Source organism: Novosphingobium profundi (assembly GCF_018491765.1).
In the GTDB taxonomy this organism is placed as follows: domain Bacteria; phylum Pseudomonadota; class Alphaproteobacteria; order Sphingomonadales; family Sphingomonadaceae; genus Novosphingobium; species Novosphingobium profundi.
Map to the genome: position 1 here is coordinate 57,672 of NZ_JABWCU010000008.1, position 56,625 is coordinate 114,296.

The following is a 56,625-nucleotide window of genomic DNA, read 5'->3' on the forward strand; positions in this document are numbered from 1 at the left end:
GCGACGCGAGGCGCCCGAGGCGATGGAGCACGTCATCGAGATGCTGGTGCCCCCGCTTCTCGCGCTCTGCCATGGCGACGGCTCGCTCGGTTCGTGGCAGGGTGGCTGGGCGATCCCCGCCAGCGCCGTCGAGGCGCTCGTCGCCGCAAGCGGCGTGCGCACGCGGCCTTTGCGCGACGTGCGCCAATGGGGTTACCAGCGCGTCTCGGCGCACAAGTCGATCCTCCAGTTCGACACCGCGCCCCCGCCGATGCCGCGCGATGGACGGTTCGGCTGCGCCTCGACCCTGGCCTTCGAGTTCTCGCACAATTTCCAGCGCGTGATCGTCAACTGCGGCGGCGCGGCCTGCGCCGGAGGGCTTGTCCCCGCGCGGCTCGACCAGGGCCTTCGCGCCACCGCCGCGCATTCGACGCTCACGCTCGACGATGCCAACTCCACCGCGATCCTCATCAACGGCGCGATCGGCCAGGGCGTCAACGCGGTCGACGTCGAGCGCAAGACGATGGAAACCGAGAGCGGCGCCAGCGCGACCCGGCTCGAAGCCAGCCACAACGGCTATGCCCAGCGCTACACGCTCACCCATCGCCGCATCCTGATCCTGCGCGACGACGGCTCGGAACTGCGCGGCGAGGACATGCTGGTGCCCTCGGGGCGCAAGGCCAAGCGCGGCAAGGTGGGCTATGCGATCCGCTTCCACCTTGCCCCCGAGGTCACCATTGCGCCGACCGAGGATGGCCAGGGTGCGGCGATCGTCCTGCCCGATGGCAGCTACTGGCAGTTCCGCTCGGGCGCGGGACCGATCGAGATCGAGGATTCGCTCTGGGTCGACGGCAACGGCCGCCCGCAGGCGACGCACCAGATCGTAATCCAAGGCCTCGTCTCACGCGGCGGCGGCACTTTCAGCTGGCTCCTCAAGAAGATGAACTGAACGGGCGCGCGCCCACGAAGCCATCGCCCTCTCCGACCCTCGGATAGCCCGGCCATCGCAGCCCCGCGCGCGCCAAAGCCCCACAGGATCACCCCTTGCCCCTTTGCGGGGTGCGAGAGGGGGGCCCTGCACATGCCGAACACGATCACGAAGCGCTACGTCGACCTGCCCGAGGGCCAGCTTCACGTGCGCGAGGTGGCAGGTTGCGAACCAGCCATCGTCTTCCTGCACCAGACCGCGTGTTCCGCGCAAAGCTACGATCCGCTGCTGGCCGAACTGGCGCTGCCCAACCGGCTGCTCGCGCTCGACACCCCCGGTTTCGGTGGCAGCTTCGATCCCGAAGGCTGGCCCAGCCTCGAGGACTACGCGGCCTGGCTGCTCGCCGCGCTCGACGCGCTGGGTGCCGAGCGCTTCCACCTCTTCGGCCACCACACCGGATCGGGCCTCGCGATGTTGCTGGCCGCACGCCACCCCGAACGCGTGCTCTCGGTGATGATGGCGGGCGCCGAACTGATGACGCCCCAGGAGCGCGCGAGCTTCCTCGATGGCCTCGGCGAACCTTTGACCCCGCGCGCCGACGGGTCGCACCTGCTGGAAAACTGGAACTACGCGGCCCATTTCAATCCCGGCATCGATCCCGAACTGATCCACGGCGAAGTCCTCGCCATGCTGCGCGCCTGGCGCGCCCGCCCCCAAGCCTACCGCGCGGTGGCGGGTTGCGACACGCCCGCACTCGCCCCGCTCATCCAGGCCCCGGTCCTGCTCGTCACCTCGCCCGACGACTACTTCCATGCCGAGCTCGACCGCGCTCGCGCGCTGTTCCCAACGGCCCCGGTCGCGACCACTGGGGGCGGCAACTTCCAGCCCACCGCCGACCCGCACGGCGTCGCCCGCGCCATCGAACGCTTCCTGGCCACGCTCTAGGCCCGCTGCCCGGCGCCCGAACGGCGCGTTCCGGCCATTTTTCCTTGCGCGCGCCCTTGCCCCCTTCCAGAGAGGGCCTTAAGGGCGCGCGCAAAGACCTGTCGCCCTTTCCAGCCAAGGACACTTCCGAGCCATGACCGATTCCGTCCAGATCCGCCGCGCCCTGCTTTCGGTCTCCGACAAGACCGGGCTTGCCGAACTGGGCAAGGTCCTTGCCGATCGCGGCGTCGAGCTGGTCTCGACCGGCGGCACCGCCAAGGCGCTGCGCGACGCTGGCCTGGCGGTGAAGGACATCTCGGAAATCACGAATTTCCCCGAGATGATGGACGGGCGCGTCAAGACGCTGCACCCCAAGGTCCACGGCGGCCTGCTCGCCGTGCGCGACAACCCCGAACATGCCGCCGCGATGGCCGAACATGAAATCGGCGCGATCGACCTCGTCGTCGTCAATCTCTACCCCTTCGAGGCAACCGTCGCCAAGGGCGCGGACCGCGACACGATCATCGAGAACATCGACATCGGCGGCCCCTCGATGGTCCGCTCGGCGGCCAAGAACCACGCCTACGTCACCATCGTCACCGACCCGGTCGACTACGAGGGCCTGATGGTCGAGCTGGAAGCGACCGACGGCTGCACCACGCTCGCTTTCCGCAAGCTGATGGCCGCGCGCGCCTTCGCGCAGACCGCCGCCTACGATTCGATGATCTCGCAGTGGTTCGCCTTCGCCGACCAGGGCCAGGAATTCCCCGAGATGCTCTCGGTCAACGGCCGCCTCGCGACCCCGCTGCGCTACGGCGAGAACCCGCACCAGAAGGCCGCGCTCTACACCCCCGTCGGCCCCTTCACCAAGGGTCTGGCGCAGGCCGAGCAGATCCAGGGCAAGGAGCTGTCGTACAACAACTACAACGACGCCGACGCCGCCTTCGAACTCGCCGCGGAATTCAAGGGCCAGAAGCCCTCGGTGGTCATCGTCAAGCACGCCAACCCTTGCGGCGTTGCCCAGGCCGACACGCTGCTCGGCGCCTGGAACGACGCCCTCGCCTGCGATGACGTCTCGGCCTTCGGCGGCATCGTTGCCGTCAACCAGACGCTCGATGGGCCCACCGCCGAGGCGATCTGCCAGATCTTCACCGAAGTCGTCGTCGCCCCCGACGCCGACGAGGAGGCGCGCGCCTTCTTCGCCAAGAAGAAGAACCTGCGCCTGCTCCTGACCGGCGAACTGCCCGATCCGCGCCGCGGCGGGCTCAACGTCAAGCCGATCACAGGCGGCCTGCTCGTCCAGGGCCGCGACAACGGCGCGATCTCCTTCGACGATCTCAAGGTGGTGACCGAGCGCGCGCCCACCGACGCCGAGCTCGCCGACTGCCTCTTCGCCTGGACCGTCGCGCGTCACGTGAAGTCGAACGCGATCGTCTACGCCAAGGACGGCGCAACCGCCGGCATCGGCGCAGGCCAGATGAACCGCCGCGACAGCTCGCGCATCGCTGCGATGAAGGCCGCCGAAGCCGCCGAGAAGTTCGGCTGGGCGCAATCGCGTACGGTTGGCAGCGCGGTCGCTTCGGACGCCTTCTTCCCCTTCGCCGATGGCCTGCTCGCCGCGGCCGAAGCGGGCGCCACCGCGATCATCCAGCCGGGTGGCTCGATCCGCGACGATGAAGTCATCGCTGCCGCCAACGCGGCGGGCCTTGCGATGGTCTTCACCGGCATGCGCCACTTCCGGCACTGAGACCGACGGGGGCGGGCCGGACAATGCCACTGATATGGCTCGGCCCGCTGGTCACGTTGGGCTTCATCGCCGGGTTGATGATCTCGGCGATCCTGCTGCGCATGGGTCGCCTGTCGCACCCGGCCGCCTGGCTGGCCGCCTTCGGGCTGCCCTTCGCCTGTGCCGCGCTGCCGATCCTGCTGCTGGCGCTGCTTTCGCTTCTGGGAATCTTCGCAAGATCGGGCGCATCCGTATCAGGATTGTAACAGGTTCCCGCGCCGCCAACACGCCGCCGCATGTGACAAACGGTTCACCGCGAGCGCACCGTGCGATGACCTTTATTCACTCGACGCTAAGCCGATTTGAATCAAAAGGGGCCCCTTACGAGGATCCCTGGTGGCCTCGACAACCTTTGCTGGAACACACATGCGCCTGATCAAGACCGAATTTGCCCGCTTCTTCGCCCTCGGCTTCGCCGGCGGTGCGTTGCTGGTGTTCGGCGCCATGGGCCTTGGCAACGGACACTCGCTGTCGGACACGATGGTGCCCCCGGCCGAAGCCGCGACGACGCACTGACGCGGCATAAGCCGGTTGCCCGCATTGCGAAGCGGGCCGGTATCGCCCATATTGCCTCCCATGGGCACCGAACTTCCTGACATTTGCGAAACCGCGCATGGCCACCACGAGCACAGTGGTGACAACCTCAAGACGGCCGCCCGCGCCGTGCTGGTCGCCGCGGGCGAGCAGTGGACCGACATGCGCGCCGACGTCTTCGCCTCGCTCGCCGAACGCACGACTCCGGCCTCGGCCTACGACCTTGCCGAAAGCGTCTCGGCGCTGCGCGGCAAGCGTATTGCCCCCAACAGTGTCTACCGCATCCTCGACTTGTTCGTGCGTACCAATCTGGCACGCCGTGTCGAAAGCGCGAATGCCTACATCGCCAATTCGCACCCCGGTTGCCGTCACGACTGCATCTTCCTGATCTGCGACGCCTGCGGCCAGGTCGTTCACATCGATGACGACACGCTGACCGATGCACTGGTAAAAGCGGCCCGTGACAATGGCTTCGCCGATGTCCGCCCGGTCGTCGAACTGCGCGGAACATGCGCCAAGTGCAGTTGAGCTGACCATCCGGGCGTGTGACGCGCCGGGTCGCTTGTCTAATTCTTGACTTTCGGGCGGCACAATCCTTACGGACGCCGGTTAGGACCCAAGTCGGTGCCTATCGGTCCATTGCATCGACATGCCCGCCGCATACGTGTAAGGCTACTAAGATGAACGCCAGTCCGGCAACGCCCCTCCTCGATACTGTCGCCACGCCCGAAGAACTGCGCCGGCTTGCTCCCGCGCAACTTCGCCAGCTTGCCGACGAACTGCGCAGCGAGACGATTGCCGCCGTCGGCCAGACCGGCGGGCATCTGGGTTCGGGGCTTGGGGTGGTCGAGCTGACGGTCGCCATCCACTACGTCTTCAACACCCCGCAGGACCGCCTGATCTGGGACGTGGGCCACCAGGCCTACCCGCACAAGATCCTGACCGGCCGGCGCGACCGTATCCGCACGCTGCGCCAGGGCGGCGGCCTTTCGGGATTCACCAAGCGCTCCGAAAGCGAGTACGACCCCTTCGGCACCGCGCATAGTTCGACCTCGATCTCGGCCGCACTGGGCTTCGCGATCGCCAACAAGATCAAGGGCGAGCCCGGCCGCGGCATCGCCGTGATCGGTGACGGCGCGATGAGCGCAGGGATGGCCTACGAGGCGATGAACAACGCCGAGGCGGCGGGAAATCGCCTCATCGTCATCCTCAACGACAACGACATGTCGATCGCGCCGCCGGTGGGCGGGCTCTCGTCCTATCTCGCGCGTCTCGTCTCCTCGGGCAAATTCCTGGGCCTGCGCGAACTGGCGCGCCGTTTCGCCGCCAAGCTGCCGCGTCCGCTCCAGGTTGCCGCCAAGAAGACCGACGAATTCGCGCGCGGCATGGCGATGGGCGGCACCTTGTTCGAGGAACTGGGCTTCTACTACGTCGGCCCGCTTGACGGGCATGACCTCGAATCGCTCATCCCCGTGCTCGAGAACGTGCGCGACGCGGCCAAGGGCCCGATCCTGCTCCACGTCGTCACGCAAAAGGGCAAGGGTTACGAACCCGCCGAACAAGCCGCCGACAAGTACCACGGCGTGCAGAAGTTCAACGTCGTCACCGGCGAACAGAGCAAGGCCCCCGCCGGCCCGCCGAGCTATACCAGCGTCTTCGCCAAGGCATTGCTGGCCGAGGCCGAGCAGGACGCGCGCATCTGCGCGATCACCGCCGCGATGCCTGCCGGGACCGGGCTCGACAAGTTTGCCGCGGCCTTCCCCCAGCGCAGCTTCGACGTCGGCATCGCCGAGCAGCACGCGGTGACCTTTGCGGCCGGTCTCGCGGCCGAGGGCATGCGCCCGTTCTGCGCCATCTATTCCACCTTCCTCCAGCGCGCCTTCGACCAGGTCGTCCACGACGTGGCGATCCAGAACCTGCCGGTGCGCTTCGCGATCGACCGCGCCGGGCTGGTCGGTGCCGATGGTGCGACCCACGCCGGCTCGTTCGACGTGACCTACCTGGCAACACTCCCCAACATGGTCGTCATGGCCGCCGCCGACGAGGCGGAACTGGTCCACATGACCCACACCGCCGCCCAGTATGACGAGGGCCCCATCGCCTTTCGCTACCCGCGCGGCAATGGCGTGGGCGTCGCGCTTCCCGAGACCCCGCTGCGCCTCGAGATCGGCAAGGGCCGGATCGTGCGCGGCTCCGACAAGGGCGGCAAGGTCGCGATCCTCTCGCTCGGCACCCGCCTTGGCGAGGCGCTCAAGGCCGCCGACACGCTCGAGGCCAAGGGCCTGCCCACGACCGTCGCCGACATGCGCTTTGCCAAGCCGCTCGACAGCGATCTCATCCGCCGCCTGATGCTCAGCCACGAAGTGGTCATCACCGTGGAAGAAGGATCGATCGGGGGTCTGGGCGCCCACGTCCTTACGATGGCGAGCGACGAAGGCCTGACCGACGCCGGGCTCAAGATCCGCACCATGCGCCTGCCCGATGTGTTCCAGGACCAGGACAAGCCCGAGAACCAATACGACCAGGCTGGGCTCAACGCGCCGCAGATCGTCGACACCGTTCTTTCTGCGCTGCGCCACAACAGCCAGGGCGTGAGCGAAGCACGCGCCTGACCCGCTCGGGACAGGCAAAAGCCTGAGCCCGACGCGCCAGAACGTGCTTCGATCGCGCCTCTCCCCGGCAAGGCGTCAAGGGGCGGCCCGCATCCCTGTCGCCGAAATGACGATGCGATCCGGATTTCCGCCCAGCGCCTGCGCGAGGTAACGCCGCCCCGCGTCGCGAAGGTGAGCCTGCGCCGCCGCATCCGGCGCCCTCTCCAAGCCGATGCGCACGGTCACCAGATAGGTGCCGAGGATCGCCGCCTGTTCGTAGTAGGCCTGGCGTTCGGCCTCGCTCATCGCCGCCAGCGCCGTCTCAGCGGCAAGGGGGCCGCGCAATTGGCGCGCCAGCGCCGGAAAGGCGGCATCGGGCAAGGTTTCTTCGTGGTAGGCCTGGTAACTCCCCACCAGGAGGGCCGCGGTAGCCCCGGCAAGGTCGTTCGTCGGCAAGGCGAACTGGCGCTCGATCCGACGATAGGTCACCAGCATCTCGCCAAACAGGGACTCGGCCTGCGACCGGTCCGGCGCGGGAACCGTGGCGGCCAGCCGCGCGGGCATCACCGGCGGTGCGCCCCCCCGGAAAGTGAGGGCGCTTCCCGCGTCCGGCTTGGGCTCACCCGAGCGAGAGGGCGGGGCCGACCTGGGCCTTGCTCGGGAAGGCCCCTTCTTCAAGGCCTGATTGGACAGGAACGAATCGTTCAGAAACGAGGACATCGGCAGCATGTTCGGCTCAGGCACATAGAACTGCGCATGCCCCGGCGCGCACAGCAACAGCGCACCTGCCGCAAGCCCCCGCAAAACGGCGCGCCGCGCACGCTCCGGCGTGGACCGGACCTGTCGAAAAGCGATCATGCCGACTCTCCTCCGCAGTCAGCCTCGTCCAAAGGCGACCAACTGCAAGCGACAATCGGCAAGGCGGGCGCGAGGGACGACGAACCCGCCGCCCCTCGCGCCCACACGTCCTTACCAGGAGTAGGCCTTGGGCAAGTAGGTGCGGTCGAGGTCCTTGTACCTCTCGCGCAGGCGCGCCTGGTGGCTGTCGAAGGGCTGCTTGACGCCATCGATCCAGACCGAGACCGGCGCGGAGGACAGCTCGAGCGGATCGCCGTCCCACAGCACCACGTCGCCCACCGCGCCCGGCGCCAGAATCCCTTCCTTGCCGCCCACGCCGCTGATCTCGGCGGGGATCGAGGTGATCGCCGCGAAGGCCTGCGCCCAGGTCAGCCCGGTGGCGCCGGGGATCCTGGTCAGCGCAACGAGGTTGCCCGCCTGCTCGGTCGCCCAGCGAGGCTGGTTGTCGCCGCTGAACATGCCGATGGCGACCTTGACGCCGGCCTGGACCATGCGGCCCGTGTTCGACTGGGTCGAGCCCAGCGCCTCGAACTGCTCGGGCAGGTCGCGCAGCGGCATGGTGATCACCGGCACGCCCGCCGCCGCAATCTCGCGCGCGACCAGCCAGCCTTCGGTGGCGCCCACGAGTACCAGTTTCAGCGCGGGAAACTCGCTCTTGAGCGCGAGCACGGCGCGAATGTCCGAGGCCCGCTCGGCCTTGACGTAGAGCGGCTGCTCGCCCTTCACCACGGGCACCAGCGCGGCCGCATCGGCGTGGGTGAGCATGGCATCGGATGCCCGATCCGCCCCCGCAGACGCGCTCGCCAGCGCCTTGGCCTCGCGCAGCGCGTTGTGGAGCACGACGCTGGCGGCGACGCGGCTGCCCCCGGCAAGACGCGCGCCGCTCTCGCCCAGCACGACAAGCTGGAACGCACGCGGTGCATCGACGATTTTCGCGTCATGGCCCAGGTCGATCAGCGCGCCCTGCCCGGCAAAGATCGACTTGCCTGGCGCGGGGGTCACGCTGGCACGGGTCACCCCGCCCTCGCGGCTGACCGCGATGTGCTCGTTCGCCGGGTTGAGCGCGGGCACTACGTCGAGGCTGGCGTTGAACGGGCTGTCGTCGGCTTCGGTATCGTTGCTGTCGCTGACCGCCTGGACATCCCACAGGCCAAGGTCGGTGAAGGCGGCGAAGAGGCCAGGCGTCACCCACTTGCCGGTGCCGTCGACGGTTTCGAGGCCTGCCGGAACGGCGATCCCGACACCGGCTGCAACGACCTTGCCGCCTTGAACGAGCACGGTCGCCCCCTCGACCGGCGCGCTGCCGTCGCCCTTGGCGAGCGTGGCGTTGGTGATCGCGAGGTCCTGCGCCGAGACGGCGAGCGGCGCGGCGAGCGCGGCCAGAGCCGTCGCGAGCGAGAGAATGCGCTTCACTTCACGTCTCCTTCACCGGGCTGGCCGAGCTCGAAATCGCTGACCGGGTGCATCTTGGGATTGTCCGCGTCATACAGCATCGCGCCGTCGATCCAGACCTTCTCGGGGCGGGTATAGACCGAAAGCGGGTTGCCGTTCCACAGCACCACGTCGGCCATCTTGCCTTCCTCCAGGCTGCCGGTCTTGTCGGCAACGCCCGCCGTCTTGGCCGCATTGTAGGTGAACCACGAGACGACCTCAGCATCCGGAATGTCGATCCCCATGCGACGACCCGCGGCCTGCGCCTTGGCGGCGGCCTGGTTGAGCCGCTGGATGCCGTTGGGATCGTCCGAGTGGATGACGACGCAGGCACCCTGCTTGGCGATCAGCGCGGCGTTCTCGGGAATGCCGTCGTAGGCTTCCATCTTGAAGCCGTACCAGTCGGCCCAGACGGCTGCGCAGACGTCCGCCTCGCGCAGCATGTCGGCGATCTTGTAGGCTTCGACCGCGTGGTGGAAGGCGGTGACCTTGTAGCCTGCTTCCTTGGCCATATCGAGCACGAGCGCCATTTCCTCGGCGCGGTAGCAGTGGTTCTGGACGAGGATCTCGCCCTTCAGCACGCCCTCGAGAGTCTCGTTGCCGAGGTCGCGCTCGGAATGGTCGCCCTCCATGTAGGCCTTCGCGTCGATCCAGGTCTGGCGGTTGACCGCAAAGTTGCCCATGCGGGTGGACGGCTTCATGCCGCGCGAGCCGTAGACGCGCTTGGGGTTCTCGCCGCAGGCCATCTTGAGCGAATAGGGCGCGCCCGGGAACTTCATCTGCTGGACGGTGATCGCCGGCACGTTCTTGAGCAGGACCGAACGCCCGCCCATGAGGTTGGCCGAACCGGGCAGGATCAGGAGCGAGGTGACGCCGCCGTTGACGAGCGCGCGGCTGAAACCGGGATCCTGCGGCCAGACCGAATGCTCGGCCCAGACGTCGGGCGTGGTCGGGCTGGTCGCCTCGTTGCCGTCCGAATTGGCATCGACGCCGGGCGAGGCGTAGTCGCCCAGGTGCGAGTGCGCGTCGACGACGCCCGGCGTCACGAACTTGCCGGTGGCATCGATGCGGTCGTAGCCCTCCGGAATCGCGAGGTCCCCGCCGCCGATTGCGACGACCTTGCCTTGCGCGAAGAGCACCGTGCCATTGTCGATGCGCTGCCCGCGCCCGTCGAAGACGGTGGCGCCCACCAGCGCGGTGGGTCGGCCCGGATAGGGCTTGTAGGTCGAGGCGTAAGGCACCTCGGTGGAGGCGCTTTGTGCCTTGTCCTTCTTCTTGGCCTGCGCCTGCGGCGCAAGGGTGAGCGCGAGGGCCAGCGCGACTGCGCTGCCCCAACGCCCGATCTCAGGCGATATCCTCATGTTGTCTGGCCCCTGTTTGCATGGAAAACCGGCCCGGTCATCGAGGACCGGGCCGGTGGAATTCGATCAGTTCGGCTTGAGTTCGGGATGGACCCCCGCCTCGAGCGCCTCGAGCCCGGCTTCGTCACCGCCGGAAAGCGCGTCGTTGTCGCGCAGCGTGTCGAGGTGCATCAGCCAGCGCACCGCCGGGCTCAGCACCATGACCACGACGCCGATGCCCACCGCGTACCAGCCCACGGTCGAGTAGACGCCGAGCACCAGCTCCTTGCCCGCTTCGGCCCCTTCGAGGCCTTCGCCGCCCGCGGCCTGCGAGATCAGGCCCGCCGCGAAGTTGCCCGTCGCCGAGGCGAAGAACCAGGTGCCCATGATCAGCGAGGCCATGTGCGCGGGCGCCAGGCGGTTCATCGCCGAAAGGCCCACCGGCGAAAGGCACAGCTCGCCGGTCGTGTGCAGCAGGTAGATGAGGAAGATGAAGACGACCGGAACCGCGCTCTCCATGCCGACCGCCTGCGCGCCCCAGACGAGGACGAGGAAGCCGAGGCCGACCTGGACGACGCCGAGACCGAACTTGAGCGGGGCCGAGGGCTCGAACCCGCGCTTGCCCAGCAGCGTCCACAGCCCCGCAAAGAGCGGCGCGAGCAGGAAGATGTAGGCCGCGTTGAGCGACTGGAACATCGAGGCGGGGACTTCCCAGCCGAAGATGTGGCGGTCGACGTCGCGATCGGTGAACAGCGAAAGCGAATTGCCCGCCTGCTCGAACAGCGCCCAGAACACGATCGAGACGAAGATCAGGAACAGAGCGGCGAGGATTCGATCGCGGTCATGCCCGGGCAGCTTGATCACCGAATAGAGCACCACGCCCAGCACCAGTACGGCGCCGAAGATGCCCAGCAGCGTGCCGACCACGGCCTGGTTCTGCACCAGCCACCAGCACGCCAGCACCGCGATCAGGCCCACGCCGTAGAGCGTCCATTCGAAGCCCCTGGAAAGCGGCTTGGGCGCCTCGCCCCGACCCATCAGAAGCGGCTTGAAGATGACGAAGACGACGAGGCCGAGCAGCATGCCGAAGCCCGCCGCGCCAAAACCGTAGGACCAGCCGTAGACCTCGCCCAGGTACCCGCACAAAAGCGAACCGAGGAAGGCGCCCAGATTGATGCCCATGTAGAAGATCGTGTAGGCCGGGTCGCGCCGGGTGTCGGTGCGCGGGTAGAGCTGGCCGACGATCACCGAGATATTCGCCTTGAGGAAGCCCGAGCCCACGATGATGAAGGCAAGCGCCAGCCAGAACACGTTGAGGCTCGCCGCATCCTGTCCACCGGCCCCTTCGAAGCCCATCAGGAAGTGCCCGAATGTCAGCAGCACCGCGCCATAGGCCACCGCCTTGCGCTGCCCGAGATAACGGTCCGCCAGATAGCCGCCGAGCACCGGGGTGATGTAGACCAGCGCGGTGTAGGCGCCGTAGATGACCCCCGCCTCGCCGTCCGAGAACAGCCAGTGCTTGGTCAGGTAGAAGATGAGCAGCGCGCGCATGCCGTAGTAGGAGAAACGCTCCCACATCTCGGCGAAGAACAGGACGAAGAGGCCTTTCGGGTGCCCCAATATGGTGCCGCGGGCATCCCCGCTTTCGGCATAATGTGTCGCCATCGACCCCGGTTTTCCCTTATATGATCGTGTTGCCGGGCCCAACTCGCCGCACACACGAGGGCGCGGGCCGCATAATGGCCGAGAGCCTAGCGCCAAAACCCCCGTTGTGAAGAGGCTCGTTGCGCGGGGTTGAGGCAGGATGGCGCGTCTAAGCTGCAATTCTTGCAAGAATGAGACAGCTTGCGCTTAACCGTTGCGTCGTGAGCCATCTGATGTCATTTTCCCTTTCCGCACGGTCGCTTGAACACGCAATTTTATGATTCGACGCCGGTCGGAATTTTTTTCGGCCGTTTGTGAAACCGGCCTCGGGAATCCGCTATGATCGGACCCGGTGGGATTGGGGGATGCGATGATCAGATCCGAACTGCTGCAGGCGCTCGCCAAAGAAAATCCGGAACTGCGGATTGAAGATGTGGAAAGCGCGCTCGACACCTTCTTCGACGAAATCGGCCAGCGCCTGGCCGACGGCGGTCGCGTGGAACTGCGTGGTTTCGGCGCCTTCTCGACCCGCCACCGCGAAAGCCGCGTGGGCCGCAACCCGCGCACCGGCGAAAGTGTCGACGTGCCCGAGAAGCGCGTACCCTATTTCAAGCCCGGCAAGGAAATGCGCGCGCGCCTCAACGTCACCTGAAGCGCCTGGGTGTTTTTACGCCCGCGGGCCGCGAGATCCGCGTTGCCCCCGGCCGCGCGATCTGCCAGATCGCACGCGAGCTCATCGGGCGCCTCGCACCGGGGGGCTCGCCAATGGTGCGCGGGCGTGGCGGAATGGTAGACGCCGGGGACTTAAAATCCCCTGATCCTTGATCGTGCGGGTTCGAGTCCCGCCGCCCGCACCAGACGCCTTTTCCAGCCGTCAATCCAGTGGCAGGGCCGTCTTGTAGACCACCGGACGCAGCGCGAAGCTGGTGGTCACTTGCGCGACACCCGCGATCGGGGTCAGGCGATAGCGCAGGAAATCCTCGAACTCGGCGAGCGAGCGCACGAGCACGCGCAGCTGGTAGTCCGCCTCGCCCGTCATCAGGTAGCATTCCATGACCTCGGGAATCGCCGCGATCGCGCCCTCGAAGCGCGCCAGGTGCCGGTCGTCCTGCCGGTCGAGGCGCACCCGCACGAAGGCCGTCACCCCCAGCCCCACCGCATCGGGATCGACCAGCGCGACATAGCCCGAGATCACGCCCTCCTCCTCGAGCTGGCGCAGCCGCCGCAGGCACGGGCTCGGCGAAAGCCCCACGCGTTCGGAGAGCTGCTGGTTGGTCATGCGCCCGTCGGACTGGAGCTCGTCCAGGATACGCCGATTCAGCCCATCGATCTCGATCATTGGCACATTCCACTCAAATTGGCGTGATAACCATCCAATCCTGCCAATCGATAGCCCAATCATGGGCATCTTCGCAAGGACATGCCCGCGCGCACCGACGTATCCTGAGCTTCATGGACACACCCGGCGCCCCGCTCGCATCGACACCGCCCGCCCTCCCGCGCGAGGAGCGCGTGGCCCTGCTCGAACAGCTCGAGACCCGGCTGCGCTGGCTGTCCTCCTGGACGATCCACAACGCCAACAACCTGCGTCCCAAGCGCGACGGGCTGAAGGTGGGCGGGCACCAGGCGAGCTGCTCCTCGATGACCGCGATCATGGCCGCGCTCTACTTCCACGCGCTGCGCCCGCAGGACAAGGTCGCGGTCAAGCCGCACGCGGGGCCCGTGCTCCACGCGATCCACTACCTGCTCGGCGAACAGAGCCGCGAGAAGCTCGAACGCTTCCGAGGCCTGGGCGGCGTGCAGAGCTATCCCAGCCGGACCAAGGACGCGATCCCCGTCGACTTCTCGACCGGCTCGGTGGGCCTGGGCGTCGCGGTCACCGCCTTCTCCAGCCTGGTACAGGACTACCTCGTCGCCCACGGCAAGCTCGCCGAGAACGAGACGGGACGGATGATCGCGCTGATGGGCGATGCCGAACTTGACGAGGGCAACATCTACGAATGCCTGATCGAGGGCTACAAGCACGACCTCAGGAACTGCTGGTGGATCGTCGACTACAACCGCCAGTCGCTCGACGCGACGACCGCGGACCGCATGTTCCGCCGCTTCGACGACATCTTCGAGACCTGTGGCTGGCGCGTCGTCACGCTCAAGCACGGCAAGCTGCAGCGCGCGACGTTCGCCAGGCGCGGCGGCAAGGCCATCGCCGAGTGGATCGAGAACTGCCCCAACGCCGACTTCGCGGTGCTCACCTACAAGGGCGGCGCGGCCTGGCGCGAACGGCTCGAAGCCGACCTTGCGGGCAACGCCGCCGCGCTCAAGATCCTCGCCAGCTTCGACGACGAGGGCCTGGCCGGGCTCATGACCAATCTCGGCGGCCACTGCCTCGAGACCCTGACCGAAGCCTTCGACGCCTGCCAGGACGATCGCCCCACGCTGTTCATCGCCTATACCGTCAAGGGCTACGGCCTGCCACTGGCGGGCCACAAGGACAACCATTCGGGCATGATGAACGGGGCCCAGATCGCGCAACTGCGCGAGGGCCTGGGCATCGCCGAGGGTGAGGAGTGGGAGCCCTGGGGCGGTCTTGGCGACAACGCCGCAGCCCGCCTCGCGCGCTTCGTCGCGGACAGCCCGATCGCGCGCAAGCCGCGCGAACAGGCCGCCCCCACGATAGCCGTTCCGGCGGCCTTCGCGGTGCCCGCCGAATCCGAAATCTCCACCCAGGCCGCCTTCGGCAAGGTCCTCCACGACCTCGCCAAGTCGGACAGCGAGCTGGCCGACCGCATCGTCACCACCGCGCCCGACGTGACCCAGACCACCAATCTCGGCGCCTTCGTCAACCAGCGCGGGCTGTTCCGCCGCCAGGAGCTGGCCGACGTGTTCCAACAGGCGAAGATCCCCTCCGCGCAGAAGTGGAGCGCGCACGAGGCGGGCCAGCACATCGAACTGGGCATCGCCGAGAGCAATTTCTTCCTGCTGCTCGCCTCGCTCGGCCTGGCCGCACCGCACTTCGGCACGCGATTGCTACCGGTGGGCACCGTTTACGATCCCTTCATCGCGCGCGGGCTCGATGCGCTCAACTACGGCTGCTATCAGGATGCGCGGTTCCTGCTGGTCGGCACGCCTTCGGGCCTGACGCTGGCCGCCGAAGGCGGCGCGCACCAATCGATCAACACCCCGCTGATCGGCATGGGCCAGCCCGGCCTCACCGCCTACGAGCCCGCCTTCGCCGACGAAGTCGCGCTGTTCCTGCACCACGCCTTCGAGGTGATGCAGGCGCCCGAGGGCAGCTCGGTCTACCTGCGCCTTTCCACGCGCCCGGTGAAGCAGGTCGCCCGCCGCGACGAAAGCTGGCAGGCCGACGCGATCAAGGGCGCCTACTGGCTGCGCGCGCCCGCGCCCGGGGCAGAGGCCGCCATCGTCTGTTCGGGCACGGTCACGCCCGAAGCGCTCGAGGCCTGGGAAGCGCTCGTCGAGGACCTGCCCGGCCTCGGCCTGCTCAACGTGACTTCGGCCGACCTCCTTCACCGCGACTGGTCACAGGCGCGCGCCGGACGCTGGAACGGCACGGCGGCGCAGGGCTGCCACGCCGAGGCGCTGCTGGGACAGCTGGCCCCCACCGCCGGCCTCGTGACCGTGCTCGACGGGTCGCCCGGCGCGCTGTCGTGGCTGGGCGGCGTGCGCGGCCAGCGGGTGAGCCCGCTCGGCACCGACCGCTTCGGCCAGACCGGCGACCTGCCCGACCTCTACCGCGCCTACCGCCTCGATGCCGAGGCCATCGTCGAGGCCATGGCCGAGCTGTTCCTCTGACCGCGACCACGGGATTTTCACCAGGCCCTGCGCGCGTCGTTCGCTAACCCTTCCCTGCCAAGAATCGGCCATCCCCGATGGTTAATAGGCTGGAAGGTGGTTCCCATATGGTCCAGGCGCTGTTTCCCCGTTCTTCCGGTTTCGGGCGGCGCGAGCCGCGCGAACATGTCGAGATGCTGGCCCGGTTCCGCCACAACATTGCCTCGAGCACGGTGATGCTCAAGGACCTCACCCGCTATGGAGCGCGGATCGAGGGCGTGGGTGGGCTCGAAGCCGACGAAGCGGTCAGCCTCGCGCTCCCCGGTCGGCGCCCCGCGCTCGCCTTCGTGGCCTGGGCCAACGCGCATTGCGCCGGCCTGGAATTCGCCGACCCGCTCGACGCCTATGTCTACAAGGAGCTCGTCACGCGCTACGCGCGCCCCGAAGAGGCCCCTTGAAGCGTCCGGCGGACGCCTCAGGCGACAACCGGTTCGAGCACCTGCAAGGTGCCCGCATCGGCATCGAGGCGCACCTCGCAGCCGACCGGCACGCTCGCCTGCGCGGCGATGTGGCCGATCGAAAGTCCCTGGAAGGCCGGGATGCCGAGCCGGCCGAACTGCTGATCGAGCACCTCGTAGAGCGTGAAGTTCGAATAGCCCCCGTCGGGGTTGTGGCAGCCGGTGCACTGGCCGAAAACCACGCCTGCCAGCGAGCCGAGCACGCCCGCGAGCGCAAGCTGCGTCAGCATGCGGTCGATGCGGTATTCCGATTCGTTGGTGTCCTCCAGGAACAGCACGCAGCCGCGCATGTCGGGCAGGTAGGGCGTGCCGACGAGCGCCGAGAGCACGCTGAGATTGCCGCCGACGAGCCGCCCTTGCGCGATTCCGCCCGCGAAGGTGCGCGCGGCGCGCCGTCCTCCGCCCAGGTTCGCGCCACTATAGCCTTCGACCGCGAGGGTGGGCATGGCTCCCTCGAAGGCGAGGGCATGGAAGCTCTCCCAGGCGGCCGGCGGCCAGCTTGCCGCCGCGTTGGGGCCGTGGACGCTGGGCGCGCAGTGGTTCGCGGCGAGCGCGAGGTGAAGCGCGGTGTTGTCGCTGAAACCACAGAACAGCTTGGGATCGCGGCGCAGCGCCGCGTAGTCGAGCCGGGGCAGGATCCGCGCGGTGCCCCAGCCGCCACGCACCGCCATCACCGCGCGGACCTTCGGGTCGCGCCAGGTCTGCATGAAGGCTCCGGCACGCGCCGCATCGTCGCCGGCAAGGTAGCCGTCGCGCAGCGTCAGGTTGGGGGCGAAGCGGGGCTCGAGCCCCATCGCGCGCACCGCCTCGGCGATTTCCTCGAGCCCGAAGCGATCGCCGATGAAGCCCGCCAGCGCCACCAGTCCGAGACCATCGCCGGTCCTCAGACGCGGCGCGCGCAGCCTTTGTCCGGCCGAAGCGTTGGAGGAGGCGCGATCACTCCCAAGCAGCGGAAAGGCCGACATGGCCCCCGCCGCCGCGGTGACCAGCGCGGCCGATTTAAAGCCCGATTTCAAGGCGTGACGTCGTGACAGCATGGCGCGGGACCCTAACCGCGCACGTGCCTCCCGTCTCGCCAAATCACTCGACGCACGGGGTTTGTGCGTCCATGGATAAGCGAATGACCGAAGACGAAAAGAAACTCACCGACCGCCGCTTCTACAAGGCCGAACAGGAAGCCGGCTTCGCCGACGAACAGAAGGGCACGCTGCAGACGCAGAACCCCTCCTACAAGCTGGCCTTCCAGGACACCGACTTCCTGCTGCGCGACGAACTGCGCCCGGTGCGCTTCCAGCTCGAGCTGCTCAAGCCCGAGATGCTGCTGGAAGAGGCCAATATCGGCTCCACCCTCGTGATGTACGGCTCGGCGCGCATTCCCTCGCCCGAGAAATGCGAGGGCGTGCTCGCCCGTGCCACCACCGAGGACGAGAAGAAGATCGCCGAGCGGCTCGTCGCCAAGGCGAAGTACTACGAGGAAGCGCGCGAGCTCGCCCGCATCGCCAGCCAGTGCGGCCTCGTCGAGAAGGGCATGCGCCAGTTCGTGGTCTGCTCGGGCGGTGGCCCCTCGATCATGGAGGCGGCCAACCGCGGCGCGCACGAAGTCGGCGCCGAATCGCTCGGCCTCAACATCGTCCTGCCCCACGAGCAGGCGCCCAACCCCTACGTCACGCCGCGCCTCTCGTTCCAGTTCCACTACTTCGCGCTGAGGAAGATGCACTTCCTGCTGCGCGCACGTGCGGTGGCGGTGTTCCCGGGCGGCTTCGGCACGCTCGACGAGATGCTCGAACTGCTCACCCTCATCCAGACCGGCAAGATGAAGCCGATCCCGGTGCTGCTGTTCGGGCGCGCGTTCTGGGAGCGGGTGATCAATTTCGAAGCGCTCGCCGAGGAAGGGGTGATCAACCGCCGCGACCTCGAACTGATCACCTGGTGCGAGACCGCCGATGATGCGTGGAAGGCGATCCAGGCCTTCTACGACCTCGACTGCGGCTTCCCGTACTGACGCATCGCCAAGGCACCGAGATGCTCACGCATCGCGCCTTGGTCTCAACGCACCGCCTGATGGCCCATCGGGCCGTGCCCGGCTCCGAAGCCGGGCGCGGCCCGAAGCGCCTTGCGCACGAAGGCGCGCGCTTCGTCGACCGCGGCAAGCAAAGGCATCCCGCCGCCCAGGAACGTGGCGATCGCGCTCGACAGTGTGCAGCCCGTGCCGTGCGTGTGGCGCGTGACGATGCGTGGGGCCTGCCAGAGCTGCTCGGGATTGCCGGGTACGACAAGGCGATCGACCACCTCGTCGCCTTCGGCATCCCCGCCCTTGGCGAGATAGGCGATGCCCAGCTCCGCCAGGGCCGCGTCGCCGCCAAGCGCGAGAAGTTCGGGCACATTGGGCGTGGTCAGCGTGGCCAGCGCCATCATCCGCTCGAAGGCGGCGATGGTCTCGGCATCGGCCAGCACCGAGCCGCTGGTCGCGATCATCACCGGATCGAACACCACCGGCACCTCCAGCCGCTCGAGGCGGTCCGCGACCGCATGGGCGATGGCCGCCGAGCCGAGCATGCCGATCTTGACCGCGTCGACGCCGATGTCCGCGATGCAGGCGTCGATCTGCGCCATCACCATCTCGCTCGAGAGCGCGGCCACCTGGCTCACCCCGCAGGTGTTCTGCGCAGTGATCGCGGTCAGCGCGGTCATCGCGAAACCGCCCAGCATCGTGATCGTCTTGATGTCGGCCTGTATCCCCGCTCCGCCCGAGCTGTCCGAGCCGGCGATCGAGAGAATGCGTGCAGGTGTGGTCATGCCAGAGCGCTAGACGTCCGTCCTGCTCCGGGCAAGGTGCCGCGTGGCCCCCGCCTTTCGCGCCACAGCGCGATCAGCGCGAGCGAGAGGCCGGCAACGCCTGCGCCCAGGATCAGGTCGATCAGGTAATGCGTGCCCTCGACCGGGGTCACCAGCAGCATGGCAAGGTCGATGGCCACCAGCGGAAGCGCGACGCGCCAGGCCTGCCGCGCCGAGAAGGCGATCAGGAGGACGCCCGCCGCCGCGTGGAAGCTGGGCGCCGAGACCAGCCCGACGAGCTGGCCGGGGTCGACGGCGTGGAAGGCGTGGCCGCGCAACTGCGGGATCACCTGGGGCTGCCACAGGTCGCTGACCGGAAGATAGGGGATGGAACCGTGCCACAGATAGGCGAACGGCCCGACCGCGGGCATGAAGTAGAAGGCCGCCAGCGTGATCGTCGCCGAAAGCCAGACCGCCGCGAGGAAATCGTGCGCCTCGCGCCGCTGGCCAGTCCAGGCCAGCCAGCCGAGCAGCAGGCCGGGCGAGACATAGATCATCGCGTAGGCGCCCCGGCTGAGCGGCTGCAACCAGGGATGGCTGGCGACGAACAGGTACCAGTCGAGCCAGTGGAAATGCAGCGCCGCGTCCGCCGCCTGCAGCCGGGCGTCCGAGAACCCGTGGCTGAGCGCGGCGACCGGGTAGCTGGCGATGGCGCCGACCAGCGAGATCGCCATGAACAGGCCCGCGTATTCGGCAAGGTCCGCCAGCGCGCGCAAGACCGGCCGCGCGCGCCAGCCCGGACGGCGGCCCGAAACGTGGATCACCGCGAGCACGAGCAGGATCGCCGCGTAGCGCAGCGACCCCGGCGAGAGGATCGCGAGTTCGAGATCCGCCGCGCGCATCAGCACCGCCAGCACCAGGGCCCCGCCCGCGAGCAGCCCGAGCAGCGCGCGCGAGGGGATCATGGCATCGTGGGACCGGGCAATCGCGGGCTCCTGCGCAGCGCCGAGCGTGTCGGGCGCGATCTCGGAGTATTCGGCAGCGGGCATGCAAGACCTCGTACGGGGAGCGTCCCCGTCGCCTAGAACGGCAAAGCTGAACGCCAGCCGACCGAGCGATCGCAACCGGCGCAAGAAAGGGTGTGGGGGAAGGAACCGTCCCGCGGCAGTTGGGAGGTGCGAGCGTCAGCCCTTGAAGCGGCGCACTTTCGAAGGCGGCGCGGCGTCGTGGTGCTTCTTGGCGCGGGTCGGGCGATCGGTCAGTTCGCCCCCGCACGTGGGGCACATGTCGTCGAGGTCCTCGGCGCAGCCGGCACAATAGGTGCACTCGAACGAGCAGATGAAGGCGCCGGGCGCCTCGGCGGGCAGATCGGCGCCGCAGCGCTCGCAATCGGGACGCATTTCCAGGGGCATCAGGCGGCCGCCTCCTCGACGGCGTGGCAGATCGAGGCCACCGCGGCCTCGACCTTGTCGGCGTTGTCGCCCTCGGCCATCACGCGGATGACCGGTTCGGTGCCCGAGGGACGGATGACGAGCCGGCCCTCACCGCGCAGCGAGGCCTCGGCCTCGGCGATCGCGGCCTGCACGCTGGTGGCCTCGAGCGGCTTGCCGCCCGCGAAGCGCACGTTGCGCAAAAGCTGGGGGACAGGATCGAACAGATGCAGCACCTCGCTCGCGCGCTTGCCCGACTGGACCAGTGCGGCCAGCACCTGCAGGGCCGCCACGGTACCGTCACCGGTGGTCGCGTGATCGAGCAGGATCATGTGGCCCGACTGTTCGCCGCCCACGTTGAAGCCGCCCGACTTCATCCGCTCGAGCACGTGGCGATCGCCCACCGCGGTGCGCTCGAGCGTCAGCTCGAGGCCGCTGAGATAGCGTTCGAGCCCGAGGTTGGACATCACCGTCGCCACCACGCCGCCGCCCTTGAGCTTGCCGCGCGCGGCCATCTGCGTGCCGAGCAGCGCCATGATCTGGTCGCCGTCGACGACCTTGCCGTTCTCGTCGACCACGATCAGGCGGTCGGCGTCGCCGTCGAGCGCGATGCCGATGTCGCAACCGGCGGAGACGACCGTCTCCTGGAGGAGTTCGGGATGGGTCGAGCCGCAGCCCTTGTTGATGTTCTGGCCGTTGGGGGTCACGCCCGCCGCGACGATCTCGGCGCCCAGCTCCCAGAACGCGGAAGGGGCAACCTGGTAGGCCGCGCCATTGGCGCAGTCGATCGCGATCTTGAGCCCGTCGAGCCGCACCGAGGCGGGCAGCGAGGCCTTGACCGCGTGGATGTAGCGCCCGCGCGCGTCATCGATGCGTCGCGCCCGGCCAATCTCAGCGCTCGCCGCCAGGGCGAGCTCCTCGCCCAGCATGCGCTCGATGGCCAGTTCGTCGGCGTCGGACAGCTTGAAGCCGTCGGGCCCGAAGAGCTTGATGCCGTTGTCCTCGTAAGGGTTGTGGCTGGCCGAGATCATCACGCCGACGTCGGCGCGCAGCTCGCGCGTCAAGAGCGCAACGGCGGGCGTCGGCATCGGCCCGAGCAGGATCACGTCCATCCCCACGCTGGTGAAACCGGCGGTCATCGCGTTCTCGAGCATGTAACCCGAAAGCCGCGTGTCCTTGCCGATCACCACGCGGTGGCGATGGCTGCCGCGCTGGAACAGCGTGCCCGCCGCCTGGCCGACCTTCATCGCCATCGCCGCGGTCATCGCGCCCTGGTTGGTGCGGCCGCGGATCCCGTCGGTCCCGAAGAATTTCCTGCTCATGCTCATCCGTTAGCCAGGCCCACGCTCTGGAGTTGTCCCCTGCTCGTCAATTGCTATGTCGCGCCGCGCTGGTAAAGTCACCCCCCTCGTCCCGCGTGCCCCCGACTTTGCCGGGGGACCTGTCGTCCCGCCGCCACACGTGCCCCTTCTTCAAGGACCTTCATGACCGACGCCTCCAGCGCCAGCCGCATGCCCGAAATCCGCGTTCCGGGCCTGCTCACCCTGGGAGGACTGATCGCCGGGCTCGTCCTGGGCGCGCTGCTTCAGGGCACCTCCGCGCTCGCGGCCATCCTGCCCGTCACCCAGCCGCTGGGCGACCTGTGGCTCAACGCCCTCAAGATGACGATCCTTCCGCTGGTTTCGGGCCTGCTCTACACCGGCATCGTCGAGACCGCCGCAGCGGCCAGCGCGGGCGCGCTGGCACGGCGCACGCTGGGCCTCATCATCGCGGTCCTGGCGATGAGCGCAGTGCTGGGCGGCGTGCTCATGCCGTTGCTGCTTCACCTCTTCCCCGCACAGGGCCTGGGCCTCGCGCCCAGCGGCCCGCAGGCGCCCGCGACGATCCCCGGTTTCGCCGACTTCCTCGGTTCGCTCGTCCCCGTCAATGTCCTGAGCGCGGCCGCCGAGGACGCGATGCTCCCCGTGATCGTGTTCATCGCGCTCTTCGCGGCGGCCAGCACGCGCCTTGCCGAAGAGCCCCGCCGCCAGCTCGCGCTGCTCTTCGAGGGCCTGGCCGGCGCGATGATCGTGGTCATCGGATGGGTGCTCGCGCTGGCCCCGCTTGGCGTCTTCGCGCTCGGCCTCGGTCTTGCCGCACACACCGGCGCGGCGGCGATCGGCACCCTTGGCCACTATATCCTGCTGGTTTCCTCGCTCGGGCTGTGCTTCCTGCTCCTGGGCTACCCGCTGGGCGTGCTCGGCGGGCGCAAGCGCCTGGGCGCCTTCGCCCGCGCGGTGCTGCCCGCGCAAGTCGTCGCGATCTCCACCCAGTCCTCGCTCGCCAGCCTGCCCGCCATGCTGAGCGCGACGCGCGCGCTGCGCATCCCGGCGACGAGCGGCGAGTTCGTGCTGCCGCTCGCGGTCACGCTGTTTCGCTCGACCGGCCCCGCGATGAACATGGGCGTCGCCATCTACGCCGCGCACCTTGCCGGCTATCCCCTCAGTTCCGGCGCGATCACGGCGGGCGTGCTGGTGGCCTTCCTCACCACCTTCGGCGCGGTCTCGCTGCCCGGCACGATCAGCTTCGTCGCCTCGATCGGTCCGATCGTCGCGGCGATGGGCGCCCCGCTCTGGCCGCTTGGCATCCTCGTCGCGGTCGAGATGCTCCCCGACATCATGCGCACCGTGGGCAACGTGACGATGGACGTCGCGGTTACCGCCGCGGTCGATGCCGGGGTCGAGGGCGGTGATCCTGAGGCCAGGGTTGACGGGGCCCCCTCCGAACCCGATCCCGAGACGATCCACTAGGCTTGCCCGAACGAGGCCCGATGCCCGCCCAAAACGCCCTTCCCGATACCTTCGCCGACTGGCCCGCCAGCCACGCCCGGCAAGTGCTCGAACCCGGCCCGGTGGTCCTCCTCACCACCCGCCACGAGGGCCGCGACAACGTCATGACCCTGGGCTGGCACCAGGTGCTCGACTTCTCGCCCTCGCGGATCAGCTGCATGGTCTCGGCCGGCAACCACAGCTTCGCGGCGCTGCGCGCGAGCGGGACTTGCGCGATCAACGTGCCCGAAGCCGACTTGCTCGACACGCTGGTGGGCATCGGCAACTGCTCGGGCGCCGAAGTCGACAAGTTCGCCCGCTTCAAGCTCGCGAAGGCCGAGGCGCGCGAGATCGACGTCCCCGTGCTGCCGCAATGCGCCGCGATCCTCGAATGCCGCCTCCACGACGCGCGGATGGTGGAGGACTACAACCTCTTCATCCTCGAAGTCGTGCGCCTGTGCGTGCGCGTCGATCCCGCCGAAGCCACGTTCGTCCATTTCATCGGAGACGGGCGTTTCCGCCTGACCGGGGAGAGCGTCGCGCGGCGCGCGCTGTTTCGCCCCGACATGCTCGGCATCTAGGCCCGCTATTCCTCGAGCTCGATGTCCCAATAGAGCCAGTCGCGCCAGGTTTCGTGCAGGTAGTTGGGCGGGAAGGCCTTGCCGCGCTCCTGCAACTGCCAACTGGTCGGCCGGATCGGTGCGAGCATCGGGGGCATGTTCGCCTGCTTGGGAGTGCGCCCGCCTTTTCGCAAGTTGCAGGGGCTGCAGGCGGTGAGGATGTTCTCCCAGCTCGTGCGCCCGCCCAGCCTTCGCGGAATGACGTGGTCGAACGTCAGGTTATGCGGCGAGCCGCAATACTGGCAGGTGAACTTGTCGCGCAGGAACAAGTTGAAGCGGGTGAAGGCGGGGAACTCGGACGGCTTCACGTAGTCGTGCAGCGCGATCACCGAGGGGATCTGCATCGTCCAGTTGGGGCTGCGCACCGAGCGCGCATAGCAGGAAACAACGTCGACCTTCTCGAGCACGACCGCCTTGATCGCGGTCTGCCAGGGCCAGATGCTGAGAGGATAATAGGAGAGCGGCGTATAGTCCGCATTGAGAACAAGGGCCGGGCAGTCGGAAAGACTTCGGGAGGGGTCATCCTCCGCGCTGCGGAACCGGGCCGCGCGCTCTATCAGCTCCGATCTGAGCATGGCCTCCTGTCGCAGACCGTGATGACAAGTTCATGGCAGCACATGCACGTATTTCGAGCACTTGCGCGAGTCTGCGTCAAGTCTCCTCTCTTTCGGCGTCCTGACAATCCACAGGATGCACAAGTCGTTTTCAGCCGCTCGACTTTGAACTACGAGCCCTTTTCATGATTGCCACGCGCTTTGCCCCCAGCCCCAACGGTTCGCTGCACCTGGGCCACGCCTATGCCGCCGTGGTCGCGCATGACCTGGCCCGCGCGCACGGCGGCCTCTTCCGGCTGCGGATCGAGGACATCGACGGCGCGCGCAGCCGCCCCGAACTGGCCAGGGAGGCGCTCGACGATCTCGCCTGGCTCGGCCTCGCCTGGGATGGGCCGGTACGCTACCAGTCGCAGCGCCTCGCCGACCACGCCGCGGCGGGCGAGCGCCTCAAGTCGCTCGGCCTGCTCTACCCCTGCCACTGCACCCGCGCCGAGATCGCCGCCGCGGCAACCACGATGGGGCCCGACGGCCCGGTCTATCCCGGAACCTGCAAACATCGCGCCGCCGCCCCCGAAGGCGCGGCCTGGCGGCTCGACATGGGAAAGGCCCTGGCGCTCACCGGCCCGCTCAACTGGTACGACGAGTGTGCTGGGCTGCAGGCGGCGGATCCCGCCCGCTTCGGGGACGTCGTGCTGCTGCGCAAGGACCTGCCCGCCAGCTACCACCTCGCCGCGACACTCGACGATGCCGCCGACGGCATCACCCTCGTCACGCGCGGCCTGGACCTCTTCGCGGCCACCCATATCCACCGCCTGCTCCAAGCGCTGCTCGGCCTGCCGGTGCCGGTCTGGCACCACCACGCACTGCTGGTCGAGACGGACGGGCGCAAGCTCGCCAAGCGGCGCGGCTCGCCCTCGCTCGCCGACCGGCGCCGCGCGGGCGAGGACGGCCGGGCGATCGCACAGGCGCTGCGCGAAGGCACCTTCCCCGCTGGCCTTTCGCTTGGCGAGGGCGTAGCCTTGCTCCCATGAGCACTTTTCTCGTCATCGTCATCATCGCCCTGATGATCGCCGTGGTCATCAGCCTCGTGCGCGGCATCGTCGCCTTCCTGAACAGCACGAAGGAGGATCTGAACCGCGATCCCGGCGAAACCGGCCCGACGAAGAACCAGGAACTGCAGAACCGCATGATGTTCAACCGCATCAAGTACCAGGCGGCCGCGGTGCTGGTCTGTGCGATCCTGCTGGCGATGACCCGCTAGGCCGCTCCTCTCCGACAGACAGTTCACCGGTGCAGGCGCGTGCAAAGGCGCCGCGCCAAGGCTAGGCACGGCGCGCGGCAAACGCGGCACAAGGACATTCATGGTCAAGCTCAACAAGATCTACACCCGCACCGGCGACGACGGCACCACCGGCCTCGTCGACGGCTCGCGCCTGCCCAAGCACGCCGCGCGCATGGAGGCGATCGGCGCGGTGGACGAGGCCAACAGCGCCATAGGCCTCGCCATCTGCGCGCTGGGGGAAGGCGCAGCGGCGCGCAATCTCACGCGCATCCAGAACGACCTCTTCGACCTTGGCGCCGATCTCGCCACCCCGGGCGAGGACTTCACCCCGGGCGAAATGACCTTGCGCATCGTCGAGGCCCAGGTCGACTGGCTCGAACGCGCGATCGACGCGGTGAACCTCGCGCTCCAGCCGCTCACCAGCTTCATCCTGCCCGGCGGCAGCGAAGGCGCGGCGCGTGTCCACGTCGCGCGCGCGGCGGTGCGCCGGGCCGAACGCTGCGCCACCGCGCTGGCCGAGACCGAGCCGACCAATCCGGCCGCGCTGTCCTATCTCAACCGGCTGTCCGACTACCTCTTCGTGCTCGCCCGCGCGCTCAACGAAAACGGCGCGCGCGACGTGCTGTGGGTGCCGGGGCAAAGCCGCCAGGCAGAGTGAACGCCGCCCCGGGCAATCCGCCCGATTTTCACCGCCCGCCCGATCGGCTAGGCCACGCGGCGGACACGAGACCATCCAAAGCGAGAAAGACCCCAATGCAGACAGTCGGTATCATCGGTGCGGGCATCATGGGCACGGGCATCGCCCAGACCGTCGCGAGCAAGGGCATGGACGTCGTCCTGACCGACGTCAGCCTCGAAGCCGCCGAGAAGGGCAAGGCCAGGATCGAGAAGGGCCTTGCGCGCCTCGTCACCAAGGAAAAGATCACGCAAGGCGACGCCGAGGCGCTGCTCTCGCGGATCACGCCCGCGGCCGATTACGCCGCGATGGCGCCCTGTGACCTCATCATCGAGGCCGCGACCGAACGCGAGGACATCAAGGCGAAAATCTTCGAGGCCGCGGGCAAGGTCCTCAAGGAGGGCGCGCTGATGGCGTCCAACACCAGCTCGATCCCGATCACCCGCATGGCGGCGGGCACGGTCGATCCGGCGCGTTTCTGCGGCCTCCACTTCTTCAACCCGGTCCCCGTCATGGGCCTGATCGAGGTCATTCCCGGCCTCGCCACCGCACAAGACACCATCGATCGCATGAAGGCCTTCGGCGAGAGCCTGGGCAAGACGGTCGTTCTCGCGGGCGACGAGGCGGGCTTCGTGGTCAACCGCGTGCTGTGCCCGATGCTTAACGAGGCGATCTGCGTGCTGGGCGCGGGGGTCGCGTCGGTCGCGGACATCGACGCCGCGATGAAGCTGGGCGCCAATCACCCGATGGGCCCGCTCACGCTGGCCGACTTCATCGGCCTCGACACCCTGCTCGAGATCATGAAAGTCCTCTTCGAGAGCACCGGCGATCCCAAGTACCGACCCGCGACGCTGCTCCAGAAGTACGTCGAGGCGGGCTGGTACGGCCGCAAGAGCGGCAAGGGCTTCTACGACTATTCGGGCGAGGAGCCGGTTCCGACCCGGTAAGACGCAAGTTGCGAGGGCCATCGCCCTCGCAATATTCGCCTCCCTTGCGCCGGGAACGCGACTCGCATCTCGCCCGTTGCACGGTCAAAGGAGAACCCCGATGACCGAACGCAACGACGACCTCGCCCCCGAGACGGTGAACGCCGAGCAGCAGGACGCCCCCGCGCAGGCCCAGCAGGTGGCCGAGGAAGCGATCGCCGAAGCGACGTCGGTGCTGGGGCTCGAACAGAGCGAAAAGCTCTCGAACAGCCTCTATGGCGCCAATGCGCAGGACCTCGTCGACCACATGCGCCAGATGGACACGAGCGGCACCATCGACATGTCCGCCTACGCCGGCGAGGAGGCGATGGACGACCTGGAGGACCGCTACGGCCGCGAAAGCGCCCCCGATCCCCAGCTTGCCGCCGACGACAGCTAAGCGCTTATTCGCCCTTGACGTGAACCGGCGCGGGCGACGACTTGGCCCAGGGGTTGGTGTGATCCGACGCCTTGGGCTTGGCGTCCGCGCCCAGGATACGGGCAAGTTGCTCGGCGTCCTTCGCCTGCTCCGCCTGCGCCGAAGCCTCGCCCTGCGATGGCCCCTTGGATGGCGAGGCGTCCTTGTTCGTGAGCGCCGGGACCGAGCAATAGGCGGTAAGCAGGACGCCCGCACTCCACCACAGCGCGCGCCAACGGCTGCGGAACACGGAATTCATGCGGGGGCCAAGCGTGCTGATCATGGCCCCGGACCCTACACCGCCGAAGGTTAAGCTTCGGTACCCGCCTCGCGCTTGAGATCGTAGAGGATTTCGAGCGCATCGCGCGGGGCAAGGGCATCGACGTCCATGTCGCGCAGCTTCTCGCGCAGGCTGTCGCAGGCCTCCTCGCGCGCCTCCTCGGCGGCGGCGAAAAGCGGCAGCTCGCCAAGCCCTGCGGCAAGCCCGCCGGTCTCGGCGCGGCCCTTTTCCAGCTTCTCGAGCACCGACTTGGCCCGGCTGATGACCTTGGGCGGAACCCCGGCAAGGCGCGCGACGGCGAGGCCATAGCTGCGGTCCGCCGCGCCTTCGGAAAGCTCGTGGAGCAGGACCAGCTCACCCTTCCATTCGCGCGCACGCACGTGGTGAAGCGAGAGCGCCTCGCAGGTTTCGGCCAGCCGCGCCATCTCGTGGTAGTGCGTCGCGAAAAGGCAGCGGCAGCGGTTGGTCTCGTGCACCGCCTCGGCGACCGCCCAGGCCAGCGCAAGGCCGTCGTAAGTCGAAGTGCCGCGCCCGACCTCGTCGAGAATGACGAAACTGCGCGCAGTCGCCTGGGCCAGGATCGCGGCGGTCTCGACCATTTCGACCATGAAGGTCGAGCGCCCGCGCGCGAGATTGTCCGAGGCGCCTACGCGGCTGAACAGCCGGTCGACCATGCCGATCTTCGCAGCCTCTGCGGGCACGAAGCCGCCCGCCTGCGCGAGCAGGACGATGAGCGCGTTCTGGCGCAGGAAGGTCGATTTACCGCCCATGTTGGGGCCACCGATCAGCCAGAGCCGATCGTGGCTGGCAAGACGGCAGTCGTTGGCAACGAAGCGCTCGTTCTGGGCCTTGAGCGCGGCCTCGACGACCGGGTGGCGTCCGCCCTCGATGTCGAGCGAGAGCCCCTCGACCACCTCGGGCCGCACCCAGTTCCCCTCGGCGGCGCGCTCCGCCTGCCCGGCGGCGACGTCGAGGCGCGCGAGCGCGGCAGCGGTGGCCGCGATCGCCCGGCGCGCGGCAACCGCTTCGGCCACCAGCGTCTCGAAATGGGCTTCCTCGGCGGCCAGCGCGTGCGCGCCCGCCTCGGTGATCCGGCTCGCCTCCTCGTGAAGCGCAAGCGCGTTGAAGCGCATCGCCCCGGCCATCGTCTGGCGGTGCGAGAAGCCGCTTTCGGCCTGCATCAGCGTGTCGGCGTGGCGCGCGGGCACTTCGATGAAATAGCCCAGCACGTTGTTGTGCTTGATCTTGAGCGCGGCGACGCCGGTGTCCTCGCGGTACTTCGCCTCGAGCGCCGCGATCGCCTTGCGCGCGTTGCCCGAGGTGACGCGCAGATCGTCGAGGTCGGCATCATAGCCGCCCGCGATGAAGCCGCCTTGCCCGCGCTCGGTCGGCGGCGAGGCCACCAGCGCGCGCGCGAAATGGTCGATGAGCGGGCCGTGCCCGCCCAGATCGGGCAGGAGCGCGGCGAGAAGCCCCGGCAGGTCGTTGCGGTCCACCAACCGCGCGCCGATCGTGCGTGCGCCCTCGAGGCCATCGCGCAGCTGGCCCAGATCGCGCGGAGACCCGCGCCCGGCGACGACGCGACCGAGCGCGCGCCCGATGTCGGGCATGGCGCGCAAGGCGGCGCGCATGTCCTCGCGCAGCAGCGGATCCTCGTGAAGCCAGCCGACGAGTTCGAGCCGCGCGGAAATCGCCGCGCGGTCGGTCAACGGCGCGGAGAGGTCCTCGGCGAGCTGGCGCGCGCCCGCGCCGGTCACGCAGCGGTCGACGGCGTCGATCAGGCTGCCCTTGCGCGTACCTTGCGCCGATTCGAGGATTTCCAGGCTCGCGCGCGTGGCCTCGTCCATCGCCAGCGTCGCCTCGCCGCTGCGTGCCTCGGGAGGCAGCAGCAGCGGCAGCGCGCCGCGCCCGACATGGTCGAGATAGGCGATCAAGCCGCCCGCCGCCGCCAGCATCGGCCGTGTGAAGGCCCCGAAGCCGTCGAGCGTCGAAACCCCGTGGATGCCCTTCAGCCGCTCCTCGCCGCCTTCGGAGGAAAATTCGTGCCCCGAACGCGCGATCGCGTCCTCGGGCGCCAGCGCCCAGCCGTCCTGCACGACGAGCTCGCTCGCCCCGAGCCGGGCAAGAGTTGCAAGAAATCGATCCGGTGCACATTCCTCAAGCACCATCTGCCCGGTCGAGATGTCGCAGGCGGCGAGGCCCACTACGCCGCGCACCTCACAGGCCGCCGCCAGCACGTTGGCGCGGCGCGGTTCGAGCAAGGCTTCCTCGGTGAGCGTGCCCGCGGTCACGAAGCGCACGATATCACGCGCGACCAAGGCCTTGGAGCCGCCGCGCTTCTTGGCCTCGGCGGGCGTTTCCGTCTGTTCGGCGATGGCGACGCGGCAACCGGCCTTGATCAGGCGGGCGAGGTAGGCTTCCGCAGCGTGGACCGGCACCCCACACATCGGGATCGGCGCGCCGTTGTGCTCGCCGCGAGTGGTGAGTGCGATATCGAGAACCTGACTTGCAACTTTTGCATCCTCAAAAAACAACTCGAAAAAGTCGCCCATCCGGTAGAACAGAAGGCATTCGCCCGCCTCCTCGCGAAGCGCGAGATACTGGGCCATCATGGGGGTTGCGCCGGAACTCATGGCGGCAGCGTTAGCGGGAGCGATGCCCCCTTGTGAAGCGGGCGCGCTTCGCCTTTCCCCTATCGCGTGTCGGATTCTTTCGTTATCGGCACCTGCGAATCCGGGAGAAATCGTTTGTCCGAGAAAAGCAAGGTCCAGTTCACCGAGCGCGAGGCTCTCTTCTACCACCAGACGATCCGTCCGGGTAAGATCGAGATCATCGCCTCCAAGCCCATGGCGACCCAGCGCGACCTTTCGCTCGCCTATTCGCCAGGCGTCGCCGTGCCCGTCCAGGCCATCGCCGACGATCCGCAGAAGGCCTATGACTACACCGCCAAGGGCAACCTCGTGGCGGTGATCTCCAACGGCTCGGCCATCCTGGGGATGGGCAACCTGGGCGCGCTCGCCTCGAAGCCGGTGATGGAGGGCAAGGCCGTCCTCTTCAAGCGCTTCGCCGACGTCGACTCGATCGACATCGAGCTCAACAGCGAGGATCCCGACGCGCTGATCGAAGCGATCGCGATGATGGAGCCGAGCTTCGGCGGCATCAATCTCGAGGACATCAAGGCGCCCGAGTGCTTCGTGATCGAGCAGACCCTGCGCGATCGCATGAACATCCCGGTTATGCACGACGACCAGCACGGCACCGCGATCATCACTGCGGCCGGACTCATCAACGCGTGCCTCATCACCGGTCGCAAGATGGACGAGATCAAGGTCGTGGTGAACGGCGCGGGCGCGGCGGCGCTCGCCTGCACCTCGCTGATCAAGTCGATGGGCGTACGCCACGACCACGTGATCGTATGCGACCGTTCGGGCACGATCTACCAGGGCCGCACCGAGCAGATGGACCAGTGGAAGAGCGCGCATGCGGTCGCCACCGAGGCCCGTACGCTCGAGGAAGCCCTCGTCGGCGCCGACGTGTTCCTTGGCCTTTCGGCCGCCGGCGCGCTGCCGCCCGAATACGTCAAGAAGATGGCCGATGAGCCGATCATCTTCGCGATGGCCAACCCCGTTCCCGAGATCATCCCCGACGAGGCCAAGGCCGTGCGTCCGGACGCGATCATCGCCACGGGCCGTTCGGACTTCCCGAACCAGGTCAACAACGTGCTCGGCTTCCCCTTCATCTTCCGCGGCGCGCTCGACGTGTCGGCAACCGCGATCAACGAGGAAATGAAGATCGCGGCGGCCCACGCCATCGCCGAACTCGCCCGCGAGCAGGTCCACGAGGACGTCGCGGCGGCCTACGGCGGTGAAGTGCAGCAGTTCGGCCGTGACTACATCATCCCCGCCCCCTTCGATCCGCGCCTGATGGAAGTCGTCCCCGCCGCCGTTGCCAAGGCGGCGATGGAATCGGGCGTCGCCCAGCGTCCGATCGAGGACTTCGACGCCTACCGCCTCCAGCTCAAGGGCCGCCTCAACCCGACCACTTCGGTGCTGAGCTCGGTCTACGCGCAGGTCCGCGCGAACCCCAAGCGCGTGATCTTCGCCGAAGCGGACAACGAAGTGGTGCTGCGCGCCGCGATCCAGTACCGCGACTTCGGCTACGGCGAACCGATCCTGGTCGGCCGCACGCAGAACATCCTCGACCTGATGAACGAACTCGGCGTGCCCAACCCCGAGAGCTTCCAGATCGAGAACTCGATGGTCTCCGAGCACGTTGCCCCGATGGTCGAGATGATCTACGAGCGCCTCAAGCGCCGTGGCTATCTCGAGCGCGACGTCCAGCGCATGGTCAACACCGACCGCAACACCTTCGCGGCCGGCCTGCTCAAGATGGGCGTGGGCGATGCCATGATCACCGGCATGACCCGTCCCTTCGCACAATCGATGAAGAACGTGCGCCGCGTGCTCGACCCTGCGCCGGACAAGCTGCCTTTCGGCATGCACATGCTGGTGGGCAAGAACCGCACCGTGTTCCTCGCCGACACCACCATCAACGAGCGTCCGAGCGCCGAGGAACTGGCGATCATCGCCACCGAAGCGGCTGCGGTCGCCAAGCGCATGGGCCACGAGCCGCGCGTCGCGTTCCTGTCCTACTCGACCTTCGGCAACCCCGAGGGCAAATGGGTCGAACGCACCCGCGATGCGGTCCATATCCTCGACGACATGGAAAACGTTCCCTTCGAGTACGAAGGCGAAATGGCCCCCGACGCCGCGCTCAACCCCAAGGTCATGGCGCTCTACCCGTTCTGCCGTCTCTCGGCCCCGGCCAACGTGCTGGTCATGCCCGGCCTGCAGTCGGCCAACATCTCGGCCAAGCTGCTGCGCGAGATCGGCGGGACGACCTCGATCGGGCCAATCCTGCTCGGCATGGAAAAGCCGGTCCAGATCGTGCCGATGACCGCCATCGCGCCCGACGTGCTGACGAGCGCCGTGCTGGCCGCGGCCGGTATCGCCGACTGACGTCGGACCGAACGCAAAAAAGGCCCCGCAAGCAGAGCGCTTGCGGGGCCTTTTTTTTTTGATTGTTTCGAGGGGCATGGCCCCTCGAGCTCCCATTACCGTCCAAGGTAGTTCACACCGGACGCCGCGTGCTTGGCACCGAGCTCGACGGTATACGGGGTCAAGGGGTGGTAAACCCCTTGGAAAATCCCCTTCTCACCCCTTCCGGCGATAGCGGAAGTACCAGACCTCGTGCTTGTAGACGGCGCGCGCTTTCGCCTCGTAGCGCGTCTCGGGCCAGCCGCCGGGGCGCTTCTGGAAGGTCTCGGGGCGATCGCAGAGCCATTCGAACTGGTCGGTGTGGCGCTGCATCACCATCAGCGCGTGGCGCAGGTAGATCGCGTGGTCGGTGCCGAAGCGGAACTCGCCGCCGGGCTTCAGCTTGGCCGCGAACATGTCGACCGGTCCGTCGTTCATCATGCGCCGCTTGGCGTGGCGCGCCTTGGGCCAAGGGTCGGGGTGGAGCAGGTAGAGGAACGAGAGCGATCCGTCGGGGATGCGCGCAAGAACTTCGAGCGCGTCGCCATGGTGGATGCGCACGTTGGCCAGCGGAGGCGTCGCCGCGCCCGCGTTCTCGACCCCGCCCGCGACGTGCATCAGCGCCTGCGCAACGCCGTTGATGAAGGGCTCCGCGCCAATGAAGCCGTGGCTGGGCAACATGTCGGCGCGCGCGGCCATGTGCTCACCGCCGCCGAAGCCGATCTCGAAGTGGAGCGGGCGATCATCGCCGAAGAGCACCTCGGACGTGATCGGGCCCTCTTCGGGCATCGCGATGCGGGGCAGGAGGTTGTCGACCAGGCCCTGCTGGCCCGCGCGCAAGGGCTTGCCCTTGGAGCGGCCGTAGAGGCGGTTGAGAGTCGTCGGATCGCCGGGTTTGTGCGCAGTCATGGGGCGCGGCACTGGCAAATGTGCGCGGCGCGGTCAATGCCGCGCGTGCCCGCGAAAATCACGTGCCAGCGCCTCCTGCCTTGGTACAGGCAAAGCCGTTGCACGAATTGCATCGTTGCATTGCGCCGCGAGTCGCGCTTCTTGGACACATCCCGAGGGCTTCACCCGCAGCGCAGGACCCGACCGCCGCATGCTACCCGCCATCTTCCTTCTCCTTGCCTGCCAGTTGCTTGGCGAGGTGCTCCACCAGTTGACTGGGCTCGCGCTGCCCGGCTCGGTGATCGGCATGGTGGTCCTGCTGGGATGGCTGGCGCTGGTCCGGCGCGAGCGCCCGGTGCTGACCGCGGTGAGCGCCTGGTTGACCGCGCATCTCTCGGTGATGTTCGTCCCCTCGGCGGTGGGGCTGATGCAGGAGGGTGACGCACTGGCCCGCTATGGCGTGGGACTGGCGCTCGCGACCGCAGTCTCGACCGTGCTCACGATCGTGGTTACCGCGCTCGTTTTCCGCTGGGCACTCGCCCGATTCACGCCCGACGAGGTGGGCAAGCGCCCGGTTCCCAGCGAGGCGGGCGCGTGAGCGCGCTTTCGGGAATGCTCGCGACGCCGCTCGTCTGGCTCGCCGTCACGCTCGGCGTGTTCGAGGCCTGCGACCAGCTCTCGCGCAAGTCGGGCCGCCACCCGCTGGCCCATCCTGTGCTCTGGGCGACGCCGATCCTGATCGTGGTGTTATGGGTGAGCGGCACGCCCTACCCGGTCTACAAGGACAACACGTTCGCGCTCAGCTTCCTGCTCGGCCCCGCGGTCGTAGGCCTCGCCGTACCGATCTGGGCCCAGCGCGAACGAATCGCCCGCCTTGCCCTGCCGATCCTGCTTTCGCTGACGGCGGGCGCGGTGACCTCGATCGCGAGCGCGGTGGGCATCCTCGCGCTGTTCGGGCCGCCCCGCGAAATCCTCGCCTCGATCGCCCCGCGCGCGACGACCACCCCGGTCGCGATGGCGATCGCCAGCCAATTGGGCGGCATTCCCGCGCTGGCCGCCTGCATCGTGCTGTTCGCCGGGATCGTGGGCGCGATGGGGGCCACGCCGCTGCTCAACCTCCTCAAGCTCGACGACTACCGCCCGCGCGGCTTCGCGCTCGGCGTCTCGGCGCACGGCTTCGGTGCGGCGCGGGCGTTCCAGGTCGATGCGACCGCTGGCGCTTTCGCGAGCCTGGGCATGGCGCTCAACGCGGTGATGACCGCCGCGCTGCTCTCGCTCGTCGCCGCGCTGCTCTAGAGGCAAGCGCCGGAATCGAAACGACCGGCCGCTCCGTTGAGGGAGGGCCGGTCGCTGCAAAGACACTTCACCTCGGCGGGAAGCGCCTTCTGGGGATGGGGGTCAGGCGACTTCCTGAAGCTCGTCGGGATCGCGCAGCACGTAGCCGCGGCCCCAGACGGTCTCGATGTAGTTGGCGCCGCCGCAGGCGTGGCTGAGCTTCTTGCGCAGCTTGCAGATGAAGACGTCGATGATCTTGAGCTCGGGCTCGTCCATGCCGCCGTAGAGGTGGTTGAGGAACATTTCCTTGGTCAGCGTGGTGCCCTTGCGCAGCGAAAGCAGCTCGAGCATCGCGTATTCCTTGCCGGTCAGGTGCACGCGGGCCCCATCGACCTCGACGGTCTTGGCGTCGAGGTTGACGACCAGCTTGCCGGTGCGGATGACCGACTGCGAGTGCCCCTTCGAACGGCGCACCACGGCGTGGATGCGCGCGATCAGCTCTTCGCGGTGGAACGGCTTGGTCACGTAATCGTCGGCGCCGAAGCCGAACGAGCGGACCTTGGAATCCATTTCCGAGATGCCGGAAAGGATCAGGACCGGGGTCTGCACCTTCGCCACGCGCAGCTTCTTGAGCACGTCGTAACCGTGCATGTCGGGCAGGTTGAGATCGAGCAGGATGATGTCGTAATCATAGAGCTTGCCCAGATCGAGGCCTTCCTCGCCCAGGTCGGTCGAATAGATATTGAACCCTTCCGCCGTGAGCATCAGCTCGATCGCACGCGCGGTGGTCGGTTCGTCCTCGATCAACAGAACTCGCATTGGGTCGTCCCCTTGTTGCCCCTGTGCCGCCCCAGGCCCCATGCCGGAAGGTAGCTCGGCCAGTTCGCCCTTGGCCCCGGTAACCGCTTCTCAACGGTCATTGCCATGAATTAACCATAGGTGGAATGAAGGTGAAAGGTTAATTTGCCGTAAAAGCAGGCACGAAGTGTAAGCTATGGAAAGATTCTTATCCCGGCAAGTCCATAGCCGGGTGGTAACCAAGATGGCGGACGGCGCGTCAGCTCAAGGGCGCAACCATGGCTCCCGCGGGCCGGGCCGGTGCTTTGCCTTCGACGTCCCTAATGCGCGGATCCGTGCGCTTCACGTAGCTCCACAGTGCGCATTGCAGGCCGATCAGCATGAGGATGAAGGGCTGGAAGGCGATCCCCACGAAAAGTGAACCGACTAGGTAGGAAACCTGGGCGAGTTGCAAGGCGTTGGCGAGCGGCGCGATCCAGGCTTCGTTCACGGCGCTCGAGCCGGCATCGGTTTGCGCGCGCGAATCGCCTGCAATCGATTCGCCTGAAATCGATTCGCGCGCAATCGAACGGCCCAGCCGCAATTCGCGCCCGGTCCCGGACGGCGCGGACTTCTTGCGATAGCGCCGGCGCACCACTTCCATCTGCCACAGACCCGAGACCTGGAGCAGCAGCCACATGGCCAGCCCGGGGTAACCCTGCTCACCCAGCATTTCGAAATAGCTCGAGTGGAAGGCGCGCCCCTTCTCGACGATATGGTCGCGGGTAATCGTGGTCATTCCCGCCGACGTGTCGGCCGCGACGGTGTCGTAGTCGACATGACTCGAGAGATAGACCTCGAAGCCGCCGCCGAAGGGATGCTCCTTGGCGTAGCCCCAGGTCCATTTCCACACGCCCAGCCGCGTGCTTGCCGACTGGTCGGCCTGGTGATTCTCGATCGTGTCCATGCGCGCGACGAACGATTGGGGCAGGAACGGCACCGCCGCGAAGGCGGCAAGCGCCATGCCCCCCAGGATCAGCACGCGGTGCTTCGCGGTGCGCAGCGAGAGCGCGCAGACGACGGCGAGGCAGACCAGGCCGGTGCGTGCCTGCGTGCCGACCGGGATCAGGCAACACGCGAAGATCAAGGCACTCGCGAAGGTCCAGACCCGCCAGTCGCTGGGGTAGATCGTCGAATGACGGGCCAGCCAGAGAATCACGGGGATGATCGCGATCGCCACGCACGAGAGGATCGAGCCCTCGTAGAGCCCGGTGTTGTTCTCGACGAAGATGCGCAAGGCCCCGTAGCCTCCGCCCCCCATCGCGGTCTTGATCCCGCCGTCGATGATAAGCGCGCTCGCGGCGAGCACCATGACCAGCGTCGCCGCCTCGATCCTGAGGCGCGTGCGCAAGGTCAGCGGCAGGAAGATCGCGAAGACCAGCGCCTTCCACACCCAGGCCCACTTCTCGAGCGCCTCGGCCGGGTAGTCGGCGGTAAGCGTGGTGCCTGCGCAATAGAGCAGCAGCGCGACCATCACCCCCTGGCGCCAGGTGAAGCGCGATCCGTCCTTCGTGTCGAACACGAGCCAGCCCAGAAACGCGGCGGCGAAGGCGATCAGCGAAGTGGGGATCATCGAGAGGAAGCCCCAGGAGATGATCTGCGGGGCAACGATGTCGATATAAAGATAGCACAGCACCCAGACGAAGGGCTTGCGCAGGCCCGCCAGCAGCAGGAACACGAAGAAGGTGGTCAGCGCGAGATTAAGCACCCGGCTCCCCCCGCGCACCGTCCATCGGGGCGGAGCCCGGGACGATCATCGCCCGCTTGCGCCGCGCAGGCCGTTGCGGACGCACAGGCTCCGGCGCGGCCCCAGTGCCTTCGGCCGGATCACGGTCGAGGTCGTCCCGTGCGAGCAGGCGCCAGACGGCCAGGGCGATCAGGCCGTGGGACAGGGCAAGGGCGAGGATGTCGACCATCGATGTTCCTGCTAAGCCCTTTGGGTTGACGCCTCGTTAAGCGTTGTCCTCTAGCAAAAGTGCGCCATGACCACACGCCCCTTACGCATCCTGCACGTGCTCGACCACTCGCTGCCGATGCACAGCGGCTACACCTTCCGCACCCGCGCGATCCTGAAAGCGCAGCAGGCGATGGGCTACGAGGTGCGCGCCGTCACCGGGCCCCGCCAGGACGCCGTGCCGACGGGAGTGCACCTCGAGCAACACGATGGCCTGCATTTCTACCGCACCAGCGGCACCCTGCGCGGTCCGGTGGGCCTGCGCGAGCTGCACGGCATCGCGCTCTTCGCGCAGGGCATCGAGGCGGCGATCGCCGACTGGACGCCCGACTTGCTCCACGCCCATTCACCCGCGCTCTGCGGAGCGGCCGCGCTCAAGGCCGCGCGCCGCCACCGCTTGCCCGTCGTCTACGAAATCCGCGCGTTCTGGGAGGACGCCGACGTTGGCAACGGCACTGGCCACGCCGGTTCGCTCAAGTACCGCCTCACCCGCGCGCTCGAAAACGGGGTCGTGCGCAAGGCCGACGCGGTGGTCACGATCTGCGAGGGCCTGCGCTCGGACCTTCTCGCGCGCGGCGTTCCGCCCGCGAAAGTCTCGGTCATGCCCAACGGGGTCGATCTCACCTTGTTCGGTGCCCCCGCCGCGCGCGAGGAGGCCCTTGCCCGCGAGCTCGGCTTCGTGCGCGCCGACGGCCAGCCCTGCCCGGTGATCGGCTTCATCGGCAGCTTCTACGACTACGAGGGGCTCGACGACCTGATCGCCGCCATGCCGCGGCTGCTCGAACACCAGCGCGACGCCCGCCTGCTGCTCGTAGGCGGAGGCCCTTGCGCCGATGCCTTGCGCGCGCAAGCCGAGCGCTCGCCCGCCGCCCACGCGATTCGCTTCGTCGGCCGCGTCCCCCACCAGGAAGTCGAGCGCTATTACGCACTCGCCGACGTGATGGCCTATCCGCGCAAGCGCAGCCGCCTGACCGACCTCGTCACCCCGCTCAAGCCGCTGGAGGCCATGGCCCAGGGCAAGATCGTCGCCGCCAGCGACGTGGGCGGCCACCGTGAACTGGTCCATGACGGCGAGACCGGCGTGCTCTTTGCGCCCGACGACCCCGAGGACTGCGCCGTGGCCCTTGCCGAACTGCTCGGCGCACGCGATAGTTGGAACCGGATGCGCACGGCGGGCTTTGACCATGTACGCAAACGGCACGATTGGGCTATCAATGCCCGGCGTTATCAAGACGTTTACCAAATGCTGTCACCCGTTGTCGCTCAACCAGGGCCAACCGTCGCGACCTGAACCGCGATACCCGGCCCGCAGAATTCGTGTTTGGGGTGCGAAATGGCCGATCACATGCGCAAGAACCGGGGGGGCAAGCAGCCCATCACCCAGCATCCCTTCTTCCCGGCAATCGTCGCCCTGTGGTGCGGTGCGCTGGCGGGTCTGTGCAGCATCGCCCTGCGCCCCGCGCTCATCGAACAGGCCATCCTGGCGACCGGGCTCGACACGCTCGTGCCGATGGCCGCGCCGCCGCTCGGCGCCACCTTCCGCATCCTGCTTGCGCTCGGCATGACCGGTCTGGGCATTCTCGTGGGCGGACTGCTCGCCCGCCGCATCGTCGCGCCGCGTCCGCTGGCGCGCGAACGCCGCCGCACCGCCGATGCCCTTGCCGAAGAACAGGTCGCGCAACCCGAATCGGCCGAGCCCGCACCGGTTCCCGCCCCCGCGCGCCAGGCGGGCGGACGTCGCCGCGCCCTTGCCAACATGGAGCTCGAGGCCGCCAGCGCGCAGGAAGCCGCGACCGCCCTCGAGAGCGCGCCCGAAGCGGCCGAACCCGCCGACGAAGACCTCGCCCCGATTCCCGCCGCGCCCGATGCCCCGCGCGCCGAGACGCCCATGCGCGAGGAGACCTCCGCCGGCATTCTCGACGTGCGCGCATTCGATCTCGACACTTATCTCGAGCCTGCCGACCCCGCCCCTCTGGCACCGGTCCAGGGCTTTGCGGACGAATCGGCCGAGCAGCACGCAGAGGACGACGCCGAGCTTGCGCTGCCCGCCTTCCTGTCGCCCGCTTCCTCGTCGCCCGCTTCCTTGCCGAACACCGAAACGGACGAGCCCGCTCCCGCCCTCCCCGCCGAGGCGCAAGTCTTCCGCATGCCCGCCCGAGACGAGGCCATCGCCGAGCGTCCGGTGCCCACGGGTGCCGGCCAGCGGCTCTTCGAGGCCTATTCGCAGGCCATCGCCGAACGCACTTCGGCAAGCAGCCCGGCCTCCGGAATGCCCGCCAGCTTCGCCTCCGCGCTGCGCGGCGGCGAGACCGCGGCGCCCGCGCCCGGATTCTCGCTGCTCCCCCGCGATGGCGAGAGCGAAGGCGAATCCCCCGTTTCGCCAGAACCTGTCGTCACGTTCAGCCCGACGCCCGCACCGGTCACGCCGCCCACGCCTGCCGTCGCAGGGCCCGGGGCGCCCGCCGCCGACGCGCCCCACGCGGGCGAGGTGATCCCCTTTTCCGCGACCGAGGCCGGCCGCACCGCCGCGCGCGTCAGCCCCAGCGCCGCAGAACGTCTCGCCGCGAGCGAGCTCGACGAGCTCTCGCAGCTCGAACTGCTCGAACGCCTGGCCCTGGCGATGCGTCGCCGTCGCGAGGAAAGCGAGCGCGGCCTCATGGCCCAGGCCAGCGTGCCCGCGCCCGAAGCCGCCGATGCTCTCGAGCAACCCGCCATCGACGCGGTCACCCCGCAGCCCGCTCAAGACAACGTCTTTGAAGACGTGGTCAGCGAAGTCGCCGCCGCCGAGATCGCTCCCGACGAGCTCGAAACGGCCTTCGAGGCCCCCGCGCCACGGCCGTTCGACGCCCCCGGCGCCGGTCTCGCGGTGCCCGCCGGCCTGCGTCCGGTCGACCCCGAGGCGCTTGACGACGAAATCGAGGCGCTTCCCGGATACATCCCGCCGCGCCACATCCGCGCCCCGCAACCGCCTTTCGCCATGCCGATCGCGGCGAGCGCGGTTCCCGAACCCGTGACCGACGAGACCGGCGATGGCGACGAGGACGAAGAAAGCGTGCTCGAGCAGGGCTACTCCTCCCTCCTCGACCTCTCGCGCCCGCATGGGGAAGCCCAGGGCTTCGTGCGCATCGAGGAACCCGAGAGCGAAGGCGAACCCGAACCGGTGGTGATCTTCCCCGGCGAGGAAGGCCGCAATGCCGCGCCTTTCGCGCGCCGCTTCGAAGAACCGCGCGGCGACATTTCCCAGCCCGTCGCCTTCCCCCGCCAGTCGGGCAGCGAACGCCTGTTCGATGCCCCCCGCACGCAGGACGCCGAAGAGACCGAAAAGGCCCTTCGCACCGCACTCGCCACGCTCCAGCGCATGAGCGGCGCCGCCTGATCGCGCCCTGATCGCGCCCTGCAGGCGCTTTTCGGCCCTTTTTACCCCCTGCCCGGGCGTTTCCGGCAGGGGGTTTTTGATAACAAAATGGCCAAAAATTGGTGGGTCTTGGCATTTTCCTTCGCCACAGGCCCTCAATACGGTTGCAAAATGGGCCCTCTATCGTCATGGGGACCGTGGGGTCACTATGCTGCTCAAGAGCGGCGCTCGATTCGTGCGCGCCGAGCGCACGAAGCGGGTTGCGACCCCTGACAAAATGACAGGATGGATATTATCGATGGGATTTCCTAAGCCCCAGGGCCTTTATGATGCGCGTAATGAACACGACTCCTGCGGTGTGGGCTTCGTAGCCCATATCAAGGGCCAGAAATCGCACGCCATAATTACCCAGGCTCTGGAGATTCTGAAAAACATCGACCACCGCGGCGCCGTGGGTGCGGATCCGCTGCTGGGCGATGGTGCGGGTATCCTCACGCAAATTCCCGATCCGCTGCTGCGCAAGTGGGCGGGCGCCAACGGCCTCGACCTGCCGCAGCCGGGCGATTACGCCGTCGCAATGTGCTTCCTGCCGCGCGACGAAGCCTCGCGCGACTTCGTGACCACCAAATTCGAGAAGTTCATCGCCAAGGAAGGCCAGCGCCTCGTGGGCTGGCGCGACGTGCCGGTCACGCTCGATGGCCTGGGCAAGGCGGTGCTCGAATCGATGCCGGTGGTGCGCCAGTGCGTCATCGCGCGCGGCCCCAACTGCGCCGACCAGGACGCCTTCGAGCGCAAGCTGCTGGTGATCCGCAAGCAGACCCAGAACCCGCTCGCCGCGATGGCCGAGAAGCATGGCCTGCCCGGCCTGACCGAGCTGTACATGCCCAGCTTCTCGAGCCGCACGATCGTCTACAAGGGCCTGCTGCTCGCGACCCAGGTCGGCTCGTTCTACGACGACTTGCGCGATCCGGACTTCGTCTCGGCTCTCGGCCTCGTCCACCAGCGCTTCTCCACCAACACCTTCCCGAGCTGGAAGCTGGCGCACCCGTTCCGCTTCATGGCGCACAACGGCGAGATCAACACCGTTCGCGGCAACGTGAACTGGATGAACGCGCGCCGCCGCACCATGGAAAGCGACCTGCTGGGCGCCGACCTCGACAAGATGTGGCCGCTGATCCCGCACGGCCAGTCGGACACCGCCAGCCTCGACAACGCCTTCGAGCTGCTGCTCGCAGGCGGCTACTCGCTCGCCCACGCGATGATGATCCTGGTGCCCGAGGCCTGGGCCGGCAACCCGCTGATGGACGCCAAGCGCCGCGCCTTCTACGAGTACCATGCCGCGCTCATGGAGCCCTGGGACGGTCCCGCCGCGGTGGCCTTCACCGACGGGCGCCAGATCGGCGCCACGCTCGACCGCAACGGCCTGCGCCCCGCACGCTTCCTCGTCACCGACGATGACCTTTGCGTCATGGCCTCCGAAAGCGGCGTGCTTCCGATCAAGGAAGACAACATCGTGCGCAAGTGGCGTCTCCAGCCCGGCCGCATGCTGCTGATCGACTTCGACGAAGGCCGCATCATCGAGGACGAGGAAATCAAGTCCGCGCTCTCGGAAGAGGAACCCTACGAGACTTGGCTCGAAAAGGCGCAGTACAACCTCGCCGACCTCGACGTGATCGAGCCCGAACTCGCCGAGATCCCCGCCCCCACCGGCTCGCTGCTCGATCGCCAGCAAGCCTTCGGCTACACTCAGGAAGACACCTCGCGCTTCCTCGAGCCGATGGCGATGAACGCCGACGATCCGCTTGGATCGATGGGCACCGACACGCCGATCCCGGTGCTGTCGAACAAGTCGCGCCTGCTTTACGACTACTTCAAGCAGAACTTCGCGCAGGTCACCAACCCGCCGATCGACCCGATCCGCGAGGAACTGGTCATGAGCCTCGTCTCCATGATCGGCCCGCGCCCGAACCTGCTCGGCCATGACGCCGGCACGCACAAGCGCCTCGAAGTCAGCCAGCCGATCCTGACCGACCAGGGCCTCGCCAAGATCCGCTCGGTGGAAGCCGCGCTCGACGGCGCGTTCCGCACCGGCACGATCGACATGACCTGGGACGCCGAGAGCGGCGCCGAGGGCCTCGGCCAGGCCATCAAGGAAATGTGCTGGGCGGCGACCGAAGCCGTGCTCGCGGACAAGAACATCCTGATCCTGTCCGACCGCGCGCAGGGCCCGGACCGCGTGCCCATGCCCGCGCTGCTCGCCACTTCGGCGATCCACCACCACCTCGTGCGCCAGGGCCTGCGCATGCAGACCGGCCTCGTCGTCGAGACCGGTGAAGCCCGCGAGGTGCACCACTTCTGCGCGCTCGCCGGCTATGGCGCCGAAGCGATCAACCCCTATCTCGCCTTCGAGACGATCGAGGAGATCCGGGTCCGCAAGAATCTGCCGATCTCGGCCGAGCAGGCGGCGAAGAACTATGTCTACGCCATCGGCAAGGGCATCCGGAAGGTCATGTCCAAGATGGGCATCTCGACCTACCAGTCCTATTGCGGCGCGCAGATCTTCGACGCTGTCGGCCTCTCGACCGACTTCATCGAGACCTACTTCACCGGCACCGCGACCACGATCGAGGGCGCGGGCCTGGCCGAAGTGGCCGAGGAAGCCGTGCGCCGTCATGCCGCGGCCTATGGCGACAACCCGATCTACGCCAAGATGCTGGACGTGGGCGGCATCTACGGCGCGCGCGTGCGCGGCGAGGAACACGCCTGGACGAGCGAGAACATCGGCCAGCTCCAGCACGCCGTGCGCGGCAACGTGCCCGAAAAGTACAAGGCCTTCGCGCAGAGCATCAACGACCAGTCGGCGCGCATGCTCACCATCCGCGGGCTGATGGAGTTCAAGACCGCCGAAACCGCAATTCCGCTGGACGAGGTCGAACCGGCCAGCGAGATCGTCAAGCGCTTCGCCACCGGCGCGATGAGCTACGGCTCGATCTCGTGGGAGGCGCACACCACGCTGGCGCTCGCGATGAACCGCATCGGCGGCAAGTCGAACACGGGTGAAGGCGGCGAGGATCCCAAGCGCTTCCTGCCCTTGCCCAACGGCGACACGATGCGCTCGTCGATCAAGCAGGTCGCCTCGGGCCGCTTCGGCGTCACCACCGAATACCTCGTCAACGCCGACGACATCCAGATCAAGATGGCGCAGGGCGCGAAGCCCGGCGAAGGCGGCCAGCTGCCCGGCGACAAGGTCGACAAGACGATCGGCGCGACCCGCCACTCGACCCCGGGTGTCGGCCTCATCTCGCCGCCGCCGCACCACGACATCTACTCGATCGAGGACCTGGCCCAGCTCATTCACGATCTCAAGAACGTGAACCCGACGAGCCGCGTCTCGGTCAAGCTGGTCTCGGAAGTGGGCGTGGGCACGGTCGCGGCGGGCGTCTCGAAGGCGCGCGCGGACCACATCACCGTTTCGGGCTACGAGGGCGGCACCGGCGCTTCGCCGCTGACCTCGCTGACCCATGCGGGCAGCCCCTGGGAGATCGGCCTTGCCGAGACCCAGCAGACGCTGATCCTCAACAACTTGCGCAGCCGTGTGGCGGTGCAGGCCGACGGTGGCCTGCGCACCGGGCGTGACGTCGCCGTCGCCGCCCTGCTCGGCGCCGACGAGTTCGGCTTCGCGACCGCGCCGCTCATCGCGGCCGGCTGCATCATGATGCGCAAGTGCCACCTCAACACCTGCCCGGTCGGCGTCGCCACGCAGAACCCCGTTCTGCGCGCCCGCTTCACCGGCCAGCCCGAGCACGTGATCAACTACTTCTTCTTCGTCGCCGAAGAGCTGCGCGCGATCATGGCCGAGCTGGGCTTCCGCACCGTCGCCGAGATGGTCGGCCGCGTCGACCGTCTCGACATGAAGCCGGCGATCACCCACTGGAAGGCCAAGGGCGTCGATCTGTCCAAGATCCTCTACCAGGCCCCGCTGGGCGACAGCCCCTCGCTCAACTGGTCGGAAACGCAGGACCACGGCCTCGAGAACGCGCTCGACAACGCGCTCATCGACGCCGCGGCATCCGCTCTGGAGAGCGGCGAGGCCGTGCGCATCGAAAAGCCGGTGATCAACGTCAACCGCACCGTGGGCGCGATGCTCTCGGGCGAGGTGGCGCGTCGCTACGGGCACAAGGGCCTACCCGACAACACCATCCACGTCGCGCTGACCGGCGTTGCCGGCCAGAGCTTCGGCGCCTGGCTTGCCCACGGCGTCACGCTCGACCTCACCGGCGATGCAAACGACTACGTCGGCAAGGGCCTCTCGGGTGGCCGCGTGATCGTGCGCCAGCCGGGTCACGTGAACCGCGTGCCGAGCGAGAACATCATCGTGGGCAACACGGTGCTCTACGGCGCGATCTCGGGCGAAGCCTACTTCAACGGCGTGGGCGGCGAGCGTTTCGCGGTCCGCAACTCGGGTGCGATCGCGGTCGTCGAAGGCTGCGGTGACCATGGCTGCGAATACATGACCGGCGGCGTGGTGATGGTGCTGGGCAAGACCGGGCGCAACTTCGCGGCCGGCATGTCGGGCGGCGTCGCCTACGTCTACGACGAGGACGGCCGCTTCAAGGATCTCGCCAACACCGCAATGGTCGATCTCCTGCCCCTCACCGCCACCTGCGACGAAGACGAAGGCACCGGCCGTCCGCAGCAGCGCACGGTCAGCGTCAACGACCTCGGCATGGGCGACATGCTGCGCCACGACGCGGACCGCATCCGCGTCCTGCTCGAACGCCACAAGCTGCACACCGGCTCGAGCCGTGCCAGCGAACTGCTCGAGGATTTCGACGCAGCGCTGGGCAAGTTCGTCAAGGTCATGCCGCGCGATTACGCAAAGGCGCTCAAGATGCTCGAAGCCGAGCGTCGCGAAGCCGCCAGCGTCGCGGCCGAATGAATTCGAAGGAATACTGATACAATGGGCAAGGAAACCGGCTTTCTCGAGCTTGACCGCCAGGACCGCACCTATGGTCCGGTCGACGAGCGCCTGAAGAACTACAAGGAGTTCGTGGTCCCCCTTTCGGCACAAACGCTGAAAGGGCAGGCCTCGCGCTGCATGAACTGCGGCGTGCCGCACTGCCACACCGGCTGTCCGGTGAACAATATCATCCCCGACTGGAACCACCTGGTCTACGAGGACGACTTCCGCAATGCGCTGGAAGTCCTCCACTCGACCAACAACTTCCCCGAGTTCACCGGCCGCATCTGCCCCGCCCCGTGCGAGGCGGCCTGCACGCTCAACATCATCGACGAGCCCGTCACGATCAAGTCGATCGAATGCGCCATCGTCGACAAGGGCTGGGCCGAAGGCTGGATCACGCCGAAGATTTCCGCCAGGCGCACCGGAAAGTCGGTCGCGGTGGTGGGCTCGGGCCCGGCGGGCCTGGCCTGTGCGCAGCAGCTGGCGCGCGCGGGCCACTCGGTCACCGTGTTCGAAAAGAACGACCGCGTGGGCGGGCTGATGCGCTACGGCATCCCCGACTTCAAGATGGAGAAGCACCTCATCAACCGCCGCGCCGCGCAGATGGAAGCGGAAGGGGTGACCTTCAAGACTTCGACCGAGGTGGGCGTGAACGTCTCGATCACCTCGCTCAAGGAAAACTACGACGCGATCGTCTTCGCCGGCGGCGCCGAGGATGCGCGCAAGCTGGGCATTCCGGGCTCCGAACTGCCCGGCGTGCGCCTCGCGATGGAGTTCCTCACCCAGCAGAACAAGCGCAACGCGGGCGACGATGAACTGCGCGCCGCCCCGCGCGGCTCGCTCACCGCCACCGGCAAGAACGTCATCGTCATCGGCGGCGGCGACACCGGCTCGGACTGCGTAGGCACCTCGAACCGCCAGGGCGCCAAGTCGGTGACCCAGCTCGAGATCATGCCCAAGCCCCCGGTCCACGAGGACAAGGGCATGTCCTGGCCGTTCTGGCCGCTGAAGCTGCGCACCTCCTCCAGCCACCAGGAAGGCGCGGACCGCGAATGGGCCGTGCTGACCAAGCGCGTCGTGGGCGACAACGACGTCAAGGGCCTCGAATGCGTCCGGGTCGAGTGGAAGGACGGCAAGATGACCGAGGTCGCAGGCAGCGAGTTCACGCTCGAGGCCGACCTCATCCTGCTCGCCATGGGCTTCGTCGGCCCCAAGAAGTCGGGCATGCTCGACCAGGCCGCCGTCGAACTCGACGCGCGCGGCAACGTCAAGGCCGACACGAACGTCTACCAGACCTCGGACGACAAGATCTGGGCCTGCGGCGACATGCGCCGCGGCCAGAGCCTCGTCGTATGGGCGATCCGCGAAGGCCGCCAGTGCGCCCGCTCGATCGACCTCGCCCTCATGGGCGCGAGCGAACTGCCGCGCTGAGCCTACCCAGGCACGCATCGGTTTTGGAAAAGGGGCGTCTTCGGGCGCCCCTTTTTCGTTTCAGAAAGCAAGTCGATTTCCAAGGGGCCATCGCCCCTTGACCCCATTACCGTCGAGGGGAGCTTGGGCCGGTAGCGGGCTATCCGGTTTAGAGCAGGCAGCCAGCTAAAGCCGCCAATGCAGTATTGACTCACCCCGGTTTAGAGGGGCCTGCCAGCGTGACGAAATCAGTAGGCGTATCGCAATAGCGGTCCCGGAAGCGGGTACGAGCGCCTGCCGCTGGCAATTAGCTTAACGGGCCGATTGCCCCCCATCCAAGCGAGTGCCAAAAGACCTTCATGGTCGATCATCACAAGCATCCTGCTGAAAAGCCAAACTTCAGTATACGGGCTCGGTTGAAAAGCTTCGTTTACGCAGGCCGCGGAATACGTTGGTTAGCACAAGACGAGCACAACGCCTGGCTACATTTGGGCGCATCTTTATCTGCCGTCATCGCTGGCTTGGCTTTGCATATATCATTCAACGATTGGCGGTGGATCGTCACTGCGATTGCTTTTGTTTGGGTAACGGAGGCAATCAATACCGCTATCGAAGACCTCTGCAATTGGGTCAGCCCGCAATTCGATCAAGCCATCGGGCGGATAAAGGACATAGCTGCGGGCGCGGTACTCGTCGCGTCGATGGCAGCAGCTGTGATCGGACTGCTCACGCTAGGTCCACCACTGTTGAAAGTCACTGGTTGGCTCTAAACAACAGTGCACATCGACCTATCTCCTCTATCGCTTTCTCCCAATTCGGCGGCTTACGATTCTGGTCAGAAAGGAAATCCGGACGCTCTGTGTTCTGGCGCGCCAACTCGGCCATCGAACGACTGGCAAGGGCGCCTACCTGTCGGTGGGGTGCTCGCAACACAGCCATTGCCCGTAGTGAATTGCTCAATTACCGCAATCGCATGGATTTAAATGTATCGGACGAGTTGGCTCAATCGGGCGCCATCCGCTTTCGAGGTGCGCTTGTTTCATGCATGACCGAGTTGGAGATGGCCTTGGCCTCTGTGTCTCAGGAAAACGCGGGCGCTCGTCTTCATGGCATACTTCCCTTGCAAGAAATGCTGGCTACAGACGGTGCCATCGGCACAATTCCAGGACAATTCTTGGGGCCGCTCGCAAAGCCAGTACGCGCCATTCTCTTCAACAAAAGCGCTGAAACGAATTGGTCGTTGGCTTGGCATCAAGACCGAACCATTTGCGTCAAGGGAAGGCGCGACGTTGAAGGCTTTGGTCCATGGACAGTCAAACAAGGACTGCTTCATGTCGCTCCACCAGTTGAACTACTGGCTAAGATGATGACCATTCGGGTTCATCTGGATGACGTTCCTGAGACAAATGCACCCTTGATGTTCGCGCCGGGCTCCCATCGCGAAGGGATGGTGCCCATTGGCGAAATTGAAAAAGTTGTGGCCCGCTATGGTGTGGAAATGTGCTTAGCCGAGGCGGGTGACATTTGGCTATATTCCACGTTGATTCTGCATGCGTCTGATGCGGCAAAAGACCCGAAAAGTCGTCGAGTTCTTCAAGTCGATTATGCGGCATTCGATTTGCCGGGCGGCCTCGAGTGGCAGGGCGTTTGACGCTTAACAGCTAGTGGGAGCCGTTGACCGACATGGCCAAGATCTTGAACCGGACCGACTGCTTGCGAGACCGTCAAATCATTTCTGAAATGACCGGCAAGGGCGCAAACTGACCACTTCCCCCCACGCAAAAAGGGCCGCGCGTGGCGGCCCTTTCCGGGAGGTGATCCGTCGATGCGACCCGAGGAAATCCGCCTCCGGTCCTTGGCGGACCTGTCAGAAGCTGACCTTGGCGGTCAAGCGGATGTCGCGGCCCGAGAGGGGGGCGTAGTCCTTGAGGTAGGAGGTCGCGCGGCGGGCGACGACGTCGAAGATGTTGTTCGCCGAGAGCGCGAAGCTCAGGGGACGGGTGTCGCCCCAGGGACGCACGTTCACTTCGGCGTTGACGAGGGTGTAGGCGGGCGTGCGGGTTTCGTACTCGCTGGTGCGCTCCTGCGCCCAGGCGTGCTCGACTTCGCCGCGCACGTCGAACTTGGGCGTCTGGACGCCCACGCCGCCGAGCACGCGCAAGGGGGGAATGCGCGGTGCCGGGCCCACGTCCTCGATCGTCGCATGGACATAGTCGCCCAGCGCGTCGGCAACGATCTTGGTCGTCCCGATCTCGGCCAGGGTCAGCGACCCCTGCGCCTCGAAGCCATAGTAGCGCGCGTCGGCCTGGTATGTCTGGTAGACGGGCAGGCCGTCCTCGACCGCGCCGGTCTGGTCATCGTAGATGAAGTTCGAGAACCAGGTGTGGTAGGCCGAGGCCTCGAAGGTGTAGTTCGTGCCCGATCCGCGCAGGATCGCCTCTACGCCCCACGACTTCTCGAGCTGGAAGTCGGGGTTGCCGATCTCGTAGGCCTCGGTGCCGGCGTGCGGGCCGTCGGCGAAGAGTTCCTCGGCCGCGGGCGCACGCTCGGTGCGCGCGAGGTTGAAGCCCAGCCGCCAATTGTCGCTGAACCCGTAGGACGCGCCGAGCGATCCCGAGAAGGCGTCGAAGGTCTTGGTGCCGCGGTAGAAGTCCTGGTCGTCGAGCGGAAGCGAGGTGAGCGCCGAGTGCTCGTAACGCCCGCCCGCCTCGAACTTGAGCGCGCCGTAGTCGAGCTGCTGCAAGGTGAAGAAGCCGACCTGGGTGGTCGAATTCTTGGGCAGGAAGGCCTCATCACCCACCACGTTGAAGTCACGGGTGAAGAGCTGCATGCCGGTCACCCCGCGCCAGGCCCCGTGCTGGGTCTGGGTCAGTTCGAGGCGGCCCTCCATGCCCTTGTTGTAGAAGGCCGTGCCCACCGAGCCGTCTTCCTCGAGCTCGAAGTGGTGATAGGTGGCATAGCCCATGCGCATCGAGATCTTGTCGATCACGCTGCCGTTCGCATCGATGTCGGCGCGCGCATCGAGGCGATCCTGCACGAGGCTGAGGCGGGGCGCTTCCTGCTCCTCGCCTTCCTGCGTGGCGTAGCGGATGGGAACGCCGTAAAGGCTGTCGTAGTGGCTATAGGCGACGCCGAAGCTGCCGCCATCCCCGATATAGGCGAGGCCCGCGCCCGCGGTCCAGGTCTTCGCGGCCGAATTGGCCAGCTTGCCCTTCTGGTTGGCGTTGGCGGCAAAGTCGATCTCGTCGTCCGAGCCGCCCGCAGCGTCGGTCGCCAGCGCTTGCGCGCGCAGCGCCGAGGTCATCGCATAGCCGCCGATGCGCATGTCGTCGCTCTTCATGTAGCTGCCGTCGGCGTGCGCCACCCAGTTCTTCGAGAGCGGCACGTCGACCGAGCCGGCTACCGAGCGTTCGTCCGCCGCCGAGCCGTAGCTGGCAAGCGCATCGGCGTGGAAGGCCTCTTCCGGGACCTTGGTCGGGATGCGCTTGTCGATGATGTTGACGACGCCGCCGATCGCCGAGGAACCATAGAGCAGCGACTGGGGCCCGCGCAGGACCTCGATGCGCTCGGCGAGCAGCGGGTTGACCACCACGGCATGGTCGACCGAGGTGTTCGAGACGTCGATCGAGCCGATACCGTTGGTAAGCACGCGCACGCGCTCACCCTGCAGGCCGCGCAGGACCGGGCGCGACGCGCTCGGGCCGAACGAGGTCGCCGAAACGCCCGGTTCGTGCTGCAGCGTCTCGCCGATCGAGGGGCGCAGCGCCTGGGTCAGCTGCTCGTCCTGGATGACCGCCACGCTCGAGAGCATGTCCTGGCGGCGCGTCGGCAGCGCGCCGGTGACGATGATCTCGCCCGAGGGCTGCGCGTGATAGTCACCCGTCTTGGCAACCTTCGCGTTCGATTCGGCCGTCTGGGCCATGGCCGCGGCGGGGAGGAGCAGCGCAAGACTGGCGCTGCCCGCAAGAAGTCGGACCCTCATTTTATGCACCTTGATCGTTGGGGTGGATTGTTGGCCGGTTGGGCTGGTGTGGCTCCCCGATAGCGCGGAGCATGTCACGATACAACATCACAAATTGAAAGAAGCCGATTTTTCCCGCGCCCCCGGATCGCCGCGGAATGGCCAAAGGCCGTTCACGAGCGCCCCGGCATTCCATCAAGTAGTTGATCCTAAACATGATTCATCCGAATTCACGCGTTTACGGCGCGGCTGCCGAATGCGACGCGGAACTCCGGGAAGACTCCTAGTCCTGGCTTGATCCGCACTTCACCCTGGTCGGTTAGTCCATCGCAAGGTGCAATCGAGATCGGGGCGAGCGCAGGAGCGGCGACAGGGACGATGATCAAGGACCAGACCCAGAAGGCAGGCCGCCTGCTGACCGCACTCGTCGCGCTTGCGGTGCTCCTGACCGGCTTCGTGCTCTACACGATCCGCTTCGGCGGACCGATCGAACGCAAGCACGCATTGCAGAACGAGATGCTCGCCGACATCCTGCCCCCGCCCGCCTTCGTGATCGAGCCCTATCTCGAAACCGTGATGGCCACCGAAAACCCGGGAAGCGCCCCTTTCAAACTGGAAAATCTGGCCCGGCTCGAAGCCGAGTACCGCCAGCGCAAGGCCTACTGGTCCGAAAATCCCGTGCCCCCGCAAATCGCGGGCCAGCTCGATCGGGTCATCCACATCGCCGACCAGTTCTGGCGCATCGTCGACGGCAAGTTCGCCCGCGCGGCGAAGAACCGCGACCGCGATGCCATGTACTGGATCCACGACCGCGAGATCATCCCGGTCTACCAACGCCAGCGCGCCGAAGTGCTCAAGCTGGTGGCGCTCTCGCGCGCCTTCACCGATCAGGCGGTGCGCGTGGATGATTGGATCACTTTCGCCTGCCTGCTCGCCAGCGCACTGATCGCGGTCGTCCTCACGGGCGCGATCCTGTGGGCAACGCGCCGGATCCAGTCCGCGGTCGTCACCCCGCTCGAGCGGGCCAGCCGCACGTTCGGCCACCTCGCCGCGGGCGAATTCGACAGCCCGATCGAAGGCATAGAGCGGCGCGACGAATTCGGCACCATGGCGCGCTCGATGGAAGTGTTCCGGCAGGCGGGAATGGAAAAGGCCGCAGCCGACGCTGCGCAGAAGCGCGTGGTCGAGGCGGTCTCGACCGGCCTGCACAAGCTCGCCACCAAGGACCTCGAATACCGCATCGTCGAGCCCTTCCCGCCAAGCTACGAGACGCTGCGCGGCAATTTCAACGAGGCGGTCACCGCGCTGTGCCGGGTGATGGGCACGGTGCGCGTGGGCGCGGCCAGCGTGATGAACGCGATCAGCGAAATTCGCGCCGGCGCCGACGACCTCGCCTTGCGCAACCAGCAGCAGGCGGCAAGCCTCGAGGAGACCGCCGCCGCGATGGCGCAGGTTACCGGCCGCATACGCGACGCGGCGGGGACCGCGAGCGAGGCGCAGGACGCGATCGACAAGGCCCACGGCCAGGCCAGCCAGGGTGGCGAGGTCGTGCGCGAGGCGGTCGGCGCGATGGCCGCGATCGAGGCCTCGGCCCAGGAAATTTCCTCGATCATCGACGTGATCGACGGCATCGCCTTCCAGACCAACCTGCTCGCACTCAACGCCGGGGTCGAGGCGGCGCGCGCGGGCGAGGCAGGCAAGGGCTTCGCGGTCGTCGCCACCGAGGTGCGCGCGCTCGCGCAGCGCTCGGCCGAGGCCGCGCACGACATCAAGGAACTGATCACCAAGAGCACGACCCAGGTCGACAAGGGCGTCCAGCTCGTCGGCGAGACCGGGCGCAAGCTCGAGGACATCGTCGCCCAGGTCAGCGCCCTCCACAGCCTCATCGCCAGCATGGCGCAGTCCTCGCGCCAGCAGTCGAGCGATCTCGAACAGGTCAACACCTCGGTCGGCGACATGGACCGCATGACCCAGCAGAACGCCGCCATGGTCGAGGAGACCACCGCCGCCACGCGCACCCTCGAGAACGAGGCGCGCACGCTTACCGAGATGATGTCCTCCTTCCGCACCCGCATTCGCGAGGCCCGTCCCGACATTGCCGGACAAGGCGAACCACTGCGTCGCACCAGCGTGGCGGGCCGCGGCGGCGACGCCGCGCCGGTCAGCGCTGCCGCCTGATCCCGCAGCACTCCACGCGAAAACGCGCAGCCCGTCCAAGGACAAGCTGCGCGCCTTTGCGTCCGCCCGGAGCTGCGGACGACGAAATCCTGCCGCTTATTCGGAGTGCGCGGGAACCGTATCGGGCGCGGTGTTCACGTCCTCGGCATCGGTCGCGGTCTCCGAGGTGATCGGCACCGCGTTGACGTCGCTGTCCATGTCGGCGACCGCCTTGCGCACGCCCGCTGCATAATCGGGGTGGACCTTTTCCAGCACGGCGAACCAGCGCTCCTTGACCCCTTGCGAACAGGGTCCCATCGCGGCGGCATAGTTCGCATAGAGCCGCGCCTTCTCGTCGGCCTCCATCAGTTCGTAGAGTGCGCGCGGCTGCGTGTAGTCGTCGACTTCCTGCGCGTTGCCGTAGCGGTTCATGTCGCCGTCGATCTTCATCGGCGGCTCCTGCACGCCCGCGTCGGCAACCGGCCCCCCGTACTGGTTGGGCTCGTAATAGGCGTCCGCGTTGCCGAAGTCGTTGGTGAAGAAGCGCATCGCGCCGTCCTTGTGGTAATGATTCACCTGGGCGGCCTTGGGTGCGTTGGCGGGCAGCGCCTCGTAGTGCGTGCCCAGGCGATAGCGGTGCGCGTCGGCATAGGAGAACACCCGGGCCTGGAGCATCTTGTCGGGCGAAAACGAGATGCCCGGCACCACGTTGGACGGGCTGAACGCCGCGTTCTCGATCATCTGAAAATAGTTGTCCGGGTTCCGGTTCATTTCCAGCACGCCGACCTCGATCAGCGGATAGTCGCCATGCGGCCAGACCTTGGTGAGGTCGAAGGGATTGTAGGGCGTCGTGAGCGCGTCCTCCTCGGGCATAACCTGAATGAACAGCGTCCACTTGGGGAATTCGCCCTTCTCGACCGCGTTATAGAGGTCTTCCTGGTAGCTCTCGCGGGTCTTGCCGATCAGCTTTTCGGCCTCTTCGTTCGTATAGAACTTGTGGCCCTGCTGGGTCTTGAAGTGGAACTTGACCCAGAACCGCTCCCCGGCCGCGTTCCACATCGAGAACGTATGGCTGCCGTAGCCGTTCATGTGCATCGGGTTCTTGGGAATGCCCCGGTCGGACATCAGGATCGTGACCTGGTGGACCGATTCGGGCTGCGCGGCCCAGAAGTCGAACATCGCCTCGGGGCTGCGCAGGTTCGTGCGCGGGTGGCGCTTCTGCGTGTGGATGAAATCGGGGAACTTGTAGGCATCGCGCACGAAGAACACCGGCGTGTTGTTGCCGACCATGTCCCAGTTGCCGTCCTCGGTGTAGAACTTGAGGGAGAAGCCGCGCACGTCGCGCTCGGCGTCCGCCGCACCCGCCTCGCCCGCGACGGTCGACCAGCGCGAGAGCACCTCGGTCTGCTTGCCGACTTCGGAGAAGATCTTGGCGCAAGTGTACCTGGAAATGTCCTTGGTCACCGTGAACGTGCCCTGCAGACCCCAACCCTTGGCGTGGACGGTGCGCTCGGGGATGCGTTCGCGGTTCTGGTGCGCGAGCTTCTCGAGCAGTTGGTAGTCCTGCATCAGGACCGGGCCGCGCCTGCCTGCGGTCAGCGAATGTTCGTTGGAAGGTACCGGTGCACCGGCGCTGGTCGTCAGGGTGGGCTTGTCGGCCATCTTGGGGTCCTCTCGGCGATTGCACTATACCGGCACAACGCGCCCGCCCCCCGGACCGGTTCCCACCCCGTTTCCGGTCACAGTGATCGCTTTTACCAATCGATGGCGCCGCGCCCGTGCTTTTCGAGGAAGGCGTTGGCCCGGCTGAAATGCCCGCACCCCAGGAACCCGCGGTGTGCCGAGAGCGGGCTGGGATGCGGCGCCTCGAGCACGAGATGCGGCCCCTGCAGCAGCCCCGGAACGCGCATCGCCTTCTTCTGCGCGTGCGCGCCCCAGAGCAGGAAGACGCAGGGTTCCGACCGTGCCGCGACGGCGGCGACCGCCGCGTCGGTGATCGCCTCCCAGCCCCGCTTCTGGTGCGACCCGGCCCGGCCCTCCTCGACCGTAAGCGCGTTGTTGAGCAGGAGCCCCCCCTGACGCGCCCAGGCTTCGAGACTACCCTGCGCGGGCGGGCGCACGACGCCCTCGCGCGCCAGTTCCTTGTAGATGTTGGCCAGCGACGGCGGCACGCGCACGCCCTCCTGCACCGAGAAGGCAAGCCCATGCGCCTGCCCCGGACCGTGATAGGGGTCCTGGCCCAGGATCACGACCCTGACCGCATCGAGCGGGGTCAGTTCGAAGGCACGCAACCAGTCGCCACGTGCCGGGTAGATCACCTTGCCCGCCGCCGCTTCGGCGTCGAGCCAGGCACCGAGCCGCTGCGCCTCGGGGCTTTGCAAGGCAGGGGCAAGCGCGGTGCGCCAGCTCTGGGGGCAAGCACCAAAAAGGTCCCGCGCGCCGCCCTGCACCGATCCGGTCGGCGATCCGGTCGGCGATCCGGACGCTGCCGTACCGGCCAGTGTTGCCTCGTTTCCGCTCATCGCAAATTTCCTCCGCGCCGGACAGCAAGCCGGCCTTGCGCCCATTGCGCAACCGGGCGGCAATCCCTAAGCACTTTCGGACCATGGCTGTCTATCTCCACGAAGAAGATCTTCCCGCAGGCGTCCTCGCGCCGG

The 56,625-nt window shown here is 67.4% G+C and carries 49 protein-coding genes and 1 tRNA gene (2 of these 50 running past the window's edge); 30 read left to right on the top strand and 20 right to left on the bottom strand.

The window, feature by feature from the left end:
• The 7 genes from HT136_RS10055 to dxs form a co-directional block, all read left to right on the top strand.
• Window positions 1–928, top strand: the 3' portion of a protein-coding gene (locus tag HT136_RS10055) for a heparinase II/III family protein (protein ID WP_214199639.1). Its footprint begins 899 nt before the window's first position; only the last 928 of its 1,827 coding nucleotides appear in the window; its start codon lies off the left edge, out of view; its stop codon occupies window positions 926–928.
• A 132-nt stretch (window positions 929–1,060) separates the two neighbouring features.
• The gene (locus HT136_RS10060) at window positions 1,061–1,852 is read left to right on the top strand and encodes an alpha/beta fold hydrolase (protein ID WP_214199640.1); all 792 of its coding nucleotides are present in this window, start codon (window positions 1,061–1,063) and stop codon (window positions 1,850–1,852) included.
• A 133-nt stretch (window positions 1,853–1,985) separates the two neighbouring features.
• Window positions 1,986–3,578, top strand: a complete 1,593-nt coding sequence (purH, locus tag HT136_RS10065) for a bifunctional phosphoribosylaminoimidazolecarboxamide formyltransferase/IMP cyclohydrolase (RefSeq protein WP_214199641.1) — start codon at window positions 1,986–1,988, stop codon at window positions 3,576–3,578.
• 23 nt (window positions 3,579–3,601) lie between these two features.
• On the top strand, window positions 3,602–3,823 hold the full coding sequence (locus tag HT136_RS10070; protein WP_214199642.1) for a hypothetical protein: 222 nt from the start codon (window positions 3,602–3,604) through the stop codon (window positions 3,821–3,823).
• Window positions 3,824–3,983: 160 nt separating this feature from the next.
• Window positions 3,984–4,133 (top strand): hypothetical protein, encoded by a 150-nt coding sequence (locus tag HT136_RS10075; RefSeq protein WP_214199643.1) that lies wholly within the window; start codon window positions 3,984–3,986, stop codon window positions 4,131–4,133.
• Between the two features lie 60 nt (window positions 4,134–4,193).
• The gene (locus tag HT136_RS10080) at window positions 4,194–4,679 is read left to right on the top strand and encodes a Fur family transcriptional regulator (protein WP_214199644.1); all 486 of its coding nucleotides are present in this window, start codon (window positions 4,194–4,196) and stop codon (window positions 4,677–4,679) included.
• Window positions 4,680–4,831: 152 nt separating this feature from the next.
• Window positions 4,832–6,763 (top strand): 1-deoxy-D-xylulose-5-phosphate synthase, encoded by a 1,932-nt coding sequence (gene dxs, locus HT136_RS10085; RefSeq protein ID WP_214199645.1) that lies wholly within the window; start codon window positions 4,832–4,834, stop codon window positions 6,761–6,763.
• A 75-nt stretch (window positions 6,764–6,838) separates the two neighbouring features.
• On the opposite strand, the gene HT136_RS10090 is transcribed toward dxs, so the two are convergent.
• The 4 genes from HT136_RS10090 to HT136_RS10105 all read right to left on the bottom strand — a co-directional run bounded on the left by HT136_RS10090 (window position 6,839) and on the right by HT136_RS10105 (window position 12,036).
• Complete coding sequence (locus HT136_RS10090; RefSeq protein ID WP_214199646.1) at window positions 6,839–7,600, bottom strand: DUF6683 family protein; 762 nt, start codon at window positions 7,598–7,600, stop codon at window positions 6,839–6,841.
• A 111-nt stretch (window positions 7,601–7,711) separates the two neighbouring features.
• The gene (locus HT136_RS10095) at window positions 7,712–9,013 is read right to left on the bottom strand and encodes an amidohydrolase family protein (protein WP_214199647.1); all 1,302 of its coding nucleotides are present in this window, start codon (window positions 9,011–9,013) and stop codon (window positions 7,712–7,714) included.
• Entirely contained in the window at window positions 9,010–10,392 is a 1,383-nt protein-coding gene (locus HT136_RS10100; RefSeq protein ID WP_214199648.1) for an amidohydrolase, read from the bottom strand. Before HT136_RS10100 ends, HT136_RS10095 begins: the two co-directional genes overlap by 4 nt.
• Before the next feature lie 66 nt (window positions 10,393–10,458).
• Window positions 10,459–12,036, bottom strand: coding sequence for a peptide MFS transporter (locus HT136_RS10105; protein WP_214199649.1), 1,578 nt, complete (start codon window positions 12,034–12,036; stop codon window positions 10,459–10,461).
• Between the two features lie 349 nt (window positions 12,037–12,385).
• Here HT136_RS10105 and HT136_RS10110 point away from each other — a divergent pair, with 349 nt between their 5' ends.
• Together HT136_RS10110 and HT136_RS10115 are read left to right on the top strand one after the other, a co-directional pair.
• Window positions 12,386–12,667, top strand: a complete 282-nt coding sequence (locus HT136_RS10110) for an integration host factor subunit beta (protein ID WP_214199650.1) — start codon at window positions 12,386–12,388, stop codon at window positions 12,665–12,667.
• 120 nt (window positions 12,668–12,787) lie between these two features.
• Window positions 12,788–12,872: transfer RNA gene (locus HT136_RS10115), tRNA-Leu, on the top strand.
• A gap of 17 nt (window positions 12,873–12,889) precedes the next feature.
• On the opposite strand, the gene HT136_RS10120 is transcribed toward HT136_RS10115, so the two are convergent.
• A complete protein-coding gene (locus HT136_RS10120) occupies window positions 12,890–13,354 on the bottom strand; it encodes an Lrp/AsnC family transcriptional regulator (protein ID WP_214199651.1) in 465 nt (154 codons plus the stop codon).
• Window positions 13,355–13,467: 113 nt separating this feature from the next.
• Between HT136_RS10120 and HT136_RS10125 the strand changes: the two genes are divergently transcribed.
• A complete protein-coding gene (locus HT136_RS10125; protein ID WP_214199652.1) occupies window positions 13,468–15,828 on the top strand; it encodes a transketolase in 2,361 nt (786 codons plus the stop codon).
• Window positions 15,829–15,935: 107 nt separating this feature from the next.
• Window positions 15,936–16,265 carry a hypothetical protein gene (locus tag HT136_RS10130; RefSeq protein WP_214199653.1) on the top strand — a complete coding sequence of 110 codons (330 nt, stop codon included), beginning with the start codon at window positions 15,936–15,938 and terminating at the stop codon, window positions 16,263–16,265.
• Window positions 16,266–16,282: 17 nt separating this feature from the next.
• Here HT136_RS10130 and HT136_RS10135 read toward each other — a convergent pair whose 3' ends face one another.
• A complete protein-coding gene (locus HT136_RS10135) occupies window positions 16,283–17,362 on the bottom strand; it encodes a S66 peptidase family protein (RefSeq protein ID WP_214199654.1) in 1,080 nt (359 codons plus the stop codon).
• Between the two features lie 83 nt (window positions 17,363–17,445).
• Here HT136_RS10135 and HT136_RS10140 point away from each other — a divergent pair, with 83 nt between their 5' ends.
• Window positions 17,446–18,327, top strand: coding sequence for an LOG family protein (locus tag HT136_RS10140; protein WP_214199655.1), 882 nt, complete (start codon window positions 17,446–17,448; stop codon window positions 18,325–18,327).
• A 44-nt stretch (window positions 18,328–18,371) separates the two neighbouring features.
• Here the strand turns inward: HT136_RS10140 and thiD are convergent, their stop codons facing one another.
• The 4 genes from thiD to glmM form a co-directional block, all read right to left on the bottom strand.
• Window positions 18,372–19,121: a bifunctional hydroxymethylpyrimidine kinase/phosphomethylpyrimidine kinase gene (gene thiD / locus HT136_RS10145; protein ID WP_214199656.1), complete on the bottom strand. Its 750-nt coding sequence runs from the start codon at window positions 19,119–19,121 to the stop codon at window positions 18,372–18,374.
• Window positions 19,118–20,149 (bottom strand): phosphatase PAP2 family protein, encoded by a 1,032-nt coding sequence (locus HT136_RS10150; protein ID WP_214199657.1) that lies wholly within the window; start codon window positions 20,147–20,149, stop codon window positions 19,118–19,120. The genes thiD and HT136_RS10150 overlap by 4 nt, the downstream gene beginning before the upstream one ends.
• A 135-nt stretch (window positions 20,150–20,284) precedes the next feature.
• The gene (locus HT136_RS10155; protein ID WP_214199658.1) at window positions 20,285–20,512 is read right to left on the bottom strand and encodes a DUF1272 domain-containing protein; all 228 of its coding nucleotides are present in this window, start codon (window positions 20,510–20,512) and stop codon (window positions 20,285–20,287) included.
• Window positions 20,512–21,852: a phosphoglucosamine mutase gene (gene glmM / locus HT136_RS10160; protein ID WP_214199659.1), complete on the bottom strand. Its 1,341-nt coding sequence runs from the start codon at window positions 21,850–21,852 to the stop codon at window positions 20,512–20,514. Before glmM ends, HT136_RS10155 begins: the two co-directional genes overlap by 1 nt.
• Window positions 21,853–22,014: 162 nt before the next feature.
• Here glmM and HT136_RS10165 point away from each other — a divergent pair, with 162 nt between their 5' ends.
• Together HT136_RS10165 and HT136_RS10170 are read left to right on the top strand one after the other, a co-directional pair.
• On the top strand, window positions 22,015–23,319 hold the full coding sequence (locus HT136_RS10165; protein ID WP_246543575.1) for a dicarboxylate/amino acid:cation symporter: 1,305 nt from the start codon (window positions 22,015–22,017) through the stop codon (window positions 23,317–23,319).
• A gap of 20 nt (window positions 23,320–23,339) precedes the next feature.
• Entirely contained in the window at window positions 23,340–23,918 is a 579-nt protein-coding gene (locus HT136_RS10170) for a flavin reductase family protein (RefSeq protein WP_214199660.1), read from the top strand.
• A 5-nt stretch (window positions 23,919–23,923) separates the two neighbouring features.
• On the opposite strand, the gene HT136_RS10175 is transcribed toward HT136_RS10170, so the two are convergent.
• On the bottom strand, window positions 23,924–24,532 hold the full coding sequence (locus HT136_RS10175; protein ID WP_214199661.1) for an HNH endonuclease: 609 nt from the start codon (window positions 24,530–24,532) through the stop codon (window positions 23,924–23,926).
• Between the two features lie 164 nt (window positions 24,533–24,696).
• On the opposite strand from HT136_RS10175, the gene gluQRS reads away from it, so the two are divergent.
• The 5 genes from gluQRS to HT136_RS10200 all read left to right on the top strand — a co-directional run bounded on the left by gluQRS (window position 24,697) and on the right by HT136_RS10200 (window position 27,834).
• Complete coding sequence (gene gluQRS / locus HT136_RS10180) at window positions 24,697–25,542, top strand: tRNA glutamyl-Q(34) synthetase GluQRS (protein WP_214199662.1); 846 nt, start codon at window positions 24,697–24,699, stop codon at window positions 25,540–25,542.
• Entirely contained in the window at window positions 25,539–25,772 is a 234-nt protein-coding gene (locus tag HT136_RS10185) for an HIG1 domain-containing protein (RefSeq protein ID WP_214199663.1), read from the top strand. Before gluQRS ends, HT136_RS10185 begins: the two co-directional genes overlap by 4 nt.
• Window positions 25,773–25,872: 100 nt before the next feature.
• Entirely contained in the window at window positions 25,873–26,451 is a 579-nt protein-coding gene (locus HT136_RS10190; protein ID WP_214199664.1) for a cob(I)yrinic acid a,c-diamide adenosyltransferase, read from the top strand.
• A 95-nt stretch (window positions 26,452–26,546) separates the two neighbouring features.
• A complete protein-coding gene (locus HT136_RS10195) occupies window positions 26,547–27,416 on the top strand; it encodes a 3-hydroxyacyl-CoA dehydrogenase family protein (RefSeq protein WP_214199665.1) in 870 nt (289 codons plus the stop codon).
• A 100-nt stretch (window positions 27,417–27,516) separates the two neighbouring features.
• Complete coding sequence (locus HT136_RS10200; protein ID WP_214199666.1) at window positions 27,517–27,834, top strand: hypothetical protein; 318 nt, start codon at window positions 27,517–27,519, stop codon at window positions 27,832–27,834.
• A 4-nt stretch (window positions 27,835–27,838) separates the two neighbouring features.
• On the opposite strand, the gene HT136_RS10205 is transcribed toward HT136_RS10200, so the two are convergent.
• Both HT136_RS10205 and mutS read right to left on the bottom strand, forming a co-directional pair.
• Window positions 27,839–28,135, bottom strand: a complete 297-nt coding sequence (locus HT136_RS10205; protein ID WP_214199667.1) for a hypothetical protein — start codon at window positions 28,133–28,135, stop codon at window positions 27,839–27,841.
• Between the two features lie 26 nt (window positions 28,136–28,161).
• A complete protein-coding gene (gene mutS, locus HT136_RS10210; protein WP_214199668.1) occupies window positions 28,162–30,765 on the bottom strand; it encodes a DNA mismatch repair protein MutS in 2,604 nt (867 codons plus the stop codon).
• Between the two features lie 114 nt (window positions 30,766–30,879).
• Between mutS and HT136_RS10215 the strand changes: the two genes are divergently transcribed.
• Window positions 30,880–33,150 (top strand): NADP-dependent malic enzyme, encoded by a 2,271-nt coding sequence (locus tag HT136_RS10215; RefSeq protein ID WP_214199669.1) that lies wholly within the window; start codon window positions 30,880–30,882, stop codon window positions 33,148–33,150.
• Window positions 33,151–33,345: 195 nt separating this feature from the next.
• Here HT136_RS10215 and trmB read toward each other — a convergent pair whose 3' ends face one another.
• Window positions 33,346–34,077 carry a tRNA (guanine(46)-N(7))-methyltransferase TrmB gene (gene trmB / locus HT136_RS10220; protein ID WP_214199670.1) on the bottom strand — a complete coding sequence of 244 codons (732 nt, stop codon included), beginning with the start codon at window positions 34,075–34,077 and terminating at the stop codon, window positions 33,346–33,348.
• A gap of 190 nt (window positions 34,078–34,267) precedes the next feature.
• Here trmB and HT136_RS10225 point away from each other — a divergent pair, with 190 nt between their 5' ends.
• Together HT136_RS10225 and HT136_RS10230 are read left to right on the top strand one after the other, a co-directional pair.
• A complete protein-coding gene (locus HT136_RS10225) occupies window positions 34,268–34,654 on the top strand; it encodes a CidA/LrgA family protein (RefSeq protein ID WP_214199671.1) in 387 nt (128 codons plus the stop codon).
• A gap of 14 nt (window positions 34,655–34,668) precedes the next feature.
• On the top strand, window positions 34,669–35,352 hold the full coding sequence (locus HT136_RS10230; RefSeq protein WP_214199835.1) for an LrgB family protein: 684 nt from the start codon (window positions 34,669–34,671) through the stop codon (window positions 35,350–35,352).
• A gap of 102 nt (window positions 35,353–35,454) precedes the next feature.
• Here the strand turns inward: HT136_RS10230 and ctrA are convergent, their stop codons facing one another.
• The 3 genes from ctrA to HT136_RS10250 form a co-directional block, all read right to left on the bottom strand.
• Window positions 35,455–36,150 (bottom strand): response regulator transcription factor CtrA, encoded by a 696-nt coding sequence (gene ctrA, locus HT136_RS10235; RefSeq protein WP_214199672.1) that lies wholly within the window; start codon window positions 36,148–36,150, stop codon window positions 35,455–35,457.
• Window positions 36,151–36,388: 238 nt separating this feature from the next.
• Entirely contained in the window at window positions 36,389–37,876 is a 1,488-nt protein-coding gene (locus HT136_RS10245) for a DUF5935 domain-containing protein (protein WP_343222158.1), read from the bottom strand.
• Entirely contained in the window at window positions 37,869–38,084 is a 216-nt protein-coding gene (locus HT136_RS10250; RefSeq protein ID WP_214199673.1) for a hypothetical protein, read from the bottom strand. Before HT136_RS10250 ends, HT136_RS10245 begins: the two co-directional genes overlap by 8 nt.
• 66 nt (window positions 38,085–38,150) lie before the next feature.
• On the opposite strand from HT136_RS10250, the gene HT136_RS10255 reads away from it, so the two are divergent.
• The 6 genes from HT136_RS10255 to HT136_RS10280 all read left to right on the top strand — a co-directional run bounded on the left by HT136_RS10255 (window position 38,151) and on the right by HT136_RS10280 (window position 49,501).
• Complete coding sequence (locus HT136_RS10255) at window positions 38,151–39,413, top strand: TIGR04063 family PEP-CTERM/XrtA system glycosyltransferase (protein WP_214199674.1); 1,263 nt, start codon at window positions 38,151–38,153, stop codon at window positions 39,411–39,413.
• A 42-nt stretch (window positions 39,414–39,455) separates the two neighbouring features.
• Window positions 39,456–41,498 (top strand): hypothetical protein, encoded by a 2,043-nt coding sequence (locus HT136_RS10260; RefSeq protein ID WP_214199675.1) that lies wholly within the window; start codon window positions 39,456–39,458, stop codon window positions 41,496–41,498.
• 277 nt (window positions 41,499–41,775) lie between these two features.
• Window positions 41,776–46,416 carry a glutamate synthase large subunit gene (gene gltB, locus HT136_RS10265; RefSeq protein WP_214199676.1) on the top strand — a complete coding sequence of 1,547 codons (4,641 nt, stop codon included), beginning with the start codon at window positions 41,776–41,778 and terminating at the stop codon, window positions 46,414–46,416.
• Between the two features lie 21 nt (window positions 46,417–46,437).
• Window positions 46,438–47,871, top strand: coding sequence for a glutamate synthase subunit beta (locus HT136_RS10270; protein WP_214199677.1), 1,434 nt, complete (start codon window positions 46,438–46,440; stop codon window positions 47,869–47,871).
• A gap of 338 nt (window positions 47,872–48,209) precedes the next feature.
• Complete coding sequence (locus HT136_RS10275; RefSeq protein ID WP_214199678.1) at window positions 48,210–48,620, top strand: diacylglycerol kinase family protein; 411 nt, start codon at window positions 48,210–48,212, stop codon at window positions 48,618–48,620.
• Window positions 48,621–48,709: 89 nt separating this feature from the next.
• Entirely contained in the window at window positions 48,710–49,501 is a 792-nt protein-coding gene (locus HT136_RS10280) for a phytanoyl-CoA dioxygenase family protein (protein ID WP_343222159.1), read from the top strand.
• A 216-nt stretch (window positions 49,502–49,717) separates the two neighbouring features.
• Here the strand turns inward: HT136_RS10280 and HT136_RS10285 are convergent, their stop codons facing one another.
• The gene (locus HT136_RS10285) at window positions 49,718–51,832 is read right to left on the bottom strand and encodes a TonB-dependent receptor (RefSeq protein ID WP_214199679.1); all 2,115 of its coding nucleotides are present in this window, start codon (window positions 51,830–51,832) and stop codon (window positions 49,718–49,720) included.
• Between the two features lie 357 nt (window positions 51,833–52,189).
• Here HT136_RS10285 and HT136_RS10290 point away from each other — a divergent pair, with 357 nt between their 5' ends.
• Entirely contained in the window at window positions 52,190–53,989 is a 1,800-nt protein-coding gene (locus tag HT136_RS10290) for a methyl-accepting chemotaxis protein (RefSeq protein ID WP_214199680.1), read from the top strand.
• 96 nt (window positions 53,990–54,085) lie between these two features.
• On the opposite strand, the gene HT136_RS10295 is transcribed toward HT136_RS10290, so the two are convergent.
• Together HT136_RS10295 and HT136_RS10300 are read right to left on the bottom strand one after the other, a co-directional pair.
• On the bottom strand, window positions 54,086–55,630 hold the full coding sequence (locus tag HT136_RS10295) for a catalase (protein WP_214199681.1): 1,545 nt from the start codon (window positions 55,628–55,630) through the stop codon (window positions 54,086–54,088).
• A gap of 92 nt (window positions 55,631–55,722) precedes the next feature.
• Entirely contained in the window at window positions 55,723–56,490 is a 768-nt protein-coding gene (locus HT136_RS10300; protein ID WP_214199682.1) for a uracil-DNA glycosylase, read from the bottom strand.
• A gap of 83 nt (window positions 56,491–56,573) precedes the next feature.
• On the opposite strand from HT136_RS10300, the gene HT136_RS10305 reads away from it, so the two are divergent.
• On the top strand, window positions 56,574–56,625 hold the 5' portion of the coding sequence (locus HT136_RS10305) for a ribonuclease D (protein ID WP_214199683.1). It continues 572 nt past the right edge of the window; only the first 52 of its 624 coding nucleotides appear in the window; the start codon lies at window positions 56,574–56,576; its stop codon lies beyond the right edge, outside the window.

What these genes read in the sequence shown, in the direction of transcription:
- HT136_RS10060 (WP_214199640.1), top strand. Translation starts at nt 1,061, where the DNA reads ATGCCGAACACGATCACGAAGCGCTACGTCGACCTGCCCGAGGGCCAG.
- purH (WP_214199641.1), top strand. Translation starts at nt 1,986, where the DNA reads ATGACCGATTCCGTCCAGATCCGCCGCGCCCTGCTTTCGGTCTCCGAC.
- HT136_RS10070 (WP_214199642.1), top strand. Translation starts at nt 3,602, where the DNA reads ATGCCACTGATATGGCTCGGCCCGCTGGTCACGTTGGGCTTCATCGCC.
- HT136_RS10075 (WP_214199643.1), top strand. Translation starts at nt 3,984, where the DNA reads ATGCGCCTGATCAAGACCGAATTTGCCCGCTTCTTCGCCCTCGGCTTC.
- HT136_RS10080 (WP_214199644.1), top strand. Translation starts at nt 4,194, where the DNA reads ATGGGCACCGAACTTCCTGACATTTGCGAAACCGCGCATGGCCACCAC.
- dxs (WP_214199645.1), top strand. Translation starts at nt 4,832, where the DNA reads ATGAACGCCAGTCCGGCAACGCCCCTCCTCGATACTGTCGCCACGCCC.
- HT136_RS10090 (WP_214199646.1), bottom strand. Translation starts at nt 7,600, where the DNA reads ATGATCGCTTTTCGACAGGTCCGGTCCACGCCGGAGCGTGCGCGGCGC.
- HT136_RS10100 (WP_214199648.1), bottom strand. Translation starts at nt 10,392, where the DNA reads ATGAGGATATCGCCTGAGATCGGGCGTTGGGGCAGCGCAGTCGCGCTG.
- HT136_RS10105 (WP_214199649.1), bottom strand. Translation starts at nt 12,036, where the DNA reads ATGGCGACACATTATGCCGAAAGCGGGGATGCCCGCGGCACCATATTG.
- HT136_RS10110 (WP_214199650.1), top strand. Translation starts at nt 12,386, where the DNA reads ATGATCAGATCCGAACTGCTGCAGGCGCTCGCCAAAGAAAATCCGGAA.
- HT136_RS10120 (WP_214199651.1), bottom strand. Translation starts at nt 13,354, where the DNA reads ATGATCGAGATCGATGGGCTGAATCGGCGTATCCTGGACGAGCTCCAG.
- HT136_RS10125 (WP_214199652.1), top strand. Translation starts at nt 13,468, where the DNA reads ATGGACACACCCGGCGCCCCGCTCGCATCGACACCGCCCGCCCTCCCG.
- HT136_RS10130 (WP_214199653.1), top strand. Translation starts at nt 15,936, where the DNA reads ATGGTCCAGGCGCTGTTTCCCCGTTCTTCCGGTTTCGGGCGGCGCGAG.
- HT136_RS10135 (WP_214199654.1), bottom strand. Translation starts at nt 17,362, where the DNA reads ATGCTGTCACGACGTCACGCCTTGAAATCGGGCTTTAAATCGGCCGCG.
- HT136_RS10140 (WP_214199655.1), top strand. Translation starts at nt 17,446, where the DNA reads ATGACCGAAGACGAAAAGAAACTCACCGACCGCCGCTTCTACAAGGCC.
- thiD (WP_214199656.1), bottom strand. Translation starts at nt 19,121, where the DNA reads ATGACCACACCTGCACGCATTCTCTCGATCGCCGGCTCGGACAGCTCG.
- HT136_RS10150 (WP_214199657.1), bottom strand. Translation starts at nt 20,149, where the DNA reads ATGCCCGCTGCCGAATACTCCGAGATCGCGCCCGACACGCTCGGCGCT.
- HT136_RS10155 (WP_214199658.1), bottom strand. Translation starts at nt 20,512, where the DNA reads ATGCCCCTGGAAATGCGTCCCGATTGCGAGCGCTGCGGCGCCGATCTG.
- glmM (WP_214199659.1), bottom strand. Translation starts at nt 21,852, where the DNA reads ATGAGCAGGAAATTCTTCGGGACCGACGGGATCCGCGGCCGCACCAAC.
- HT136_RS10165 (WP_246543575.1), top strand. Translation starts at nt 22,015, where the DNA reads ATGACCGACGCCTCCAGCGCCAGCCGCATGCCCGAAATCCGCGTTCCG.
- HT136_RS10170 (WP_214199660.1), top strand. Translation starts at nt 23,340, where the DNA reads ATGCCCGCCCAAAACGCCCTTCCCGATACCTTCGCCGACTGGCCCGCC.
- HT136_RS10175 (WP_214199661.1), bottom strand. Translation starts at nt 24,532, where the DNA reads ATGCTCAGATCGGAGCTGATAGAGCGCGCGGCCCGGTTCCGCAGCGCG.
- gluQRS (WP_214199662.1), top strand. Translation starts at nt 24,697, where the DNA reads ATGATTGCCACGCGCTTTGCCCCCAGCCCCAACGGTTCGCTGCACCTG.
- HT136_RS10185 (WP_214199663.1), top strand. Translation starts at nt 25,539, where the DNA reads ATGAGCACTTTTCTCGTCATCGTCATCATCGCCCTGATGATCGCCGTG.
- HT136_RS10190 (WP_214199664.1), top strand. Translation starts at nt 25,873, where the DNA reads ATGGTCAAGCTCAACAAGATCTACACCCGCACCGGCGACGACGGCACC.
- HT136_RS10195 (WP_214199665.1), top strand. Translation starts at nt 26,547, where the DNA reads ATGCAGACAGTCGGTATCATCGGTGCGGGCATCATGGGCACGGGCATC.
- HT136_RS10200 (WP_214199666.1), top strand. Translation starts at nt 27,517, where the DNA reads ATGACCGAACGCAACGACGACCTCGCCCCCGAGACGGTGAACGCCGAG.
- HT136_RS10205 (WP_214199667.1), bottom strand. Translation starts at nt 28,135, where the DNA reads ATGATCAGCACGCTTGGCCCCCGCATGAATTCCGTGTTCCGCAGCCGT.
- mutS (WP_214199668.1), bottom strand. Translation starts at nt 30,765, where the DNA reads ATGAGTTCCGGCGCAACCCCCATGATGGCCCAGTATCTCGCGCTTCGC.
- trmB (WP_214199670.1), bottom strand. Translation starts at nt 34,077, where the DNA reads ATGACTGCGCACAAACCCGGCGATCCGACGACTCTCAACCGCCTCTAC.
- HT136_RS10225 (WP_214199671.1), top strand. Translation starts at nt 34,268, where the DNA reads ATGCTACCCGCCATCTTCCTTCTCCTTGCCTGCCAGTTGCTTGGCGAG.
- HT136_RS10230 (WP_214199835.1), top strand. Translation starts at nt 34,669, where the DNA reads ATGCTCGCGACGCCGCTCGTCTGGCTCGCCGTCACGCTCGGCGTGTTC.
- ctrA (WP_214199672.1), bottom strand. Translation starts at nt 36,150, where the DNA reads ATGCGAGTTCTGTTGATCGAGGACGAACCGACCACCGCGCGTGCGATC.
- HT136_RS10250 (WP_214199673.1), bottom strand. Translation starts at nt 38,084, where the DNA reads ATGGTCGACATCCTCGCCCTTGCCCTGTCCCACGGCCTGATCGCCCTG.
- HT136_RS10255 (WP_214199674.1), top strand. Translation starts at nt 38,151, where the DNA reads ATGACCACACGCCCCTTACGCATCCTGCACGTGCTCGACCACTCGCTG.
- HT136_RS10260 (WP_214199675.1), top strand. Translation starts at nt 39,456, where the DNA reads ATGGCCGATCACATGCGCAAGAACCGGGGGGGCAAGCAGCCCATCACC.
- gltB (WP_214199676.1), top strand. Translation starts at nt 41,776, where the DNA reads ATGGGATTTCCTAAGCCCCAGGGCCTTTATGATGCGCGTAATGAACAC.
- HT136_RS10270 (WP_214199677.1), top strand. Translation starts at nt 46,438, where the DNA reads ATGGGCAAGGAAACCGGCTTTCTCGAGCTTGACCGCCAGGACCGCACC.
- HT136_RS10275 (WP_214199678.1), top strand. Translation starts at nt 48,210, where the DNA reads ATGGTCGATCATCACAAGCATCCTGCTGAAAAGCCAAACTTCAGTATA.
- HT136_RS10285 (WP_214199679.1), bottom strand. Translation starts at nt 51,832, where the DNA reads ATGAGGGTCCGACTTCTTGCGGGCAGCGCCAGTCTTGCGCTGCTCCTC.
- HT136_RS10290 (WP_214199680.1), top strand. Translation starts at nt 52,190, where the DNA reads ATGATCAAGGACCAGACCCAGAAGGCAGGCCGCCTGCTGACCGCACTC.
- HT136_RS10295 (WP_214199681.1), bottom strand. Translation starts at nt 55,630, where the DNA reads ATGGCCGACAAGCCCACCCTGACGACCAGCGCCGGTGCACCGGTACCT.
- HT136_RS10300 (WP_214199682.1), bottom strand. Translation starts at nt 56,490, where the DNA reads ATGAGCGGAAACGAGGCAACACTGGCCGGTACGGCAGCGTCCGGATCG.